The 54,837-nt window shown below is 70.3% G+C and carries 60 protein-coding genes and 6 pseudogenes (2 of these 66 only partly in view); 36 read left to right on the top strand and 30 right to left on the bottom strand.

The window, feature by feature from the left end; translation table 11 throughout:
* The 3 genes from AC5P09_RS14400 to AC5P09_RS14410 form a co-directional block, all read right to left on the bottom strand.
* Nucleotides 1-214, bottom strand: the 5' portion of a protein-coding gene (locus AC5P09_RS14400; RefSeq protein ID WP_493874264.1) for a hypothetical protein. 173 nt of this gene lie to the left of the window's left edge; 214 of the gene's 387 nt are visible here — the first part of the coding sequence; its start codon is at nt 212-214; its stop codon lies beyond the left edge, outside the window.
* Complete coding sequence (locus AC5P09_RS14405) at nt 211-594, bottom strand: STAS domain-containing protein (RefSeq protein WP_493874265.1); 384 nt, start codon at nt 592-594, stop codon at nt 211-213. Before AC5P09_RS14405 ends, AC5P09_RS14400 begins: the two co-directional genes overlap by 4 nt.
* A gap of 126 nt (nt 595-720) precedes the next feature.
* Nucleotides 721-1,161, bottom strand: a complete 441-nt coding sequence (locus AC5P09_RS14410) for an Hsp20/alpha crystallin family protein (RefSeq protein WP_493874266.1) — start codon at nt 1,159-1,161, stop codon at nt 721-723.
* 180 nt (nt 1,162-1,341) lie between these two features.
* Between AC5P09_RS14410 and AC5P09_RS14415 the strand changes: the two genes are divergently transcribed.
* The 5 genes and pseudogenes from AC5P09_RS14415 to AC5P09_RS14435 all read left to right on the top strand — a co-directional run bounded on the left by AC5P09_RS14415 (nt 1,342) and on the right by AC5P09_RS14435 (nt 5,800).
* A complete protein-coding gene (locus AC5P09_RS14415; protein ID WP_493874267.1) occupies nt 1,342-1,701 on the top strand; it encodes a J domain-containing protein in 360 nt (119 codons plus the stop codon).
* 58 nt (nt 1,702-1,759) lie between these two features.
* Nucleotides 1,760-3,606: pseudogene (gene dnaK / locus AC5P09_RS14420) on the top strand (molecular chaperone DnaK).
* Between the two features lie 2 nt (nt 3,607-3,608).
* Nucleotides 3,609-4,094, top strand: coding sequence for a nucleotide exchange factor GrpE (gene grpE, locus AC5P09_RS14425; protein WP_493874268.1), 486 nt, complete (start codon nt 3,609-3,611; stop codon nt 4,092-4,094).
* A gap of 845 nt (nt 4,095-4,939) precedes the next feature.
* Nucleotides 4,940-5,059 (top strand): hypothetical protein, encoded by a 120-nt coding sequence (locus AC5P09_RS14430; protein WP_493874392.1) that lies wholly within the window; start codon nt 4,940-4,942, stop codon nt 5,057-5,059.
* A gap of 6 nt (nt 5,060-5,065) precedes the next feature.
* Nucleotides 5,066-5,800: a GAF domain-containing protein gene (locus AC5P09_RS14435; protein ID WP_493874269.1), complete on the top strand. Its 735-nt coding sequence runs from the start codon at nt 5,066-5,068 to the stop codon at nt 5,798-5,800.
* Between the two features lie 91 nt (nt 5,801-5,891).
* Here AC5P09_RS14435 and AC5P09_RS14440 read toward each other — a convergent pair whose 3' ends face one another.
* Nucleotides 5,892-6,455: a hemerythrin domain-containing protein gene (locus AC5P09_RS14440; RefSeq protein ID WP_493874270.1), complete on the bottom strand. Its 564-nt coding sequence runs from the start codon at nt 6,453-6,455 to the stop codon at nt 5,892-5,894.
* Nucleotides 6,456-6,812: 357 nt separating this feature from the next.
* Here AC5P09_RS14440 and AC5P09_RS14445 point away from each other — a divergent pair, with 357 nt between their 5' ends.
* Nucleotides 6,813-7,169 carry a hypothetical protein gene (locus AC5P09_RS14445; protein WP_493874393.1) on the top strand — a complete coding sequence of 119 codons (357 nt, stop codon included), beginning with the start codon at nt 6,813-6,815 and terminating at the stop codon, nt 7,167-7,169.
* A 12-nt stretch (nt 7,170-7,181) separates the two neighbouring features.
* Here AC5P09_RS14445 and AC5P09_RS14450 read toward each other — a convergent pair whose 3' ends face one another.
* A complete protein-coding gene (locus AC5P09_RS14450; RefSeq protein ID WP_493874271.1) occupies nt 7,182-7,418 on the bottom strand; it encodes a hypothetical protein in 237 nt (78 codons plus the stop codon).
* Nucleotides 7,419-7,666: 248 nt separating this feature from the next.
* Between AC5P09_RS14450 and AC5P09_RS14455 the strand changes: the two genes are divergently transcribed.
* The 3 genes from AC5P09_RS14455 to AC5P09_RS14465 all read left to right on the top strand — a co-directional run bounded on the left by AC5P09_RS14455 (nt 7,667) and on the right by AC5P09_RS14465 (nt 10,563).
* Entirely contained in the window at nt 7,667-8,875 is a 1,209-nt protein-coding gene (locus AC5P09_RS14455) for an MFS transporter (RefSeq protein WP_493874272.1), read from the top strand.
* 297 nt (nt 8,876-9,172) lie between these two features.
* A complete protein-coding gene (locus tag AC5P09_RS14460; RefSeq protein ID WP_493874273.1) occupies nt 9,173-10,051 on the top strand; it encodes an SDR family oxidoreductase in 879 nt (292 codons plus the stop codon).
* A gap of 59 nt (nt 10,052-10,110) precedes the next feature.
* Nucleotides 10,111-10,563, top strand: coding sequence for a YbhB/YbcL family Raf kinase inhibitor-like protein (locus tag AC5P09_RS14465; RefSeq protein ID WP_493874274.1), 453 nt, complete (start codon nt 10,111-10,113; stop codon nt 10,561-10,563).
* A 69-nt stretch (nt 10,564-10,632) separates the two neighbouring features.
* Here the strand turns inward: AC5P09_RS14465 and AC5P09_RS14470 are convergent, their stop codons facing one another.
* Nucleotides 10,633-11,304, bottom strand: coding sequence for a dienelactone hydrolase family protein (locus AC5P09_RS14470; protein ID WP_493874394.1), 672 nt, complete (start codon nt 11,302-11,304; stop codon nt 10,633-10,635).
* 109 nt (nt 11,305-11,413) lie between these two features.
* Here AC5P09_RS14470 and AC5P09_RS14475 point away from each other — a divergent pair, with 109 nt between their 5' ends.
* The 4 genes from AC5P09_RS14475 to AC5P09_RS14490 all read left to right on the top strand — a co-directional run bounded on the left by AC5P09_RS14475 (nt 11,414) and on the right by AC5P09_RS14490 (nt 13,998).
* Nucleotides 11,414-11,791, top strand: a complete 378-nt coding sequence (locus AC5P09_RS14475; RefSeq protein WP_493874275.1) for an alcohol dehydrogenase catalytic domain-containing protein — start codon at nt 11,414-11,416, stop codon at nt 11,789-11,791.
* The gene (locus AC5P09_RS14480; protein ID WP_493874276.1) at nt 11,715-12,659 is read left to right on the top strand and encodes a zinc-binding dehydrogenase; all 945 of its coding nucleotides are present in this window, start codon (nt 11,715-11,717) and stop codon (nt 12,657-12,659) included. The genes AC5P09_RS14475 and AC5P09_RS14480 overlap by 77 nt, the downstream gene beginning before the upstream one ends.
* Nucleotides 12,656-12,796, top strand: coding sequence for a competence protein CoiA family protein (locus AC5P09_RS14485; RefSeq protein WP_493874277.1), 141 nt, complete (start codon nt 12,656-12,658; stop codon nt 12,794-12,796). The genes AC5P09_RS14480 and AC5P09_RS14485 overlap by 4 nt, the downstream gene beginning before the upstream one ends.
* Nucleotides 12,797-13,077: 281 nt before the next feature.
* Nucleotides 13,078-13,998, top strand: a complete 921-nt coding sequence (locus tag AC5P09_RS14490) for a bile acid:sodium symporter family protein (RefSeq protein ID WP_493874395.1) — start codon at nt 13,078-13,080, stop codon at nt 13,996-13,998.
* Between the two features lie 169 nt (nt 13,999-14,167).
* Here the strand turns inward: AC5P09_RS14490 and AC5P09_RS14495 are convergent, their stop codons facing one another.
* Nucleotides 14,168-14,731, bottom strand: coding sequence for a snapalysin family zinc-dependent metalloprotease (locus AC5P09_RS14495; protein WP_493874278.1), 564 nt, complete (start codon nt 14,729-14,731; stop codon nt 14,168-14,170).
* Nucleotides 14,732-14,929: 198 nt separating this feature from the next.
* On the opposite strand from AC5P09_RS14495, the gene AC5P09_RS14500 reads away from it, so the two are divergent.
* From AC5P09_RS14500 to AC5P09_RS14510, 3 genes are all read left to right on the top strand, one after another.
* Complete coding sequence (locus AC5P09_RS14500) at nt 14,930-15,391, top strand: hypothetical protein (protein WP_493874279.1); 462 nt, start codon at nt 14,930-14,932, stop codon at nt 15,389-15,391.
* A 190-nt stretch (nt 15,392-15,581) separates the two neighbouring features.
* Nucleotides 15,582-15,899, top strand: coding sequence for a hypothetical protein (locus tag AC5P09_RS14505; protein WP_307672434.1), 318 nt, complete (start codon nt 15,582-15,584; stop codon nt 15,897-15,899).
* A gap of 358 nt (nt 15,900-16,257) precedes the next feature.
* Complete coding sequence (locus AC5P09_RS14510) at nt 16,258-17,025, top strand: glycoside hydrolase family 16 protein (protein WP_493874280.1); 768 nt, start codon at nt 16,258-16,260, stop codon at nt 17,023-17,025.
* An 86-nt stretch (nt 17,026-17,111) separates the two neighbouring features.
* Here the strand turns inward: AC5P09_RS14510 and AC5P09_RS14515 are convergent, their stop codons facing one another.
* Together AC5P09_RS14515 and AC5P09_RS14520 are read right to left on the bottom strand one after the other, a co-directional pair.
* Nucleotides 17,112-18,248: a pentapeptide repeat-containing protein gene (locus AC5P09_RS14515; protein ID WP_493874281.1), complete on the bottom strand. Its 1,137-nt coding sequence runs from the start codon at nt 18,246-18,248 to the stop codon at nt 17,112-17,114.
* Nucleotides 18,249-18,275: 27 nt separating this feature from the next.
* On the bottom strand, nt 18,276-18,785 hold the full coding sequence (locus AC5P09_RS14520; RefSeq protein WP_493874282.1) for an ATP-binding protein: 510 nt from the start codon (nt 18,783-18,785) through the stop codon (nt 18,276-18,278).
* Between the two features lie 326 nt (nt 18,786-19,111).
* Here AC5P09_RS14520 and AC5P09_RS14525 point away from each other — a divergent pair, with 326 nt between their 5' ends.
* From AC5P09_RS14525 to AC5P09_RS14535, 3 genes and pseudogenes are all read left to right on the top strand, one after another.
* Nucleotides 19,112-19,984 (top strand): Sco1979 family transcriptional regulator, encoded by an 873-nt coding sequence (locus AC5P09_RS14525; RefSeq protein ID WP_493874283.1) that lies wholly within the window; start codon nt 19,112-19,114, stop codon nt 19,982-19,984.
* A pseudogene (locus tag AC5P09_RS14530) lies at nt 19,981-20,223 on the top strand (DUF397 domain-containing protein); the annotation flags it as partial. The gene AC5P09_RS14525 and the pseudogene AC5P09_RS14530, both read left to right, overlap by 4 nt.
* A gap of 97 nt (nt 20,224-20,320) precedes the next feature.
* Entirely contained in the window at nt 20,321-21,145 is an 825-nt protein-coding gene (locus AC5P09_RS14535) for an SAM-dependent methyltransferase (protein WP_307672439.1), read from the top strand.
* An 18-nt stretch (nt 21,146-21,163) separates the two neighbouring features.
* Here AC5P09_RS14535 and AC5P09_RS14540 read toward each other — a convergent pair whose 3' ends face one another.
* Nucleotides 21,164-21,742 (bottom strand): phosphotransferase, encoded by a 579-nt coding sequence (locus AC5P09_RS14540; protein ID WP_493874284.1) that lies wholly within the window; start codon nt 21,740-21,742, stop codon nt 21,164-21,166.
* Between the two features lie 8 nt (nt 21,743-21,750).
* Between AC5P09_RS14540 and AC5P09_RS14545 the strand changes: the two are divergent.
* The 6 genes and pseudogenes from AC5P09_RS14545 to AC5P09_RS14570 form a co-directional block, all read left to right on the top strand.
* Nucleotides 21,751-22,074, top strand: a pseudogene (locus AC5P09_RS14545) (helix-turn-helix domain-containing protein); the annotation flags it as partial.
* Between the two features lie 262 nt (nt 22,075-22,336).
* The gene (locus tag AC5P09_RS14550; RefSeq protein WP_493874285.1) at nt 22,337-22,951 is read left to right on the top strand and encodes a dihydrofolate reductase family protein; all 615 of its coding nucleotides are present in this window, start codon (nt 22,337-22,339) and stop codon (nt 22,949-22,951) included.
* A 114-nt stretch (nt 22,952-23,065) separates the two neighbouring features.
* Nucleotides 23,066-24,577 (top strand): annotated as a pseudogene (gene mhpA / locus AC5P09_RS14555) (bifunctional 3-(3-hydroxy-phenyl)propionate/3-hydroxycinnamic acid hydroxylase MhpA); the annotation flags it as partial.
* Nucleotides 24,574-26,569 (top strand): annotated as a pseudogene (locus AC5P09_RS14560) (acetoacetate--CoA ligase). The pseudogenes mhpA and AC5P09_RS14560, both read left to right, overlap by 4 nt.
* A 71-nt stretch (nt 26,570-26,640) precedes the next feature.
* Nucleotides 26,641-27,201 (top strand): pyridoxamine 5'-phosphate oxidase family protein, encoded by a 561-nt coding sequence (locus AC5P09_RS14565; RefSeq protein ID WP_493874286.1) that lies wholly within the window; start codon nt 26,641-26,643, stop codon nt 27,199-27,201.
* A 529-nt stretch (nt 27,202-27,730) separates the two neighbouring features.
* The gene (locus tag AC5P09_RS14570; protein WP_493874287.1) at nt 27,731-29,146 is read left to right on the top strand and encodes a DEAD/DEAH box helicase; all 1,416 of its coding nucleotides are present in this window, start codon (nt 27,731-27,733) and stop codon (nt 29,144-29,146) included.
* A 252-nt stretch (nt 29,147-29,398) separates the two neighbouring features.
* On the opposite strand, the gene AC5P09_RS14575 is transcribed toward AC5P09_RS14570, so the two are convergent.
* A complete protein-coding gene (locus tag AC5P09_RS14575; RefSeq protein WP_493874288.1) occupies nt 29,399-30,148 on the bottom strand; it encodes a TioE family transcriptional regulator in 750 nt (249 codons plus the stop codon).
* 58 nt (nt 30,149-30,206) lie between these two features.
* Between AC5P09_RS14575 and AC5P09_RS14580 the strand changes: the two are divergent.
* Nucleotides 30,207-31,413: pseudogene (locus tag AC5P09_RS14580) on the top strand (erythromycin esterase family protein).
* Between the two features lie 746 nt (nt 31,414-32,159).
* On the opposite strand, the gene AC5P09_RS14585 reads toward AC5P09_RS14580, so the two are convergent.
* The 4 genes from AC5P09_RS14585 to AC5P09_RS14600 all read right to left on the bottom strand — a co-directional run bounded on the left by AC5P09_RS14585 (nt 32,160) and on the right by AC5P09_RS14600 (nt 35,048).
* Nucleotides 32,160-32,327, bottom strand: a complete 168-nt coding sequence (locus AC5P09_RS14585; RefSeq protein WP_493874289.1) for a hypothetical protein — start codon at nt 32,325-32,327, stop codon at nt 32,160-32,162.
* Nucleotides 32,328-32,410: 83 nt separating this feature from the next.
* On the bottom strand, nt 32,411-32,761 hold the full coding sequence (locus AC5P09_RS14590; protein WP_493874290.1) for a hypothetical protein: 351 nt from the start codon (nt 32,759-32,761) through the stop codon (nt 32,411-32,413).
* Between the two features lie 228 nt (nt 32,762-32,989).
* On the bottom strand, nt 32,990-34,198 hold the full coding sequence (locus AC5P09_RS14595) for a PP2C family protein-serine/threonine phosphatase (RefSeq protein ID WP_493874396.1): 1,209 nt from the start codon (nt 34,196-34,198) through the stop codon (nt 32,990-32,992).
* Nucleotides 34,199-34,319: 121 nt separating this feature from the next.
* The gene (locus AC5P09_RS14600; protein WP_493874291.1) at nt 34,320-35,048 is read right to left on the bottom strand and encodes a DUF4097 family beta strand repeat-containing protein; all 729 of its coding nucleotides are present in this window, start codon (nt 35,046-35,048) and stop codon (nt 34,320-34,322) included.
* Between the two features lie 162 nt (nt 35,049-35,210).
* Here AC5P09_RS14600 and AC5P09_RS14605 point away from each other — a divergent pair, with 162 nt between their 5' ends.
* Complete coding sequence (locus AC5P09_RS14605; protein ID WP_493874292.1) at nt 35,211-35,951, top strand: class I SAM-dependent DNA methyltransferase; 741 nt, start codon at nt 35,211-35,213, stop codon at nt 35,949-35,951.
* 34 nt (nt 35,952-35,985) lie between these two features.
* Here the strand turns inward: AC5P09_RS14605 and gap are convergent, their stop codons facing one another.
* From gap to AC5P09_RS14625, 4 genes are all read right to left on the bottom strand, one after another.
* Entirely contained in the window at nt 35,986-36,984 is a 999-nt protein-coding gene (gene gap / locus AC5P09_RS14610) for a type I glyceraldehyde-3-phosphate dehydrogenase (protein WP_493874293.1), read from the bottom strand.
* Nucleotides 36,985-37,084: 100 nt separating this feature from the next.
* On the bottom strand, nt 37,085-38,041 hold the full coding sequence (locus AC5P09_RS14615) for a GlxA family transcriptional regulator (RefSeq protein ID WP_493874294.1): 957 nt from the start codon (nt 38,039-38,041) through the stop codon (nt 37,085-37,087).
* 54 nt (nt 38,042-38,095) lie between these two features.
* Nucleotides 38,096-38,758, bottom strand: coding sequence for a response regulator (locus AC5P09_RS14620; RefSeq protein ID WP_493874295.1), 663 nt, complete (start codon nt 38,756-38,758; stop codon nt 38,096-38,098).
* On the bottom strand, nt 38,755-39,879 hold the full coding sequence (locus tag AC5P09_RS14625; protein WP_493874296.1) for a sensor histidine kinase: 1,125 nt from the start codon (nt 39,877-39,879) through the stop codon (nt 38,755-38,757). The genes AC5P09_RS14620 and AC5P09_RS14625 overlap by 4 nt, the downstream gene beginning before the upstream one ends.
* 257 nt (nt 39,880-40,136) lie before the next feature.
* Here AC5P09_RS14625 and AC5P09_RS14630 point away from each other — a divergent pair, with 257 nt between their 5' ends.
* Nucleotides 40,137-40,565, top strand: a complete 429-nt coding sequence (locus AC5P09_RS14630) for a DUF6223 family protein (RefSeq protein WP_493874297.1) — start codon at nt 40,137-40,139, stop codon at nt 40,563-40,565.
* Nucleotides 40,566-40,576: 11 nt separating this feature from the next.
* On the opposite strand, the gene AC5P09_RS14635 is transcribed toward AC5P09_RS14630, so the two are convergent.
* From AC5P09_RS14635 to AC5P09_RS14660, 6 genes are all read right to left on the bottom strand, one after another.
* The gene (locus AC5P09_RS14635) at nt 40,577-41,071 is read right to left on the bottom strand and encodes a hypothetical protein (RefSeq protein ID WP_493874298.1); all 495 of its coding nucleotides are present in this window, start codon (nt 41,069-41,071) and stop codon (nt 40,577-40,579) included.
* A 47-nt stretch (nt 41,072-41,118) separates the two neighbouring features.
* Nucleotides 41,119-41,487, bottom strand: a complete 369-nt coding sequence (locus tag AC5P09_RS14640; RefSeq protein ID WP_493874299.1) for an ArsR/SmtB family transcription factor — start codon at nt 41,485-41,487, stop codon at nt 41,119-41,121.
* Nucleotides 41,484-41,930: an SRPBCC domain-containing protein gene (locus AC5P09_RS14645; RefSeq protein WP_493874300.1), complete on the bottom strand. Its 447-nt coding sequence runs from the start codon at nt 41,928-41,930 to the stop codon at nt 41,484-41,486. The genes AC5P09_RS14640 and AC5P09_RS14645 overlap by 4 nt, the downstream gene beginning before the upstream one ends.
* 141 nt (nt 41,931-42,071) lie before the next feature.
* Nucleotides 42,072-42,326: a winged helix-turn-helix transcriptional regulator gene (locus AC5P09_RS14650; RefSeq protein ID WP_493874397.1), complete on the bottom strand. Its 255-nt coding sequence runs from the start codon at nt 42,324-42,326 to the stop codon at nt 42,072-42,074.
* 178 nt (nt 42,327-42,504) lie between these two features.
* A complete protein-coding gene (locus AC5P09_RS14655) occupies nt 42,505-43,215 on the bottom strand; it encodes a hypothetical protein (protein WP_493874301.1) in 711 nt (236 codons plus the stop codon).
* Between the two features lie 180 nt (nt 43,216-43,395).
* On the bottom strand, nt 43,396-43,620 hold the full coding sequence (locus AC5P09_RS14660) for a LysR substrate-binding domain-containing protein (RefSeq protein ID WP_493874302.1): 225 nt from the start codon (nt 43,618-43,620) through the stop codon (nt 43,396-43,398).
* Between the two features lie 3 nt (nt 43,621-43,623).
* On the opposite strand from AC5P09_RS14660, the gene AC5P09_RS14665 reads away from it, so the two are divergent.
* Together AC5P09_RS14665 and AC5P09_RS14670 are read left to right on the top strand one after the other, a co-directional pair.
* Nucleotides 43,624-44,484 carry an alcohol dehydrogenase catalytic domain-containing protein gene (locus AC5P09_RS14665; protein WP_493874303.1) on the top strand — a complete coding sequence of 287 codons (861 nt, stop codon included), beginning with the start codon at nt 43,624-43,626 and terminating at the stop codon, nt 44,482-44,484.
* A gap of 81 nt (nt 44,485-44,565) precedes the next feature.
* On the top strand, nt 44,566-45,456 hold the full coding sequence (locus AC5P09_RS14670) for an SDR family oxidoreductase (protein ID WP_493874304.1): 891 nt from the start codon (nt 44,566-44,568) through the stop codon (nt 45,454-45,456).
* Nucleotides 45,457-45,496: 40 nt separating this feature from the next.
* Here the strand turns inward: AC5P09_RS14670 and AC5P09_RS14675 are convergent, their stop codons facing one another.
* The gene (locus tag AC5P09_RS14675) at nt 45,497-46,183 is read right to left on the bottom strand and encodes a DUF2848 domain-containing protein (protein WP_493874305.1); all 687 of its coding nucleotides are present in this window, start codon (nt 46,181-46,183) and stop codon (nt 45,497-45,499) included.
* A gap of 120 nt (nt 46,184-46,303) precedes the next feature.
* On the opposite strand from AC5P09_RS14675, the gene AC5P09_RS14680 reads away from it, so the two are divergent.
* From AC5P09_RS14680 to AC5P09_RS14690, 3 genes are read left to right on the top strand one after another with little or no spacing between them, the layout of a single operon-like run.
* Entirely contained in the window at nt 46,304-47,659 is a 1,356-nt protein-coding gene (locus tag AC5P09_RS14680; RefSeq protein WP_493874306.1) for an MFS transporter, read from the top strand.
* A 58-nt stretch (nt 47,660-47,717) separates the two neighbouring features.
* A complete protein-coding gene (locus tag AC5P09_RS14685; protein ID WP_493874307.1) occupies nt 47,718-48,515 on the top strand; it encodes a carbon-nitrogen hydrolase family protein in 798 nt (265 codons plus the stop codon).
* A gap of 2 nt (nt 48,516-48,517) precedes the next feature.
* Entirely contained in the window at nt 48,518-48,859 is a 342-nt protein-coding gene (locus AC5P09_RS14690) for a cupin domain-containing protein (RefSeq protein WP_493874308.1), read from the top strand.
* A 16-nt stretch (nt 48,860-48,875) separates the two neighbouring features.
* Here the strand turns inward: AC5P09_RS14690 and AC5P09_RS14695 are convergent, their stop codons facing one another.
* Together AC5P09_RS14695 and AC5P09_RS14700 are read right to left on the bottom strand one after the other, a co-directional pair.
* Nucleotides 48,876-49,502 (bottom strand): GntR family transcriptional regulator, encoded by a 627-nt coding sequence (locus AC5P09_RS14695; protein ID WP_493874398.1) that lies wholly within the window; start codon nt 49,500-49,502, stop codon nt 48,876-48,878.
* A 115-nt stretch (nt 49,503-49,617) separates the two neighbouring features.
* Nucleotides 49,618-49,875 carry a hypothetical protein gene (locus tag AC5P09_RS14700; RefSeq protein ID WP_493874309.1) on the bottom strand — a complete coding sequence of 86 codons (258 nt, stop codon included), beginning with the start codon at nt 49,873-49,875 and terminating at the stop codon, nt 49,618-49,620.
* A 417-nt stretch (nt 49,876-50,292) separates the two neighbouring features.
* On the opposite strand from AC5P09_RS14700, the gene AC5P09_RS14705 reads away from it, so the two are divergent.
* Entirely contained in the window at nt 50,293-51,231 is a 939-nt protein-coding gene (locus AC5P09_RS14705; RefSeq protein ID WP_493874310.1) for a TauD/TfdA dioxygenase family protein, read from the top strand.
* A gap of 69 nt (nt 51,232-51,300) precedes the next feature.
* Here the strand turns inward: AC5P09_RS14705 and AC5P09_RS14710 are convergent, their stop codons facing one another.
* Entirely contained in the window at nt 51,301-52,446 is a 1,146-nt protein-coding gene (locus AC5P09_RS14710) for a glycoside hydrolase family 76 protein (RefSeq protein ID WP_493874311.1), read from the bottom strand.
* 147 nt (nt 52,447-52,593) lie between these two features.
* On the opposite strand from AC5P09_RS14710, the gene AC5P09_RS14715 reads away from it, so the two are divergent.
* The gene (locus AC5P09_RS14715) at nt 52,594-53,355 is read left to right on the top strand and encodes a DeoR/GlpR family DNA-binding transcription regulator (RefSeq protein WP_493874312.1); all 762 of its coding nucleotides are present in this window, start codon (nt 52,594-52,596) and stop codon (nt 53,353-53,355) included.
* Between the two features lie 24 nt (nt 53,356-53,379).
* Here the strand turns inward: AC5P09_RS14715 and AC5P09_RS14720 are convergent, their stop codons facing one another.
* Nucleotides 53,380-53,913: a GNAT family N-acetyltransferase gene (locus AC5P09_RS14720; protein ID WP_493874313.1), complete on the bottom strand. Its 534-nt coding sequence runs from the start codon at nt 53,911-53,913 to the stop codon at nt 53,380-53,382.
* Between the two features lie 276 nt (nt 53,914-54,189).
* Between AC5P09_RS14720 and AC5P09_RS14725 the strand changes: the two genes are divergently transcribed.
* A protein-coding gene (locus AC5P09_RS14725) for an amidohydrolase family protein (protein WP_493874314.1) crosses the window boundary here: on the top strand, nt 54,190-54,837 show its 5' portion. Its footprint extends 750 nt past the window's final position; 648 of the gene's 1,398 nt are visible here — the first part of the coding sequence; the start codon lies at nt 54,190-54,192; the stop codon falls past the right edge of the window.

Below are 54,837 nucleotides of genomic sequence, written 5' to 3' on the forward strand. Positions count from 1 at the left end.
TGAGACGGCCGACCCAGCGTCGCGCGCAGTGGGGGCACGCCGGTGCGCCGTCGGGGGTGTAGGGGGAAGCGACACCGACGTTGTCCTGGGAGAAGGACTCCCACTCCTGTCCCCGGTCGTCCACGTAGCGCTGCACGTCGTAGTCGGCACTCCAGCGGTACCAGCAGTGCCCGCAGGTGAACTCCACGCGTTCCACGGCCAGTTCGGTGATCACTGCGCAAAACCTCCCGGATGGTCGACACGGGCGGTGGCGGAGGAGGCCAGCGCGGCCTCCAGGGTCGGATGGACGGGCAGGGCATCGGTGAGCCGGCTGATCCGCAGGATGCGCAGGACCCGCCCCGCGGCGCAAACCAGACGCAACTCGCCCTGGCCCGTCTGTGAGACGGAGCGGATGGCCATCAGCGTGCTCAGCCCGTCGACGTCGCAGTAGGACAGTTCGGTGAGGTCGACGACCAGCAGCAGAGGGCGCGCGGTGCGCTCGGCCGCGGTGGCGGCGCAGGCACGCAGCTCCGGGGCGGTCTCGGTGTCGAGGACCCCGCGGACTTCCATGACGGTCCAGTCGCCCTCACGGCGCGACGCCACGAACAGAGCCATGGCCACCTGCCTCGTGTTTCCCGTGCCTGTCCTGGCCCGGCGCACCTCGTACGACGCGCGCCGGGCCGGCGTTTCGTCCTCGGTCCGCTGTCTTGCTCTCTGTGCCTGTCTTGCACTCTGTTCCGCTCAGCCAGTGATCTGCTCGGCCTCCTTGTCCGTTCGACTGATCTCGATACGACGCGGCTTGGCCTCGTCGGCCACGGGGATACGCAGCGTGAGCACGCCGGCGTCGTACTGGGCGTCGATCTTCTCCACGTCGAGGGATTCGCCCAGGAAGAGCTGGCGGCTGAAGACGCCGTGCGGGCGCTCGGCGACCAGCAGGTCGGCGTCCTTGACGTCGGGTGCGGGACGCTCGGCCCGTACGGTCAGGACGTTGCGCTCCACATTCAGGTCCACGGTGTCCGGGTCGACGCCGGGCAGGTCGAAGTGGACCACGAAGCTGCCGTCACTCTGGTACGCGTCGATCGGCATGGCGGCCGGCCTGGCGACGGTGCCGAACGCCTGCTGGGTCAGCTGCTGGGCGAGCCGGTCGAATTCCCGGAAGGGATCCGTGCGCATGAGGACCATCGTCCAACTCCTTTCGCCTGGTCGGTTCGGTCCGTCCGGGCTCCGGGAGCCCGGAATGCCTTCACCCATGCATATACCCCACCCGCTCAGACTTGACAAGAGAGCGCTCAAGTTTTATCCATTCCAGTAGGCAAGTCGACCCGAAACCGCAGCTCGCGGCAGGTGAGGAGGTGGCTTGGAGTGCAGGGTCGGAACGGGGCGGCGGACCTGTACGCGGTGCTGGGAGTGAAGCCCTCGGCGACGGCCGAGGTGATCACCTCCGCCTTCCGTGCCCGAGTGCGGGAACTGCGTCCCGACACCCGGGTCGACGCCGTCACCGCGGAGCGGTTCGGGCGGTTGCGGGCCGCGTACGACACCCTCCGCGACCCCGGACTGCGCGCCGCCTGCGACCGCGAGCGCACCGCGCCTCCCCCGGCTCCGGCCCGCCCGGTGCGCCGCGTCGTGGTGGTCCGGGCGGCAGGCAGTATGCCGCCGCCCGAACCACCGCTGCGGGCGGGACCGGTCCGGTGGGAGCGGAGGGCCCGAGGCGGCCCCCGTTGAGATCGGTGAGATCCGGCAAGCCCGGCAGTGTCCGGCAACCGTGAGGAGGGAGAACCAGATGGCCCGCTCGGTCGGCATCGACCTCGGTACGACGAACTCGGTGGTCGCGGTCCTCGAGGGCGGTGAGCCCATCGTCGTCACCAACACGGAAGGGGCCAGGACCACCCCGTCGGTGGTGGCCTTCGCCAAGAACGGTGAAGTGCTCGTCGGCGAGGTCGCGAAACGGCAGGCCGTGACCAACGTCGAGCGCACCGCGCGCTCCGTGAAGCGGCACATGGGGGACCACGGCTGGCGGTTCCCTGACAGCGGCGACATCGACGGCAAGCGGTACACCGCGCAGGAGATCTCCGCGCGCGTGCTGCAGAAGCTGAAGCGGGACGCGGGGGCGTACCTGGGCGAGGACGTCACCGACGCGGTGATCACCGTACCGGCGTACTTCGACGACACCCAGCGGCAGGCCACCAAGGAGGCGGGCGAGATCGCCGGCCTCAATGTCCTGCGGATCATCAACGAGCCGACGGCCGCGGCACTGGCGTACGGCCTGGACAAGGAGAACGACCAGACGGTGCTGGTCTTCGACCTGGGTGGCGGCACCTTCGACGTGTCGCTCCTCGAAATGGGCGAGGGCGTCATCGAGGTGAAGGCCACCAACGGCGACACGCACCTCGGCGGTGACGACTGGGACCAGCGGATCGTCGACCACCTGGTCAAGCAGTTCAAGAACGGCTACGGCGTCGATCTGTCCAAGGACAAGATGGCGGTGCAGCGGCTGCGGGAGGCCGCGGAGAAGACGAAGATCGAGCTGTCCTCGTCCTCCGAGACGACGATCAACCTGCCCTACGTCACCGCGTCCGCCGAAGGGCCGCTCCACCTGGACGAGAAGCTCACCCGCGCGCAGTTCCAGCAGCTCACCGCCGATCTGCTGGAGCGCTGCAAGGCGCCGTTCCACAACGCGGTCAAGGACGCCGGCATCAAGGTGTCCGACATCGACCACGTGATCCTGGTGGGCGGTTCGACCCGGATGCCGGCCGCGACGGACCTGGTGAAGGAGCTCACGGGCAAGGACCCGCAGACGAGGTCGTGGCCGTCGGCGCGTCCCTGCAGGCGGGCGTCCTCAAGGGCGAGGTGAAGGACGTCCTGCTTCTCGACGTGACCCCGCTGTCCCTCGGCATCGAGACCAAGGGCGGCATCATGACCAAGCTCATCGAGCGCAACACCACGATCCCCACCCGGCGTTCGGAGATCTTCACGACGGCGGAGGACAATCAGCCCTCCGTGACCGTGCAGGTCTACCAGGGCGAACGTGAGATCGCCGCCTACAACAAGAAGCTCGGCATGTTCGAGCTGACCGGCATCGCACCCGCACCGCGCGGGGTGCCGCAGATCGAGGTGGCCTTCGACATCGACGCCAACGGCATCATGCACGTCTCCGCCAAGGACCTCGGCACCGGCAAGGAACAGAAGATGACCGTCACCGGCGGCTCGGCCCTGCCCAAGGACGACATCGACCGCATGGTCCGCGAGGCCGAGCAGCACGCCGAGGAGGACCGCAGGCGGCGCGAGGCCGCGGAGACGCGCAACCAGGCCGAACAGCTCGTCTACCAGACCGAGCAGCTCCTCAAGGACAACCCCGACAAGATCCCGGCGGACGCGAGGAGCGAGACCGAGACGGCCCTCGCCGACCTCAAGGAGAAGCTGAAGGACGAGAACGCGGACACGGCGGCCCTGCGACAGGCAATGGACCGTGCGGCGCAGGCGGCCCAGAAGATCGGCACGACGCTGTACGAGAAGTCGCGCACCGAGGGCACGGCGCAGGACTCCGCCGGTGCGTCCCAGGTGTCCGGCGCCGACGAAGAGGTGGTGGACGCCGAGATCGTCGACGAGGACAAGCCGGAGGCGGGCTGACCATGGAACGGAGCCGGCCGCGCGATACTCAGGAGCTGGAGCAGCTGCTGCGGGAGCGCACCGCCGACCTGCAGCGGGTGAAGGCCGAGTACGACAACTACCGCAAGCGGGTGCGCCGCGACCGTATGGCCATCCGCGAGATCGCGGTGGCCAACGTGCTGACCGCCCTGCTGCCCGTGCTGGACGCCGTCGACCGCGCCCGCGACCACGAGCCGCTGACGACTGGCCTCAAGGACATCATCGGCACCCTGGAGACCCAGCTGACAGCGCTCGGGATGCAGGAGTTCGGCAGGGAGGGCGAGGTCTTCGACCCCACCCGGCACGACGCCCTGACCCACCACATCGCCCTCTCTTCCGAGCACCTGACCTGCACCAGGGTCCTGCGCCCCGGTTACCGGCTCGGTGACCGACTGCTGCGCCCGGCGCACGTGGAGGTCACCGGGCCACCTCAGCCCGGCAGGCAGCCGGGCCCGACTGAAGATGAGTAGGCGTCGTCGGCCGCATGGGCCAGTATCGTCGGGCGGCGCATACAGAGGGCGCGAGCTGGTACAGGTACGGCCGGTCCGGTGAGCGGGGGTGTCGCCGGGCCGGACGGATGACGATGTCCCGGTCGGGCTGTCGTCACGGGCGCCACTGGTGGATCATGGTTGCTGTCCGTACCACCGGGCGGAGGTGATGACGATGCGGTCCGCGGACGACGACAGCGACGAGACCCCTGAGCACGTCGACCCTCCGTCCTGGAAGACCGGCGCACTGTCGCGGACACCTTCACCTCGGCAGCCGCGGCCGCGGACGTACGGCAGGTTCCGGCGCTGCTGTGCCAGGCATGCGTGGAGCTGCTCCCGATCACCGGCACCTCCATCTCCATCACCGACGGCACCACCGTCCGTGCGCTGTGGTGCGCCGGCAACCGTACGGCCTCCCGCCTGGCCGAAGCCCAGGTACACGCTCGGCGACGGCCCCTGCCAGACCGCCCTCGCCCGGACGGCACCAGTGCCGGCGGCCGACCTCAGCCGCGGTCCGGACGCCCGCCGCTGGCCGGTCTTCGCCCACCAGGCCACCGAACTCGGCGTGCGGGCGGTCTTCTCGCTTCCGCTGGGCACCAGCGCGCTGGCGATCGGCACGCTCGACCTCTACCGCGCCCACCCCGGGCGCTCTCTCCGACCGGGATCCGCGGAATGCCCTGCTGGCCCGGGGCGCGGTCACCTTCGCCGTGCTGAACCTCGACTCCGGAACGGGCGACTACGCTCCCGCGGACGGAGCAGGAGTAGCTTCATGGGTGGCGGCCGCGGAGGCAGACCACACAGAGGTCCACCAAGCCGTCGGCATGGTCATGGTGCAGTTGGGAGTCGACCCGCAGCAGGCCCTGGACCGGCTGAGGTCACGCGCCTTCACCCAAGGGCGAACGTCCAGAGGGCCCCGGTCGGTTCGGGAGCGACGAAGGAGACGGTGACCGGTCATGACCCGTGAGGAACAGCTCACCAAGGCGTTCGTCGGGCTGGCCGACACCCTCGCCGACGGCTTCGACCCGGTGGTCCTCCTGGACCGCCTCGCCGGGCACTGCATCGACCTCACCGGTGCCGAAGCGGTCGGTGTCACCATGGCCACCACCCGCGGCGACCTGCGCATCATGGCCGTCGCTCCGCAACAGCAGGAGACCCTGACCGAGCTGGTCCGGCAGCAGGCCGGAGAGGGCCCCGCCCGGGACTGCTACCGCACACGCCGACCGGTGAACGCCACCAACCTGTCCGGCGACGCCGACAACTGGCCCGAGTTCGCCCCCCGGGCGCGGCAGGCCGGCTACCGAGCCGCGCACGCCCTGCCACTGCGCGTCAACCACCATGCCATCGGCGCCGTGACCCTCCTGCTCACCGCCCCGGGCGGCCTGCCCACGACCGACCTGCGCCTGGCCCAGGCCCTCGCCGACGTGGCGGCCGTGGCCCTGGTCCACTGGAGTCCGGACCCGGCCCGGCCCATGGACATCCTCACTCAGGCCCAGGCCGCCGTCGCCGCCAAGGCGACCGTCGAGATGGCCCAGGGCATGCTCGCCGAGTACGGCCGCCTCGATCCCGCACAGGCCATGGACGCCCTGCGCACCTATTGCTGCCGCGACGGCGACCGCCTCACCGAGGTCGCGCAGGCCCTCGTACGCCGCACCCTGGCCCCGGAGACGGTGCTCGCCGCCCTGCGGTAGCCGGTCCGGCGCCCAGCGTTCTGCCTCTAGTCGCTTCGCGTTTCGGTCAGGGCGCCGCCCCGGCTGCGCGCACTGCGCCGTCACGGCAATGTCAGTCGTTCTTGCCGCGGCCGGTGAGCATGTCGCGGACCCGGTCGACCATTCCGGCTCCTGGAGCCAGGAGTTTGTTGAGCGGCGGGGTGTCCGGGGCTGCGGGATGCGGGCGGGTCGGGGCGGACTCCTTGGCCCTGCGTACCTTGTCACCCAGTTCGTTGAGGGTTTCCGTGGGGCAGGCGTCGGCCAGCAGGGGGAACAGGCGGTCTTCTTCGTCCCTGACATGTGCGGTGACCGACGACTTGAGCTGCGCTACGAGGGTGTCGAACTGCGCGTCACCGGGCCGGCAGGCTTCCAGCTCCTTCAGCAGACGCTCCACCTCGCTGTGGTCGGCGATCTCCTTGTCGGCGAGGTCGTCACCGCCGTCGACGTATCGGCGGACCGCCGGGTAGAGGTGCTCCTCCTCGGCCACCGCGTGCCGTACAAGCTCCATGGTCAGCTGGTCGGCCAGCTCACGGCGCCTGTTCTCGGCTGCGGCGTGGGTTTCCATCTCAGCGAACAGACCGTCAACTTCCCGGTGATCCGCTGTCAGTTCCTCAATGACGTTTCCTCCGTGCCCCATGTGTGGGCGCTCCTTCCTGTCATCTGGCGTGGATGGACTGCCATGGCCGGTGTCAGGGCTCGGTGGCCGCCGATGGCCGGACGGGGTGGTACACCTGGCGGCCGGGAGGCGGCCGGGAGGCGACAGCCTGCGGGGCCCGCTTCCAGGAGCCTGTCACAGGCCGGTCTGGGTCGCCCGGCGGCGACCGCAGTGGCCCGCCGAACGGGGGACGGCGGAGCGTGAGGGCGGCCGTCTCTCGGGCGGCCCGGCGTCGATCGGACCTGCGCGCCACCGGAGTTGCTCATGTCCTGGCGATTTATGGGACTCACATGGGGTACTTCCGATATGGACGGACTGGCCCGTGGGAGGAATCCGGACATGCTGTCTCATAAGCTCGAGCGTGGCGTTCTGGTCATCACTGTGCATCACGATCCCGGCATCGGCGGACGCGCCACCCTCGCAGCGGAGATCAGCAACCTGATCCGTGCCCACAAGCCGGCGCCCGTCGTCATCGTCCTGGACGAGCCGGCCACAGGTGGCGCAGCGATCAGTGCGGTCCTGCGCGCCCATCGCACCTGCAGCAACGTCGGTGTCCTGATGTCGGTGGCAACCCACAGTGCCCCCGCCCGACGGCTGCTCGAGGCCAATGCCGACCCCACCGGACCCCGACTGGTCATTCACGCGCGGACCGACACCGCCATCACCGCGGCGTTCACAGCGGCAACCGCCGCATGACTCCGTGAAGAACTACGTGGATTCTCCCTCGTCGTCCGGCTCCCGCCGGGCGTGCTCCTCGGTATCGACGCCCTCAAGGGGCTTGCCCGCCGCCGTGCCCTCCTCCGCCTGGTAGCCCTCCTTCGCGCCGGCCGTACCCGGTACGGATCGCTCCTGTGCCTGGCTCTCCGCGCCCGAGTGCGCCCCCGGCTCGTCATGGTTGCGCGCCCGGTCGAAGCGGTCTCCGCGGTGACTCTTCTGGCTGGTCATGCCCGCCCTCCCATCGGCAGTGGGGCTTTGCCGGGTTCCCCCGGGGCGGGCACCGGAAACGCCTGGGGCCGACGGGCAGGAGGCCGGCGCTGGGTGGAGGGCCGTAACGGCATAGTCGTGCCGCGCCGGCGCCGTGCGGTCCCGCATCGAGCCAGGTGCGTGCGGTTCGAGAACCGGGCGACCCACAAGCCGCGGCGGCAAGTACCGTACGATCACGACTCGTTGGGCGGTCGATCGGAGAGCTGCGGATGCCGGGTGGACTCGTCGCGCTGGCACTCGGCGGTTTCGGTATCGGTCTGACCGAGTTCCTGATCGCCGGGCTGCTGCCGCAGGTTGCGTCCAGTTTCGCGGTGTCCGAGGCCGCCGCCGGCTGGCTGATCTCCGGGTATGCGTTGAGTGTCGCGATCGGCGCGATCGCCCTGACAGCGGCGACGGCGCGGCTGCCCCGCAAGGGGGTCCTGGTCGGCCTGGTGGCGTTGTTCGTCGTAGGCAACCTGTTGTCCGCTCTCGCGCCGACCTATCCGGTGATGCTGCTCGGGCGGATCGTCGCGGCGTTGTGCCACGGTTCGTTCTTCGGCATCGGCTCGCTGGTCGCTCGCAGTCTGGTCGCGCCGGAGAAGAAGTCCCGCGCGGTGGCGCTCATGTTCGCCGGGCTGACCGTTGCGAACGTACTGGGCGTGCCGTTCGGTGCCCTGGTCGGTGAGCGCTGGGGCTGGAGAGCGGCCTTCTGGGCGGTCACCGCAATCGGCGTACTCGCGCTGGCGGGCATCGTCGCCCTCGTCCCCGGCCAGGCGGGAGAGACACGGCCGTCGACAGTGCCGGGCCGCGCGGACCCGATGGCGGCCGGCGGCCTACGGGCCCAGTTCCGAGCGTTCCGGTCCTGGCAGGTCTGGCTGACCCTGACGGCCACCGCGCTCAGCTACGGCGGGATGTTCGGTGCGTTCAGCTACATCGCGTACACGTTCACCGAGGTCAGCGGCTTCGCCCCGGCCGATGTCGCCTGGTTGCTGATGGTGTACGGCGTCGGCCTGGTCGTCGGGAACATGGTCGGCGGGCGAGCGGCCGACCATGACCGTGACCGCGCCCTGGTCCTCGCCTTGCTCGGACTCACCATCACCCTGGCCGCATTCGGTCTGCTGGCCGACAGCCCCACCGCGTCGGTGATCCTGGTGTTCCTGATGGGGCTGTTCGGGTTCGCCGGCGTCCCCGGCATGATCACTCGCGTCACCGACTTCGCCCACGGAGCGGCGCTGGCCGCCAGCGCCAATGTGTCCGCGTCCAACATCGGCAACGCACTCGGCGCCTGGCTCGGAGGCCTGGCCATCACCGCGGGTCTCGGCTACACGGCGCCGCTCTACGTCGGCGCCGGTATCGCCCTGATCTCCGTCATCGTCATGGCCGTTGCCGCACACCAAGCCAGGTCACCCGCTCAGCAGCAGACTGACCACTGGGTGTAACCCCTCCCCCTCTCTGAGGGAAGGGGATTCCTCCGCCGCAACAGACAGCCCGTCCGCCGGCACGGCCCCGGGTGTGGCCGTCGGCAGCATGGGTACTTCGTGTGGCCGAAGAGGGGAAGTGTGGGACGAGACGCTTCCGCATCGAGGGCATGCCTCACCGATGCCACAGCGGCCTACGGGATCGTCCTCAGTGTCGTGACGGTAGTGAGCCGCCGACCCGGCAAGACGGTGTACTCCCCGGATGCTCCCCGGACGGGCCCTGCCGAGACCGTGTCACAGACGAGGAAGGCCGAAGCCGTGAACCAATCACAGAACCCCGCCCACCAGCATCCGCAGCCCGAGTTCCCCTCCCAGGATCAGCCTCATCCCGGCTGGACCGGGCCCATGGACCCGCCGCCGGATCACGGTGAGGAGTCCTACCGGGGCAGCGGCCGCCTCGACGGCCGCAAGACCGTGATCACCGGCGGAGACTCCGGAATCGGACGGGCGGTGGCGCTGGCCTTCGCCCGTGAGGGAGCCGACGTGCTCTTCACCCACCTGGACGAGGAGAAGGACGAAGCCCGCGAGACCGCCCGGTGGGTGGAGGATGCCGGCCGCCGCGCGATCCCCGTCTCCTGCGACATCCGTGAAGAGGACGCCTGCCGATCCCTGGTGGACCAGGCCGTCACCGAGTTCGGCCACATCGACATCCTGGTGAACAACGCGGCGTACCAGATGTCGCAGCCGGAGGGCATCGAGGCCATCTCCACCGAGCAGTTCGACCGCGTGCTGCGCACCAACCTCTACGGCATGTTCTGGCTGTCGAAGTTCGCTCTGCCGCACATTCCCGAGGGCGGCAGCATCATCAACTCCACCTCCGTACAGGCGTACAAGCCCAGCCCCCATCTGCTCGACTACGCGATGACCAAGGGGGCCATCGTCACCTTCACCCAAGGGCTGGCCCAGATGCTGGCCGACCGGGGCATCCGCGTCAACGCCGTCGCACCGGGACCGGTCTGGACGCCGCTGATCCCGGCGACGATGCCGGACACGGTCGAGTTCGGCAAGCAGGCACCGCTGGGCCGGCCGGCCCAGCCCGCCGAGATGGCGCCCGCCTATGTCTTCCTGGCCTCGCAGGAGGCGTCCTTCATCACCGCCGAGATCGTCAACGCCACGGGTGGCACACCGCTGCCGTGAACGCGACGGGCTCGACCAGCGCCCGGTATGCCCGACTCATGCCGGGTACTCCGGGAGACATGGCTGGTATCGAGCTGCGCAGCAGCGCATTCAACGATCACTCCGTCATCGAGCGCCGATACGCGTACGAGGGCGAGAACGTCTCCCCTCCCCTGGCCTGGAGCGGTGTGCCGGACGACGCGAACGAACTGGTGCTGCTCTGCGAGGACCCCGACGCCCCGTCGGGCACCTTCGCGCACTGGATCGTGGTCGGCATCGATCCTCGCAGTGACGGCGTCGCGGCGGGGCAGTGCCCGACCGGCGGCACCGAACTCGTCAACGGCTACCACGAGCGGGGCTGGGGCGGGCCGCACCCTCCTCCCGGGGACGAAGCGCACCGCTACTTCTTCCGGCTCTACGCCCTGTCGAAGCCGTGCGTGCTGCCCGACGCGCCCAGCGCCCAGGAGGTGCATCAGGCGGTGGACGAGCAGCAGCTCGCCAGCGGCACTCTGGTGGGGCTGTACCAACGCTGACGGCCTTGACGGCACTGACGGCACCGTACGTCCGTGAGCCGTTCGTCCGGGACGACGAAGGCTTCAGCTTCAGCCGGAACGCTCGTCATCGGGCGCCTCGCCCAGGTGATCCCGGAACCAGTCGGCGGCGGCCTCCGCGGCCTGCCGCAGCGTGCCGGGTTCCGGGAAGAGGTGGGTCGCGCCGGGCACCACATGAACCTTGTGCGCCACCGACAGCTTGCCGGCGGCCTGGTGGTTGAGGTCGAGAACCGTCTCGTCGTTGCCGCCGACGACGAGCAGGACCGGGGCCGCGACCAGGGCCAGCGCGTCGCCGGCCAGGTCGGGGCGTCCACCCCGCGACACGACCGCCGCGACCCGCCTCGGACGCTCGGCTGCTGCCACCAGAGCCGCGGCCGCTCCCGTGCTCGCCCCGAACAGGCCCACGGGCAGGTCTGCGGTCTGCGGGCGTTGCTCCAGCCAGTCGATGGCATCGGCCAGGCGCCGGGCCAGCAGGCCGATGTCGAAGCGGTGCTCGGCCGTCACGACGTCCTGGTGCTCTTCCTGCTCGGTCAGCAGGTCCAGCAGGAGGGTGCCGATGCCGCCCCGCTGAAGCTCGGCGGCGACGGCACGGTTGCGGGGACTGAGACGTGAACTGCCGCTGCCGTGCGCGAACAGCACCATCCCACGCGCCCCGAGGGGAATCACGAGGTCGCCATGGAGGGCCGCCTCCCCCGAAGGAACGATCACCGCTTCGGAAACCATCGTCGTCATCTCCCCTGAGGCTGTACGAGGACTTGGACGGGTTGGACGGGTACCCAAGAATCGGACACGGATGACGGGGGACACCGGGGCGCACGAACGGAGGATTCGCATGAAGGCTGTCGTGTGGCACGCACTCGGGGACATACGTCTGGACGACGTGCCGGAGCCGAAGATCGAGGACCGGTACGACGCGATCGTGCGGATCACGACGTCCGCCGTCTGCGGCACCGACCTGCACTTCGTCCGCGGCGCCATGCCCGGCCTGCAGGAGGGGCGGATCCTCGGCCATGAGGCCGTCGGCGTCGTGGAGGAGACAGGCTCCGGGGTGCGCAACGCAGTGCGACAACGCCAACCCGCAAGGGCCGCGGGCGAGCACGGTGTTCTTCGGTGGTCCGGAGGCCGAAGGGGGCTTGGACGGGCTCCAGGCCGAGTACGCCCGCGTTCCGTTCGCCCACGTCGGCCTGGTGCCGTTGCCGGACACGGTTGACGACGCACAGGCCATCCTGCTGTCGGACATCTACCCCACCGCGTGGTTCGGGGCGAAGCTGGCCGAGATCGGTGACGGCGACACCGTGGCGATTCTGGGCGCCGGGCCGGTCGGGCAGGCCGCTGTCGCGTGCGCCCGTCTGCAGGGCGCCGGGCGGATCATCGTCGTCGACGGCGTGGCCGACCGGCTGGACCTGGCCCGCGACCAGCATGCCGAGACGGTGGACTTCAACGCGGAGGATCCGGTCAATTCCGCTCTGGAGCTGACCGGCGGCATCGGCGTCGACCGAGTGATCGAGGCCGTGGGCGTGGACGCCCAGCGACCCGCCCACGGGCCGGCCGCCGAGGCTCTGCGGGAGCAGGCCGAGCAGTTCGACCACGAACGCCAGGAGGCGGCCCCGGAGCGGAATCCGGACGGGGAGACGTGGGTGCCGGGCGACGCCCCGACGCTGGCGGCCCGCTGGGCGGTGCAGCTGGCGACCAAGGCCGGCACGGTCGGCACCGTCGGCGTCTATCCGCCGCAGGTGCAGCACTATCCGTTCGGCGAGGCGTTCATGAAGAACCTCACGCTCAAGATGGGCAACTGCAACCACCGCCGCTACCTGCCCGACCTGGTGTCGATGGTCGCGTCGGGCCGCCTCGACCCCACACCGCTGATCACTCGCTGGGTGGGTACGGAAGACGCGGTCGACGCCTACCGCACGTTCGACCGGCGCGAAGCGGGCTGGACGAAGGTCACACTCGGCGTGGCGGACGACGGCTCGGTCGGCCCCGGCCTCGGCGAGGCAGCCGGTACGGGCGCCGCCACCACCGCGGGCACTCAGGGACCCGTGGCAACGCAGGGGCACGACAGCGGTGACCGACGGTGACCGCCCAAGCGGGCGTGAAGGCCCAGACGACCGGGGACTTCTACTGCGCCGAGTGCGACGAGAAGGTCCACGTCAAGCAGGGCGACAAGATCCCGTCACTTCGACATCGTGCACATCTGCAAGTTGAGGGTGCGTGACCCCGTCGCCATCGACGTGGGCCACATCCGGGGCTGGCAGCTGACCCCCTGACGCGAGTCGCTCCGCGGGTCCGCCCGGCACCGCTCACGGCCGGGCGGACGCGTGCGCGTGGCACCCCACCGTCGCATGTTGATCACATCGCGAGACGCCTTTGCGTCATGCCCCTGACCAGGCGTTGTCTCGAACGGTGAGTGCCGAACGATCCGAACACTACGAACAGTCCCAACAGTCCCAGTCCCAGTCCCAGTCCCAACAGTCAGAACACCACGGCGCCGACGCCGTGGGCGACCGCTCCGCGCGACGCGCCGTCACCGTCTTCCCGGTCCTCGTCCTCGTAGCCGGCGCCGTCGGGCTGCTGCTCCCGGGGAGCTTCACCGGCTGGGGCGAGGCGGTGCCGTACCTGCTGGGCGTGGTGATGTTCTGCATGGGCGTCACCATGACCCCCGAGGACTTCCGGGGAGTCGCCAAGCGGCCCTGGGCTGTGGCCCTCGGGCTGGTCGCGCATTACGTCATCATGCCGGGCCTCGGCTGGGCCGTCGCCCACCTGCTCCAGCTCCCGCCGCAGCTCGCCGCGGGCGTGATCCTCGTCGGTTGTGCCCCCAGTGGCACCGCTTCCAACGTGGTGACGTATCTGGCGCGTGGTGATGTGGCGCTGTCGGTCTCCGTGGCCACCGTCTCCACGCTCGTGGCCCCGCTGGTCACCCCGCCCCTGACGCTGTTGCTGGCGGGCGAGTACCTGCCGGTCGACGCCGGCTCCATGGTCACCGACATCCTCAAGACGGTGCTGCTGCCGGTGCTCGCGGGCCTCGTTGTGCGGCTCCTGGCGGCCCGCCACGTACAGCGGGCCCTGCCGGTGCTGCCGTGGCTGTCCGCCCTGACCATCGGCGTGATCGTGACCGTGGTCGTCGCGGGCAGTGCCGATGCCATCAAGTCGGCGGCCCTGCTGGTCTTCGTCGCCGTCGTGCTGCACAACGGCCTCGGCCTGGCACTGGGGTACGGCGCGGGACGGATGGCCCGGCTGGGCGAGCCGGGGAGCCGTGCCATGGCCTTCGAGGTCGGCATGCAGAACTCCGGGCTCGCGGCCTCGCTGGCCACCGCTCACTTCAGTCCGCTGGCCGCCCTGCCGGCCGCGGTCTTCTCCGTCTGGCACAACATCTCCGGTGCCCTGGCCGCCGCCTGGCTGTCCCGCCGGCCGCGCTGACGGTGCGCGGACGCCGTCCGCCGCCTTCGCGACGGCCGGCGTCCGTGCACCACTCCGGTCGGTTGTCCACGCCGTCATGAGGCCGGCCAGGGCTGCAGGCAGCCGTAACCCGCAGCATCCGGCCGACCGGTGTGCGCGGCGACGGGCCGTCCCCGCGCACGTCGGTGGGTCAGTCCACGATCACCGTGGCGCGGGCAGCCGGTGCCGGATGGGCAAGCGCGGCGTCGAAGTTGCCCTCGACCTCCGCCTTCTCGGCCGCGTCCGGGTAGGGGTTCGTGCACGCGACGCCGGCGCTGGAGCCCGACATCAGGCTGGTGCAGGGACCGGGCTTGCGGTCCGGCAGGCCGAGGATGTGGCCGAGTTCGTGCGCCGAGATCCGCACCGTGTCGTAGCCCTCGTTGACGGCCTGTCGTCCGATGTAGACCGTTCCGTTGCCGAGCGAGGTGGTCAGCGCCCGGGGCCAGCCGTTGTCGGCCAGAATCCGGATGTTGGCGCGCTGCCCGGCGGCCGCCGGGCGCAGTTCGACGGAGTCCACGCTCTCGTTCCAGATCGCCGCGCCCCGATCGACAGCGGCCTTGAACTCCGCCGAGGCGCCGGCGTCGTAGGTGACGACGCGGGCGGCGAGAAGCTGGTCGCCGGAGCCCGGCGCTGCCGCGTAGGCCTGGCCACCGGCCAGGGTGAGAGCCGCCGTGAGGGCAGCGGTGCAGCCACGGACGAACACGCGCGAGTACATGGTCTACCTCCTGTGGGGGTGAGGAAGGCAAGGAGGCATGCTCATGCCAACCCTGCCAAGCTCATTGCCCACACCGGGCAGACCGCAATCCGTCAAACTGCGCCACCACCGCCCCTCCCTGCCCGACGAGCGCCGGGCCCGCCCTCGCACAAGGTATGCAGAGGTACTCCCGACGGCTCTTTGGCATGTGGAGGCTCCATGCAGCTCATTCCCCGCTCGCTGTCCGGCTGGACCATGGCGGTGTTCGGCGTTCTCGCCGCCGCCGTGGGCGCGTTGGGGCTGATCGCTCCGGATGCCCCTCTCTCGCTCATGGGCTTCGCCCCCGTGGCGGGCCTGCGGCGCGCGGAGGAGGATCACACCCTGGCCTTCCTGACGGCATCGTCCATGGCGGCGCTCACCATGGGCGTGTACTACGTACTGGCCTCGCTCGCCGACTGGAAGGCGTTCTTCCGCTGGACTGTCCCCTTCCGCCTACTGACCTGCGCCGTCTTCACGTTCGCGGTGCTCGGCGGTCGCGCCCCGTCCGGCTTCTTCGGCGTGGGCCTGTGGGAGGGACTGGGCGCTGTGACCACGGGTGCGGCTCTACGTCACGAGAGGCGGCGCGCCATTCCTGCGGCCGCCGGCGCCGCCCCGGGCGGGAGCACGGGCCGGGGGACGTGAGCCGGGGGACGTAACCCGGGAGACGTAAGCCGGTGGCCTGCAGTGGCTCACCTCCACCGAACGTACCGGGTGATGAGTTGTCCGCGGGCGCATTCACGGCCACGGACAGGGAAGACGCGCAGCGAGTACGTGCCGGTCGAGGGTGCACGAGAGTCACGAGGCGCGTGCCGCAGATTCGAAAGGAGTCCTGGTGACCACATACGTCATCACCGTCCCCGGCACATTCCTCCGAGGAGTTCCCGACGACGTCTGCTCGGACATCGAGCGCAGGCTTCGGCCTCAGGACCCGAAGAACACGGATCTCGGGGAGAGCGAACAGTTGAGTCTGCTGACGGTGGACGAGGACGGCATGTTCGCCGCTCGGGTCGAGGTCGAGGCCGCTGATCAGTCGGGAGCCGAGGCCGAAGCGGTGCGGCTGGTCTCCCGGGCGCTGCGCGACAGCGGTTTCGCCCAGGAGGACGCTCCGTTGGGCGCGGCGATCGTGACCGGCATCGACCGCGAGTTCTGAAGCGGTGTGTCCTGCGTGGATCTACGGCACGACGTGGGCCTTGGAGAGATGCGCGACTACTCAGGTCAAGTCGCGCGCCGGCTACGGCGGAGCATGGACGTCCGGTTCACGGCTCGCTCTCAGGGTGGCGCCGCACAGGCCCGCACGCGAGGATGCTCCTTCGGAACGGACGACGGCCGGCCGCTGAGCCTGAGGGAGCCTTGGGATGGGTTCACACGCAGCGCCGCACGAGCACGTCAGTAAGCGAATTGTGTTGATGTCTGTGGGCCTCGCGCTCGTGGCTGTACTGCTGGGGCTTCCCCGGGCCGACGGGGCGCCCGCTGCGCCCGCCGCGGCCGACGCCTGCCGCAGTACGGGCGTGAGTTTGCCGCGCGGAGACTGCGGTCCCTTCTGGCAGGTCCTCGCGGAGGACTTCAACGGCGACCGGGTGCCGCTGGGCGCGTTCAGCGACTGCGATCACCATGTCGACATGTCCGCTGCTTACTGCGGGGGCCTGAGCGGAGAGTTCCGCGACAACTGGTGGGCCTATCCGACCGGTTGGCGTGACACGGCCAACAGCCGAGGTCGGGATGTGGTGGGTGTCTATCACCCGGAGGACACCGTGAGCGTCGGTCCTGCGGCGAACGGCGACGGGAGGATGTTCGTACGGATGTGGCGGCCCGGCAACGGAGGTCCGGTGCATGCTGCCGCGGTGGTGCCGCGTGCGGTCATGCAGATGAAGTACGGCAAGTACAGCGCACGCATCAAGGTGACGAAGCTGGCTCCCGGCTACAAGTCCGCCTGGCTGCACTACGGTCGGGGCTGCGAGATGGACCACCCCGAAGGCGAGTGGACCGGCTCCCTCACCGCCTTCCACCATCCGTGCGGCGGCGGTGAGCAGGGCTACTTCCCGGGAAGCGACGACTGGACCGAGTGGCACACCGTGTCCACCGAGTGGACACCAGGGAACGTGCGGTTCTTCGTCGACGGTCGGCAGACCGGGCACGACACCCGCAAGGTGCCGGATCACCCTCTGTCCTGGGTGCTGCAGAACGAGAGCGCCCTGGAGGGACCCGGGGCGGCTCCCGGCAGCAGCGCACAGCTCGACATCACCTGGGTAGCGGCGTACGCGTACGGCTGGAAGTGAGATCGCGCCGGATCCTCCCGCGGGGGCGCCACCCGAACCTGGGCCTTTCGCTCACGGCACGGACCGCAGGGGCGGGTGCTGTGTCGTTATCCCCGAGGGCTGGAGCAATGGCGGGGGCTCGGGGCCGGGATCCTCTGCGACGACGACGCCGGCAGCCGCATGGTCGAATCCGGCCGGCCGCGAGTGTGCTCGCTGGCCACCGCGCCGGTCAGACGTGTCTGGAGGAGGTCGGCCGTGCTCAGGTCGGAGCCCCGCAAGTCGGCCAGGCGCAGGTCGGCGCGGCGGAAGACGGCGCCGCCCGCGTCGGCCTTGCGCAGGTTCGCCTCGCGCAGGTCTGCCTCCGTGAAGTCCGCGTCACGCAAGTCCGTCTCGACCAGCCGTGCGCCCCGCAGGTCGGCCGGCACACAGCGGGCGCGGCGCAGGATCGCCGTCTTGAGGTCGGCGTGCCGCAGGTTGACCGAGACCAGGGACGCCTGCGTCAGGTTGGCGTGGTACAGGCCCGCCGCTTCCATACAGGACCGGTCGAGGTTGACCTCATGGAGCCACAGCCCGTCGCAGTCGGCCCGGCGCAGGTCCGTGACGCCGAGGTTGACCCAGGACTGCTTCCGAGGTTGCAGCAACAACACGCCGAGCCCGGTCAGCGCCACCTGGGCGTCGGCTGCACGGACCTCCAACGGCACGACGTCGTTGATGGGCACGTCCGTCGCCGGAGCCTGGGGTCCGGCGGGCGGCCAGGGCAGGTGCGTACGCAGGTAAGCGGCCTGGATGGAGATGACGGCCTCGCGGTCGCGGGCGGAGTGCTCCGCGATCCGCCACAGCGCGTGGAGCCCGCCGATGCGTGTCTCCAGCTTGTCACTGCCGAGTTGATCGACGGCCGTGCTGAACCGGTCGGTGACATAACCCTCCTGGGTGGCGCGCAAGCCGTCCTGGCTGACGCGCAGTTGCCGCCAGGTGGCGTACGCGCCGAACAGCACGACCATGCCGCCCACGGCCTGCAGAAGTGTCGTACGGACGTCGTTCACCGCTGTCAGCCGGTCCTGCGCGGCGACGCTCGCCCCGGCGAGATGATGGTCGACCACCACACCCGGCAGGACGACGAGCACCGCGCCCAGAACGGCCGGCCCCGCTGTCCCGGCCAGCAGGCCCGCGATCGCACGATGCCTGACCAGCCGGTCGCACCACGCCCTGCGACCGCGGTCCGGCTCCCCCGTCTCCATGGGCATGGGAGCCTATGGCCGCTCAAAAGACGATCAAGATGCACGACTTGGAGCGGCGGCGCCGGGCATCTCCTCGTCAACGCATGTTCCGCGCCCTCGGCCGGAAACCATCAAGGTTGCCCATACCGCGTTGCCGCCGGTGAGCGGGGACCGGTCGACTCCCCAGGTGTACGCGATCTCCTGGACCAGGAGCAAGCCGCGGCCGCCTTCGTCCTCGGGCCCGGGCTGGCATCGGGCCAGACCGCCGGCCGCACGGCCGTGGTCGTGCACCTCCACGCGGAGGCAGTCGTCGCCGATCAGTCCGATGCCGCACAGGACGCGCACGCTGAGGGTGTGACACACCGCGTTGGTGACCAGTTCCGACACCAGGAGCACCGCGTCCGCGGACGTCTCGGCGGGCAGCCGCCAGGCTCTCATGCGCGCGTCCGTCGAACGGCGGGCGACTGCGACATGAGATCGGTGCGCGGGGAGCTCGATCCAGTGCCTACGCTCCGGGCTCGCGGCAGTTAAGAGTTGGGGGGAAGAAGTCGTGTGGGGGGACACGCTTGTCGCCTTCCGGCAGGAGGGGCGCAGTGGGGGGAGGGGAGCAGTGGGGGGACAAGCAACGGACCTGCCGGGAGAGGGGGTGTTCCCGGTGTGACAGTCACGTGGATTCGTCGTGTCGGCGCGCGTCAACCCCGCGTAGTGGCGCGGTGGTTGACAACGATGCCTTCGCGTCCGAAGGAATCGTTTGCACAAGTCACTATGCTCGCAGCTGAGTTCACACTGCAACCGACTCCCTGATAATTTCAGCAAGACGGTATCCGCTTGGCTGCATCACCAAGTCGCTGTAGATGCGGGGCTGGTGACGGGCCCTCAGGAGGTGCGCGGTGAGCGACTCTCGTTCAGGCACGGGCACCAGCGCTCCGACCGTCCTGCGCATGATCCTCGGCCGCCGGCTCCAGGAGAGGCGGCTCGGCGCGGGCATATCCCTGGAAGATGCGGCAAAGGCCCTGCGCGTGACGTCGTTGACCATCCGCCGCCTGGAGAAGGCGGAGGTCGGCCTCAGACCCCTGTACGTGGAGAAGTTGCTGCAGACCTACGGGGCCGACCAGCAGGAGATCGACGAGTTCGTCGAGCTCGCCGAACAGGCCAACGAGCCCGGCTGGTGGCACGCCTACCGCGACGTGGTGCCGAGCTGGTTCACCGCCTACGTGAGCCTGGAGAGCGGGGCCAAGACCCTGCGTACCTATGAGCCCCAGTACGTCACCGGGCTGCTGCAGACGTACGAGTACGCACGCGCCGTCCTGCGCGGGGGCTTCCCCCATGCCGGCGAGGAGGACCTGGAGCGCCGTGTCGGTCTGCGGCTGCGCCGCCAGAGCCTGCTGGAGAAGGCCGACGCCCCCACGCTGTGGGTGGTGATGGAAGAGGCCGTCCTGCACCGGGTGGCGGGCGGCAACAAGGTCATGCGGGAGCAGATCGACCAGCTCCTGGAGGTCTCGGAGCTGGATCACATCAGCGTCGACATCGTGCCTTTCGGCGCAGGCGCGCACGTCGGAGCGTGCGCGCCCTTCACCTACTTCCGGTTCGAGGAACCGGAACTGCCCGACGTCGTCTACAGCGAAATCCTGTCCGCCTCCGTGTACCTGGACCAGCGTTCCGATGTCGTGGCCCATCTCGAGGCGCACAACAGGATGTCTCTTCTGACCTCCTCCGCGGACAGCAGGGCCCTGCTGCATCGCATGCGCAAGGAGTACTCATGACCATCGCCGACGGCAGTGTCTACAACGGGATGCCCGCCTCCGACCTCGGCGAACAGGGCTGGGAATGCCCCTGGAGCGGCCCCAACGGGGGGCAGTGCGTGGAGACCAAGCAACTCGCCGACGGTCGCATCGCGTTGCGGCAGTCGACCGATCCCACCGGTCCCGCGCTGATCTACACGTCCGAGGAGATCGCCGCTTTCGTCCAGGGGATCAAGAAAGGTCTCGCCGATCACCTGACGATCCAGGTCCACCAGACCGAACCGCAAGCGGGAGAAATCCGAGCCTGCCCGGCCGCGACCCGCCCGGCACACCGCGCACACCACTGAAGGGGACAGGATGAGCAACACCCACGCCGCACGGGGCATCGACACCAGCAGGCCGCACTCCGCCCGCATGTACGACTTCTACCTCGGCGGCAAGGACCATTTCGACATCGACAAGCAGGCCGCCGAGACGGTCGCCGCCGCATACCCAGGCATCTTCGTGTGCGCCCGCGAGAACCGGGCCTTCATGCACCGGGCCACCCGAGTGCTCGCCCAGGAGCACGGCATCCGCCAGTGGCTCGACATCGGCACCGGCATTCCCACCGAGCCGAATCTGCACCAGGTCGCGCAGAGCGTGGTTCCCGAAGCGCGCGTGGTGTACGCCGACAACGATCCCCTCGTTCTCAAGTACGCCGAACGCCTCATGCGCAGCACTCCTCAGGGCCGCACCACGTACATCGAAGCGGACGTCAACAACCCGGAGGGACTGCTCAGCGCTCCCGAACTGGCCCAGATACTGGACCTGAACCGGCCCGTGGCCCTGTCACTGAACGCTCTCATGCACTTCGTCACCGACGCGCAGGACCCGTACGGCATCGTCGGCCGCCTGCTCGACGCCCTCCCGTCAGGAAGCGCCCTCGCCCTCAGCCACTGCACGCCCGACTTCGACCCGCCCACCTGGCAGAAGGTCACCGACATCTACACCGGTGCCGGGACGCCCGTGCAGTTCCGCTCCCAGAAGGACGTCGCGCGCTTCTTCGACGGACTCGACCTGCTCGACCCCGGCGTCACCGTCGGCCACCGCTGGCGCCCCGACCTGTCGGACAAGGACGAGCCCACGCAGCCGCTCACGGACGCCACCGTCAGTTTGTGGACCGGGGTGGGCATCAAGCCCTGACCGTGACGGCAGGAGCCGTTACCCGAACAGATGCCGGTGCGACCGGCTCCATGCCAACTTGCTCTCAAGGTCGCGCAGGTAGCCTTCGGCCACCCAGGTGGCCTGCGGCTGGTGGCCGTCGTCGGCCAGTCGGCACCGTTCCAAGCGGTGACGGCGGTCGGGTGGTTGCGGGAAGCGCAGCCGGCGCATGCACTCGGCATCGTCCCGGAACAGCGCGACGTATTGCAGTGCGTAGGCAACATCATGCAGACGTGCCGCCGGGCGGGCGAAGTCCCAGTCGATGATTCCCACGGGCCGACTCCCCTGCCACACCACGTTCCGCGGGCCGAAGTCGCCATGGCAGATCACTTCACCGGCGGGCGCGCCCCGGCCGGCGGGGGGACCTCCGCGGTCGCGTCGTGGTAATCGCGCAGTAGCCGGGCGAAGGCAGTCAGGCCTTCGTCCGCCACGACCCTGGCCCAGCCCAGCGGCCCTGAATTGCCATCGATATAGGTCAGAACCTCGCGACCCTGCTCGTCGAACCCCAGAACCCTGGAAGCACGGGTGAAACCCACCGCTTCGAGATGGCGCAGAAGAGCGTGCACCGTCTCGGTCCACGGCTGCGGTACGTCGACCTGCACCTGACCGACCCGGCGCTGTCTCCCGAGGTGATCGCCGGGGCCCACCACATCTCTGTGCGATACCTGCACAAGCTCTTCCAGGACGAGGGCACCACGGTCGGCCGGTGGATCCAGCGCCGCCGCCTCGAGGAGTGCCGTCGCGACCTGCTGCACCGCATCCGCGGCCGGCAGACCATCGCCGCGGTCGCCGGCCGCTGGGGCTTCCTGAGCGCCACTCACCTCAGCCGGGTATTCCGGGCCGCGTACGGCATGTCGCCCAGCGAATGGAGGGACACGGTCGGCCGCGGTGCGGAGGCTCGTATTCCCTGAGCAGGCGCACCCAACGGCGCCGTCCCACCCGCCGACGTCGCTCAGCTGCCCCTGCTGGATTTCGCCCCCGGCTGGGCCATCCGATACGCGTGGACCGCGCCTTCCGGAACGCCGGCACATGCCCCGGTCGATCGCGGACCGCTTCCCCGACCTGCCGCAGTACCGATTCGACCGGCACGCCCAGGGAGTGTCGAATGCGCCGGTTCCCGATCGACGTGAGAGTGAAGGCAGCACATCCCAGGACTTCAGGAGCAACCCCATCGTGACCGTGACCGCGGATATGGCCATCTCCCTCGACGGCTTCATCGCCGGCACCGACGTCTCCCTCGACAACCCAGGAGGCGACGGCGCCGAGCCGCTCTTCGAGTGGATCCACAACCTGGCGAGCTGGCGGGAGCGCCAGGGCATGACCGGCGGGGAGGAGAACCGCGACTCCGAGCTGATGCGCGAGTGGTTCGATGCCACCGGAGCCGTGGTCATGGGCCGGATGATGTACGACACGGGCGAGGAGTTCTGGGGCGACAACCCGCCGTTCCGGACCCCGGTCTTCGTGCTCACCCACCGCCCGCAGCCGACCCTGGTCAAGGAGGGCGGCACCACCTTCACCTTCGTCACCGACGGCATCCACAGCGCCCTCGACCAGGCGAAGGCCGCCGCCGGGGACAGGAACGTCGACATCGCGGGCGGGGCGAGCACGGTGCAGCAGTACCTCGGAGAGGGGCTCATCGACGAGCTGCAGCTGCACGTGGTGCCCGCGCTCCTCGGAGCGGGACTACGGCTCTTCGAGGGACTGGGCGCCGCGCGGCGGAAGCTCGAGCCGGTCAGGGTGGTCGACACGCCGCTCGCCACTCACCTGAAGTACCGCTTCGTGAAGTGACCCGGCACGGACAGAGCGAAAGTCTCAGTTGCGTTCACGCCGAGATGACCTCGCATACCCGCTGATCAGTCCGAACCGTTCTGAACGGGTCCGTGCCGCCGTGCCAGAAAGCGCTCTGCGCGGCGAACACTCGCCCGGCACGGAGTCCGCACCGTCGTTCTCGAACGCCACCGGGACGTCTACCCTCTGCCGCGCGCGGTCGCCATGGACGACAAAGTCCGGCGGATCCTTCACAAGGCGCCGGTATCGGCGGGGAGTTCGCCGCTGTCGCACGGCCGGCCAACGGGCTGCGTCTGCTGGACGCCCGGCACCGGGTGATGGCCGAGTTCCGGCGCTCCCCGCTCGGGCACCACGGCTTTCCGCAGACCAGCATGTTCGACCAGCCACAGCTGGAACGCGTGCTGCGAGACGCCCTGGCCAGGCGTCCGGAATGCGAGCTGCGGGGTGGCGTGGAGGTGACCGCCGTAGCAGCACAGGACCGTGACGGGCCGGTGCGCGTGACCGTCCGAGGGGACGGCGGCGAGACCCACCTGTGGGCCGACGCCGTGCTGGGCTGCGACGGCGCGGGCAGCCTGACCCGCGACGCCATCGGCGCCGTATGGGAGGACCTGCGCTTCGAGGAGCACTGGACCGCCATCGACGTCCGCACCCGCGCCCACGTGCGGTGCTGGGAAGGCGTCGACCAGGTCTGCGACCCCGCCCGGCCCGCGACGTTCATGCGCATCGGCGAGGACCGCTACCGCTGGGAGTTCCGGCTGGGGGACGGCGACAGCCTCGACGGCCCCGATGGTCGGGAGCGGCTGCGCGAACTGGTCGCCCCCTGGGTGGACATCTCCCGCGGCGACGACTTCGAGGTGATCCGGCAGGCCCGCTACACCTTCCGGGCCCGCCTCGCCGACCGGTGGCGCCGAGGCCGGGTCTTCCTGCCGGCGACGCCGCCCACCTCACCCCGCCCTTCATCGGACAGGGCCTGTGCTCAGGCATGCGCGACGCGCACAACCTCGCCTGGAAACTCGCCCGCGTCCTCCAACAGGGCGCCGACGAACGGCTCCTGGACACCTACGAGAGCGAACGCAAGCCCCACGCCCGCCATGTGATCCGCCTCGCCGTCGCGACGGGCTGGGCCATGACCGGCGGCCAGGACCGTGCCGCCGTGTTCCGCCGGACCCTGCTGGGTACCGCGTGCCGCGTCCCGGGGGTGACTGGCCTGGCCGGCCGTGGCCTCAGCCCTGCCCTGCCCCCGGGCCCGCTGGTCCGGCGCGGCCGCCTCGCGGGCACCTGCTGCCCCCAGCCCTGGGTGACCGCCGACTGCCGGCGCACCCGCCTCGACGACGTACTCGGGGACTCCTTCGCCGTCCTGACCGCCGTACCCCTGATCCCGTCGACGCGGGCCGTCGCGCCGAGGGACTCGGCGCCCGGATCGTCCCCGTGAACCAGGCCGGCGACGACGGCACCCTCGCCGCCTGGCTGCACGACGGTCGCGCGGACGCCGTACTCCTGCGCCCCGACCGCGTCGTCCTGGACACCGTGCCCACCGGGCGCGGCGGCTTCACCGACGCCGCGGCCTGGGCGCCCCTGCTCTGCACGACCCACCGCCCCGCACTCCTGAGGAGCACCGCGCGATGACCGCACCGAGCCCCGCACAGGCCTCGGATCCCTTCTGGTCCCCCGACCCGGAGGCCGCCACCACGAGCCGTATCGCGGACTTCGGCCGTTGGGTCACCCGGCACCGGGGCGTTCAGGTCGCTGACGACCACACCGACTACGCCGCCCTGCACCGCTGGTCCGTCGCCGACCTCGAAGGGTTCTGGGGTGCGGTGTGGGAGTACTTCGACGTCGACGCGGCCACGCCGTACGAGCAGGTGCTGGAGGAGGAGAAGATGCCGGGCGCCCGCTGGTTCCCGGTGCCACCCTCAACTACACCCACCACGCCCTGCGCCATCTCGGCGACGACCGGCCGGCGATCATCGCGCTGGACGAGACCGGAGCCGGCTACGAGGTCTCCGGCGACCGGCTGCGCGCCCAGGTCGCCTCCGTCGCGGCCACCCTGCGCGACCTGGGCGTCGGCCGGGGCGACCGGGTCGTGGGCTACCTCCCCAACACCCCGCACGCGATCGTCGCCTTCCTCGCCGCGGCGAGCCTGGGCGCCGTCTGGTCGGTGTGCGGCCAGGACTACGCTCCGCAGGCCGCCGCCGACCGCTTCGGCCAGCTCGAACCCACGGTGCTGATCGCCGCGGACGGCTACCTCTTCAACGGCACGACCCACGATCGCCGCGATGCCGCGCTGGACCTGCACGGTCGCTGCCCACCCTCAAGGCCACCGTGCTGGTGGACCACGTGGGCCTGCCCTGGCCCCAGGGCGACTACCCGGCGCTGACGCTCCTGGGAGGACGCGCAACTCGCCTGCACGCCGGTGCCGTTCGACCACCCCCTGTGGGTCGTCTTCTCCTCCGGCACCACCGGCCTGCCCAAGGGCATCGTCCACGGCCACGGCGGCGTCCTGCTGGAGCACTTGAAGACCCTCGGCCTCCACTCCGACCTGGGCCCCGGCGACCGCCTCCTCTGGTACACCACCACCCACTGGATGATGTGGAACCTGGTGGCCTCCGCCCTCCTCACCGGCGCCACCACCTGCACCTACGACGGCAGCCCGGCCCCCCTCGCCCGCCCGGACGTATTGTGGGACCTGGCCGCCCGCCATCGCGTCACCCTCTTCGGCACCAGCCCCCGATACCTCCTCGGCATGGCCAAGTTCGGCATCGCCCCGTCCGTGCACGACCTGTCGTCGATCCGCGCCATCGGCTGCACCGGCTCCACGCTGCCCGCCTCCGCCTACCCCTGGGTCCGCGACCACGTGGGTACGCGCGTCCAGTTGGCCTCCATCACCGGCGGCACGGACGTCGTCTCCGGCTTCGCCGGCAGCGCCCCGACCACGCCCGGCTGGGCCGGGGAACTGTCCGCGCCTCATCTGGGCGTGGCCCTGGCGGCGTACGACGCTGAGGGCTCCCCCGTGCTCGACCAGGTCGGCGAGCTGGTCGTCACCCGGCCCATGCCGTCCATGCCGCTGTACTTCTGGAACGACCCCGACGGGACCCGCTTCCGCGACGCCTACTTCGGCGCGTACCCCGGTGTGTGGCGGCACGGCGACTGGATCACGCTCACCGGTCATGGCTCGGTGATCGTGCACGGCCGCTCCGACTCCACCCTCGGCGCAACGGCGTACGCCTGGGCAGCGCCGACATCCACGACGTCGTCGAACGCCTCCCGGAGATCACCGAAGCCCTGGTCATCGGCGCCGAGGAATCGGACGGCGGCTACTGGATGCCATTGTTCGTCGTCCTGGCGGCCGGAGTCACCCTCGACGACTCCCTCCGCGACAGGATCCGCCACGCCGTCCGCACCGGCGCGTCACCCCGTCACGTCCCCGACGAGATCCTCGCCGTCTCGGGCATCCCCCACACTCGCACCGGCAAGAAACTCGAAGTCCCCGTCAAGCGCCTCCTCCAAGGAGCCCCGGCCGACCGGGTCGTCGACCCCGCGGCTGTCGACAGCCCCGAACTCCTCGCGTTTTTCGCCGATCTGGGCGCCGAACACCGGGAGGCGAGGGCCAGCACCTGACCGCCGGATGCGCCCCCGCTCACCTGAACCCGCCGACGCATCCTCTGCCCACCACAGGAGGTCATTCCGACATGCTGCTTCCGTTCGCCACCGATCCGTTCACGGCTCCGACCGACCGGGACATGCTCCCCTCGGAACGAAGGGAGTTCGTCCGCACGCACCGCACCTGCGTATTCGGCTACCGGCGCCGCAACGACGGCCCGGCCATGTCGGTCGTGTACTACGTGCCGACCGACAACGACGAGTTGCTCGTGTCGACGCAGGCGGGACGAGGCAAGGGGCGCTTCGTCCAGAGGGACGGCAAGGCCGGTCTCTGCCTCCTCGACGAGCGGTGGCCCTTCACCTACCTCCAGGCGTACGCCGACGCGGTGGTCGAGCGTGACCGCGGCCTCGTGGTCGACGTGATGATCGCGGTCGGCGAGCGCATGTCCGGCGAGCGGTGTGCGACTCGGTGCGGACGCCCGGCCGTTCGTCGAAGCGATGGCGAGAAGGAAGACCGCGTCGTCATCCGCTGCCGGCCCTATGCCACCTACGCGACTCCGCCGCGCCACCTGCCCGGCCATGACCAGGCGGAAGGGCTCACCCACTGGGTGTCGGGCACCGTTCCGTGGGATGCGCCGGACCCGTCCTGATGACGTCCCCGCGCCCGGCAGCCGTTGTACCGGAGGGGGATCTGGTGACCGCAGCTGTACTGCCCCCTCAGTAGTGAGGTTCCTGTCAGGGCATCGAGGCGCAGCGCTTTCCGGGGCCACGGCCGACTGCGGGAGCGCGCGGGTCGTGTTCGTCGCCCCGGACGGGCAGAAGGTGAGCGCGTCCGACCGCAGGACGCCATCGAGAAGGCCGTCACCAAGCCGGCCGACGGCCCTCAGGCCGACAGCGCCGGTGATCCCTTCCGGACCCGGTCGCCGCCGGACTGCCGCTGCTGACGGCGCTCATCGGTGTCGCCGTGAGCCTCTTCCCGATCACAGTCGTGGCCGACATCTTCGGACTGTCGGACCGCTACTCGCGCACCCATCTCCCCAGGTCCGGAGGGGGCCGACCGGACCGGCGGACTCCCGCGCCCCCACTGGTAAAATGGGGGCACGCTTCGACACCGCCGGGGCCCGTACCAAGGGGTACGGGCCCCGGCGCGTTCCGGGCGCCAGATCAGGAAGGTTCCCCATGAACGCGAAGCCGCCGGCCTCTGGGCTCTCCCGCGCCGGCAAGTCCCAGCGGGCGGCAGCGCCGCTGGGTGAACTCCCGACGCCGCAGACGGTGTCCCCGGGCCTGCCGCCGGCCGCGTCCTTCGACGCGCTCGGGCTGCCGCCGGAGCTGGTGAAGACGATGACCGGCCTCGCGGTGACGGAGCCCTTCCCGATCCAGGCCGCGACCCTTCCGAACGCGCTGGCCGGCCGCGATGTCCTCGGCCGCGCGCGGACCGGCTCCGGCAAGACGCTGGCTTTCGGGCTTGCGCTGCTCGTGCGGACGGCAGGCCTGCGAGCGGAGTCGAAGCGGCCGCTCGCCCTGGTCCTGGTGCCGACCCGGGAACTCGCACAGCAGGTGAGCGACGCGCTGGCGCCGTACGCGCAGACGCTGAACGTGCGACTGGCGACGGTGGTCGGCGGGCTGTCGATCAACCGGCAGTCGGCGCTGCTGAAGACCGGCGCCGAGGTGGTGATCGCGACGCCGGGGCGGCTGGCCGATCTGGTGTCGCGCCGGGACTGCTTCCTGAATCAGGTGCGGATCACGGTGCTGGACGAGGCGGACCAGATGTGTGACCTGGGGTTCCTGCCGCAGGTCTCCGACGTTCTGGACCAGGTCCCCTCCGACGGGCAGCGGCTGCTGTTCTCGGCCACGCTCGACCGCAACGTCGACCAGCTGGTGCGGAGCTACCTGCACGACCCGGTTCTCGCCTCGGTCGACCGGCTCGCGGGCTCCGTCACCACGATGGAACACCACGTGCTGAACATCCACGGCGCCGACAAGTACGCGACCGCGACCGAAATCGCCGCGCGCGACGGCCGGGTACTGATGTTCCTGGACACCAAGGCCGGCGTGGACCAGTTCACCCGTCACCTGCGGGCCAGCGGTGTACAGGCGGCCGCCCTGCACAGCGGGAAGTCGCAGCCGCAGCGCACCCACACGCTCGGCCAGTTCAAGGACGGTGAGATCACCGTGCTGGTGGCCACCAACGTCGCGGCGCGGGGCATTCACATCGACGCGCTCGACCTCGTCGTCAATGTCGACCCGCCCGCCGACGCCAAGGACTACCTGCACCGTGGCGGGCGCACGGCGCGCGCCGGGGAGTCCGGGAACGTGGTCACCCTGGTCACCCCCAACCAGCGCCGCGATGTGAACCGGATGATGTCCGAGGCGGGCATCCGGCCGACGGTCACGCAGGTGCGCTCCGGCGAGGAGAAGCTGACCGCCATCACCGGAGCGAAGCGCCCGCCGATCGAGTCGAAGGGCAGCGGAAACGCCCCTTTCCGCGGCCTCGGCACCCGTCCGGGCCGCCCAGCAAAGGAGTCCCGCAAAGCCGCCGAGGCCCGCAAGACCGCGGAAGCCCGCGCGGCGGCCCGGGTACGCAAGGGCCGCTGACGCCGCACCACTCGGTGATCTGCGCGAGCCGGGCGTGCGGGGCGCGGTCGTCCTCGGCGAGGGCGTCCGGCTCCTGACGGGTCTGCGGCGGTCACGCCGACGCGCGTACCACGAGGCGGCCGGGCGCGGGCGCCGGAACTTGATCGTTCTAGCCCTGGCGCACATCCCTGCACAAGGCCGCGAACACGCCACCTCGGGTTGCGTGTCGCGCTCTCCCCTCTCCGTGTTTCTCTTCGGCGGACGGCCGAGGTCTCATCCGCGCTCGCGGAGGTACGCCTCCAGCTCTGCGGCACCGGTCAGCATCGCCCGCCCGCGGGCGGACAGCCGACCGTGCCAGTCACGCAGCGCGGCCTCCAGCGGCTCCAACCCGCCGGCCGCCCGTACCTGGGTGATCAGCGGGGCGATCTGCTCCAGCAGGTAGCCGCCCCGCCTGAGTTGGTGAGCCAGCCGGGCGTCCCGTACGTCGGCCTCGTCGTAGACGCGGTACCCGGTCAGCGGGTCGCGGCGCGGGCGCACCAGCCCGGCGCGCTCCCACTTGCGCAGCGTCGCGGGCCGGATTCCGAGCTCCGCCGCCAGCGGCCCGATGAACGTGCCGCCGGCCCCGGACACCGCGGCCGGCTCGGGCACTGTGCCGCGCTCGGACGCCGTGGTGGGCTGCAGGCCGCGGAGGGCGCTCTCCACGGCCTGGAGCGTCCGCCGATCGTCGAGGAGCTGGGCGTGGCTCTCGTCGATGAGCCGGAATGCCTCATCGACCGTGCCCTGGTTCACGGCCCGCATGATCGACGTCGCCGTCCGGTGACTGTGGCCGGGTACCAGGGCGAGGAACGCGCGCAGTGCCCCCGCGTGCAGCGAGGTGTAGGTGCGGTAGCCGTGGGGTGTGCGACCGGCGGCCGGAAGGATGCCGGCCTCTTCGTAGTTCCTGACCGCCTGCGTGGACAGACCGTGCTCGCGCGCCAGGTCAACCGGCCTGAGCTGCCTGCCGCTTTGAAGGTTTTGCCCCACGAACCCGACCGTATCGCGGAAAAGTTTCAACCGAACGTTCAACGATACCGTTGAAGGCATGGCTACTGACATCAGCGACACCACCCATGCCTTCGAGGCCGCCGCCGTCATGAAGCTGCTTCCGGCCCCGCCTCGGCTGCTCGCCCTCGGCGAGCCCACCCACGGCGAGGACACTCTGCTCGACCTGCGCAACGAACTCTTCCGGCAGCTCGTCGAGCAGGAGGGCTACCGGACGATCGCGATCGAGAGCGACTGCGTGATGGGCCTGGTCGTGGACGACTACGTCACCTCGGGCATGGGCACCCTCGACGAGGTCATGGAGCACGGATTCAGCCACGGGTGTGGGCGCGTCCGCGGCCAACCGCGAGCTCGTGCGCTGGATGCGCGCCTACAACGACGGCCGGCCCACGTCCGAGCGGCTCCGCTTCGCCGGTGCCGACGGCCCGCTGGAGATCACCCACGCCGCGAGCCCCCGGCAGACCCTCACCGCACTCCACGGCTACCTCGCGGCCCACCTGGACGCGGTGCTGCTCCCCTGCACCGCGGAAACACTCGACCGCCTGCTCGGCACCGACGACCGGTGGACCCATCCCGCCGCGATGAGGGACCCGTCCCAGTCCGTGGGGCGGTCGGCCGAGGCCAGTCGGCTGCGGCTGCTCGCCGACGATATGGTGGCGCTGCTCGACGCGCAGACGCCGCACCTGATCAGGGCGACCTCGCGGGACGACTGGGACCGGGCCCGCCTGTACGGGCGTACCGCCGTCGGCCTGCTGCGCTACCACTACTGGATGGCCGACACGTCACCGGCCCGCATGACCCGGCTGTTGGGCCTGCGGGACCAGATGATGGCCGACAACCTCCTCGCCGTCGCCGAACGGGGCCCGGCACTCGTCCACGCCCACAACTCCCATCTCCAGCGGGAGAAGAGCACGATGCGGATGTGGGACCAGCCGCTGCTGGAGTGGTGGAGCGCCGGCGCAATCGTGAGCGCCCACCTGGGCCAGGAGTACGCCTTCCTTGCCACGGCCCTCGGCACGATCCGGCACCAGGGAGTGAACACCCCCTCCCCGGACACCGTCGAAGGTCTCCTGTACGCACTCCCGGAGGACCGCTGCGTCATCGACGCTCCGCGGCTGGCCACCGCCCTCGGCGACACGCGGCCCGCGCCCCGCGTATCCCCCTGGTTCGGCTACGCCCCGTTCGACCCAGCCCACTTGGCGGGCAGCGACGGCCTCGTGTTCGTCAAAGACGTTCCGCAGAGCTAGTACCACGATCAGCAGTCCGGCGTGTCGGGGCGCCTCGGATTGCGCGAGAGGCTTTCCGGCCGTCAACGCGCATACGCCTACGACCGCTCAGCGCCTGCCGCCCCGGGTGCCGGCAAGCTGGTGGCTTCCGCGATGCGATGGGCTCCGGTGACGACTTGAAGTAGCCAGGGGCATCAGCAGGCTCGTTCCGGCTCCCGAGACGGTCAGGCCGGAGCGCCTCCCTTTGTGCAGGTCCCAGCCGGTGCCCCGCCCGGCTGGCGCGGATTGCTGGTCCGGCAGCGGGCGGGCCTGCCCATACGACACCGCGCCCGCCCGGTGTCCGAGCACACATCTCCCGGCGTGACGACCTGCCCGGTCGGGGGCCGCGCGTGCGGCCCTTGATCAGGCCGGGCAGCAGCCGCCCAGTGCCGCCGTCCCAGAAGTCCGTCTCCGATACGAAGTCCTCATGCCCGGCCCGGTCCAGCTCCTCGATGTTGACGCCCACGATCTCCTCCCGCCCGCGCGCAGGTCTCGTGGAGCATCCGCCACAGCGTCTTCTCCCGCAGGGTGGACCTCCCGGCCAACGAGCAGCCGGTCTACGGCGACTTCGAGCGCGCCTGGATCTGGGAGTCCGGCGGCGTGATGCGCTTGGCCCGGTCCGGGCCCGCGGACCGTCGTAGCCGTGCTCGGCGCACCAGCCGGGCGCTCCGCAGGCGATGCGGGTCGTGGTTCCGCACTCGGCGGTCAACAGCACGGAGCCAACTCGCTCAGGACTCGGACCCCGGCTGAACTGTGCCATGCCAGTTCAGTGCTTGGGTCACCTGGTGGTGCGTCTCTTCAGCCACCACACGGGCTTCCGCCACGGCATCCCCGCGTTCACGCACCAAGCTCTCGTAGACCGGCAGGTGATCGTTTTCGGCTGAGTTGGTTTTCACAGGGCTGATCCTTATCAGTGTCGTACTCCGGGCGGCCTGACCGCACCGCGAAATTCTGGGTGCTCTCAAGGCCGGTAATGCGGTCATGCACGGTTGAGCCGCGCGGCGATCCCGTGACCGACGAGCAGATAAAGCACGGCGGGCAGACCGTAATTGAGGAACACTCGAAGGCCCTCTGTGTCCATGGTGAAAATGTCCTGCGACCACCAGGCCAACCAATCGGCCGTTCCGTGCACGAACTCGACGAAGACATTCGCTTCGTTGGCCCCGAGCAGGTGGAGCAGAATCCACAGGCCCAGGAAGCCGGCGGCGATGTCAGCGATCGTGTGGATGGCCAGGGCTGCGCGTCGGGCACCGGCCTGGTCCCGTTGGTAAGGGCGCGGGCCGGTCGGAGGCTGATCGTAGGAGTGGTATCCGGGGACCGGGTTGCTCACTGATTTCCCATCTGGCTCATGATCTTGCAAGCCGGAGTACGGCAATGTCTCGGCGTTCCCCGCGCAACTCGGCACACGGGTACGTGCATGTCTGCGTCATGGGTCCGCCGCCGTGTTACACGCCCCAGAGATATTCAGCATTCGGGCACACGTGCTGCAGATTTCCCACTCAATGTGCGAGCGAGGTGCTCCTCGATGCACCATCGTCGCGCGCGCTCTCGCCCTGCTCTAAGCCAGCCGGGTGGGCGGCTGCCATTCGAGCAGCAGGATCGTCGCATCGTCGCGCAGGTGACTGGACTTCGTGTCCAGGATGGAGTGGATCAGACGCCTCAGCGTTTCGGATGCGAGTTCTCCGGCGGCCGTCGCCCGGATGACGTAGTCGGCGAAGCGTTCGAGGCCGAAGAGGTTGTTGTCGCGGGTGCGCGCCTCGGTGACGCCGTCGGTGTAGAGCAACACCCGGTCGCCCGGTTGCAGGGCGCATTCGTGAATCTGGCGCGGTCGTCCTGCCAAGAGGAACGGCAGTCCCATCGGCGGGTCCGGCTCGCGTTCCAGCGCGTCGACAATCAACTGCTGGTCACGGATGAGAAGGGGCGCGGGGTGACCGCAGTTGGCCCACCGCAGCATCCCGGTGGCAAGGTCCAACTGGGTCAGTACGCCCGTACAGAACTGATCGGGAAGCCACTCGGCGAGCGCCTGGTCCACGAGGTCGACCAGTTCGGGCAGATCCGCGCCGGTGCGCCGGGCGTTGCGGCATGCGGCGAGGGAGACGGCGCTGGTCAGTCCTGAGGCGAGGTTGTGCCCCATGGCGTCCAGGACGGTGGCGTGCAGCGTCGTGTCGGTCAGGGAATGGTCGAAGGCGTCGCCGCCGATCTCGTAGGCAGGCTCGAGTACGGCCGTGGAGATGACGTGCCCGTTGCCGATCGTGCGCGGAGGGAGGAACGCCCGCAGCAGTTCGGCGGGCAGCAGCATGGGTTCGACGCGCGTCCGGCGGACGAAGGAGTCCTTGTACGCCCGTTTGGACGTGATCATCATGCTGAGCAGTGTGCCAAGTGCTCTGCCGCGAGTGAGTGATGCCGCCGTGAGTACGCGGGCGTGCACGGCAAGGACCCCGAGGCGCTCGGCTCCGTCGAGCAGCGGGAACCAGGCCGTCATCCCGTCCGTCCCCGACTCCTCGACCCGTAGTGACTGTGTGCGATAGGTCCAGCCCGCCAGCGAGTCGTCGATCGCCAGGGTGGAGGCGACGTCGGTCAGCGGGACGAGGCTGCGTTGTTGCAGGTCTGCGAGGTACACCACGGCGTGCTGAAGTCCCAGTGCCTTCGTGCAGCGGGCCACCGCGGTGGACAGCTCGAGTGTGGAGTTGACAGGGTCGGCGAGGAATTCCCTGAGCTGCTCGTCGCTGACCTCGGCCGTCACGTCATCACCGCCTAGTGGACTGATCGTCTGGCCCCAGCCTCACACCCGGCGCCGTGATCCGCAGGTCGAGGTCGGCCCACGAAACGAGAGTCGGCGGGCGTCGGCCGGGGGCTCGCCGTATGGGGCTCGACGTGTGGCGCCGGGTTCAGCCCCTGCGTACGTCGACGTCACCATTGACCGTGGTCAGCGTCATGGTGGGGCCGTGGGGAACATCCCGCGTGGGGACGGCGACCGTGGCGCGACCGTTGTCCGTGCCGGCGGTGACCAGGTAGGCAGGGGCGTTGTGCGGGACGGTGACGCCGACCGAGCCATGGGTGGTCGTCGCGGTGACGCTCGACGGGGCGGTGGCGCACGCAAGCATCACATCGCCGTTGGTGGTCGCCGCGTACAGCCGACGCGTGTCGAGGGCCGTCGCGCGCACCGAGCCGTTGCGGGTGGACAGCCGTACCGCGGCATCGTCACCTCCGGAGCGGGTGACCGTCACGTCGCCGTTGAGGGTCGTCAAGTCCAACGCGGCAGCGATGCCCGCGGCGTCGATGCCCGCGTTGCGGGCACTGACCGTGACGCTCACGCCGACCGGGACCTTGACGTAGGGCATGCGGGGACACGTTCCCCCGCTCCGGGCCCCGTCCGCACACGAAAGGTCGAGGATCCATGTGCCGTCGCGGTGCGACCAGTCGGCATCGGCACGGTCGTCAACGATGGCCCGGTGGCCGTCGGCGGGGCGCAACAGCAGCCCGTTGTCGGTCGTGACGACCAGGTGACGACCGGAGGCCCCAAGGGCGGGTCCCGCCGCGACCGAGCCGTTGGACGCCCCGCCCCCATGGTCACCGCACGACACGGCGACGGGAAGAACCGTCAGCACAACGGTCACGAGCAGCACCCGCCTTGTCGGTATCGCCTTCATGCCGCTACGAATGCCCCGACCCGGCACCGTCATGGCCACGCCACCGGTCAGTGCCGAAGCCGGCCGCCGGCCCCACGCCCGGGCGAAATCCAGGCGCGGCGCAACGGGCTCCCGCAGTACGGTCTGGCGATGGACGATCAGGACGGTTACTTCGGAGAACGGGTCGCGGCGGCCTACGACGAGTCGTCAGCGGACATGTTCGACCCGAGAGTCGTAGACACGACGGTCGGCTTTCTGGCGGGCCTGGCCGGCGGCGGCCGGGCCCTTGAGCTGGGCATCGGGACGGGACGCATCGCCTTGCCGCTGGCGCGTCACGGAGTCCCGGTCCACGGCATCGATCTGTCACGGGCGATGGTTGCCCGGCTGCGTGCCAAACCAGGCGGTGACGCGATCGGCGTCACGATCGGCGACTTCGCGACGACCAGGGTGGACGGGACGTTCTCCGTCGCCTACCTGCTCTTCAACACGATCATGAATCTGACGACGCAGGCGGCCCAGGTGGCCTGTTTCCGCAACGCCGCGGCTCACCTGGAACCCGGGGGCTGTTTCGTCATCGAGGTCATGATCCCCGAACTGCGTAAGCTCCCGGCGGGGCAGAACGTCGTGCCGTTCCATGTGAGCCCGACGCGGTGGGCGTTCGACGTCTACGACGTCGCCACCCAGGCGACGAGTTCGAACTACGTCGAAGTCGTCGACGGCCGCGGTGAGTACCGGTCGATCCCCTTCCGGTATGTGTGGCCGTCCGAACTCGACCTGATGGCCCAGCTCGCCGGGCTGCGACTGCGCGAGCGGTGGGAGGGATGGACGCGGGAACCCTTCAGCAGCGAGAGCGGTCGGCACGTCTCGGTCTGGGAGAAACCCGCCGACTGACCCGACTGACCGGCCTTGCTCACCCGTCGTACGGTCAGCGAGTGGCGAGGAGTTCGAGTGTGTCGATCACACGGTTCGAGAAGCCCCACTCGTTGTCGTACCAGGCGACCACCTTCACGTGGCGGCCGTCGACGCGGGTCAGGGCCGAGTCGAAGATCGCCGAGGCCGGATTGCCCGTGATGTCGGAGGAGACGAGCGGGAAGTCCGAGTACTCGAGGATGCCCGCGAGCGGCCCCTGTGCCGCGGACAGGTACGCCGCCAGCACGTCGTCGCGTGTGACGTCGCGGGCGACGGTCGTGTTGAGCTCGACGATGGAACCCACCGGAACCGGTACCCGGATCGAGTCGCCCGACAGCTTGCCGTCCAGGTTCGGAAGTACATGGCCGATCGCCTTGGCGGCGCCGGTCGTCGTCGGCACGATGTTGACGGCGGCGGCCCTGGCACGACGGGCGTCGCGGTGCGGACCGTCCTGCAGGTTCTGCTCCTGCGTGTAGGCGTGCACCGTCGTCATGAAGCCGTGCTCGATACCGGCGAGTTCGTCGAGCACCGCGGCCAGCGGTGCGAGCGCGTTGGTCGTGCACGAGGCGTTCGAGACGATCGTGTGGACGGCCGGGTCGTACGCGTCCGTGTTGACCCCGAACGCCAGCGTGACATCGGCGCCGTCCGAGGGCGCGCTGACGAGCACCTTCTTCGCACCCGCGTCGAGGTGGGCGCGGGCAGCCTTGGCCGACGTGAAGCGGCCGGTCGCCTCGAGGACGATGTCGACACCGAGTTCGGCCCATGGCAGCTGCGCCGGTTCGCGCTCGGCGAGCACCGTGATGCGACGGCCGTCGACGACGAGAGCGTCCCCGTCGACGGTCACCGGACGACCGAGCCGGCCGGCCGTGGTGTCGTAGGCGAGCAGCCGCGCGAGAGTGGCGGGCTCCGTGAGGTCGTTGACGGCGACGACCTCGAGGTCGCTGTCGCTTTCGAGCAGTGCGCGCAGCACATTGCGCCCGATGCGGCCGAATCCGTTGACGGCGATGCGAGTCATGAATGATCTCCCTTCGGTTCCCCACCAGGTTCGCTCGCGGCTTCCGCCCCTGACAGTGGCGCGATCGCCACGGTTCGCAAGGATCACGCCAGTGGCAGGGCTACTCGCCCGGGGCGAAGGTGCGCCGGTACTCACTCGGTGTGGTGCCGAGGATGCGCTGGAAGTGCAGCCGCAGATTCGCACCGGTGCCGAGGCCGACCTCAGCGGCGATCTGCTCGACGCTGCGCTGCGAACGCTCCAGCAGCTCGCGGGCCAGGTCGATGCGTGCGCGCATGACCCACTGCATCGGCGTGTAGCCGGTCTCTTCGACGAAGCGACGCGAGAACGTGCGCGGCGAGACCGCGGCCTGCCGCGCCAGTATCTCGAGCGTGAGGGGCTCGCCAAGCCGGTGCAGCGCCCACTCGCGGGTGGCCCCGAAGCGCTCGCCGAGCGGCTCGGGCACGCTGCGCGGCACATACTGCGCCTGACCGCCGCTGCGGTAAGGAGCCGCGACCAGGCGCCGGGCCGCGTGGTTCGACACGGCCACCCCGAGGTCGCCGCGCAGAATGTGCAGGCACAGGTCGATGCCCGAGGCGGCGCCGGCCGACGTGAGCACGCTGCCCTCGTCGATGAACAGAACATTCTCGTCGACCTGGACGAGCGGATGCTTCGCCCGGAGTGCCCGTGTGTAATGCCAGTGCGTCGTGGCGCGCTTGCCGTCGAGCAGGCCCGTCGCGGCGAGCGCGAAGGCGCCCGTCGAGATGGCGGCGAGCCGTGTGCCCCGCTCATGGGCGGCGACCAGCGCATCGACCACAACCTGCGGCGGATCGTCGCGGTCCGGGAACCGGTAGCCGGGGATGAACACGATGTCGGCCCACGCAAGCGCGTCGAGGCCGTGGGCGACGTGGTAGGAAAGGCCGTCGCCGCCGGTCACGAGACCAGGTGCCGCGCCGCACAGCCGCACTTCGTACGGCATGCTCGCGCGCGTGGTGAACACCTGGGCGGGGATGCCGACATCGAGCGGCTTCGCGCCTTCCAGCACGAGAACGGCGACGCGACGGAGGCGTGAGGCTGACACGGGCACAGGGTACGCAGGGGTGAGGGCTGAGCCCTCAAAAGAGTACCTTCGAGGTCAGGCATTGCGTGGGGTTACCAGGCCGGATTCGTAGGCCAGGACCACGAGTTGGGCACGGTCACGGGCGTGGAGCTTGGCCATGGCCCGGTTGATGTGGGTCTTCGCGGTCGTCGGGCTGATCACCATGCGGTCGGCGATCTGGTCGTTGGACAGGCCCTGCGCGACCAGGGCGACGGCCTCGCGTTCGCGGTTGGTCAGCTCTTTCAGTCCCGCGCCGGCGTCGGTGTGGAGCGGCTGGGTGACGTACCGGTTGATCAGCTTGCGGGTGATCGACGGTGCGAGCAGGGCGTCACCGCGCGCGGCGACGCGTACGGCATGGAGGAAGTCCTCCGGCACGATGTCTTTGACGAGGAACCCGGCCGCGCCGGCGCGCAGTGCGTCGAAGACGTATTCGTCGAAGCCGTAGTTGGTCAGGATGACGACGTGCACCCCGGTCAGGGCCGGGTCGGCGGCGATGCGCCGGGTCGCCTCGATGCCGTCGACGACCGGCATCTCGATGTCGATGAGCACGATGTCGGGCAGGTGTTCCTTGGTGAGGGCCAGGGCCTCCTCACCGTCGGCGGCCTCGGCCACCACCTCGATGTCGTCCTCGAGGTCGAGGAGCGCGCGGAATCCGCTGCGCAGGAGCGGTTGGTCGTCGACCAGCAGGACTCGGATCATGACGTCCGGTCCACGGGGAGTTCGGCCTGGACGGTGAAGCCGCCCTCGCCACGCGGCTCCGCTCGCAGCCGACCGCCGAGGGCGGTGACTCGTTCGCGCATCCCGAGCAGCCCGACACCAGGCACCGGGGCGGTGTCCGGTGTGGCCATGCCGTCGTCGTCGACGCGTATCGCGAGGGCGTCCGGACGGCAGTCGATCCGGACCGACGCGGTAGCGGCGCCGGCGTGCCGGGCGATGTTGGTGAGCGACTCCTGGACGATCCGGTAGGCGGTCCGGTCCACCGCGGCCGGCACGGCGTGCCGCTGTCCTTCGATCGTCAAGGTCGCGTCCAGGCCGATCCCACGCGCCCGCTCCACCAGTTCCGGGACATGGTCGAGCCCGCGCGGCGGGGTCGTGTCGTCGTCGCGCAGTGCTCCCAGGGTCGCGCGCAGCTCCCGGGTCGCCTCACGCCCGGCCGCCTGGATCGCCAGCAGGGCCTGCGGCACCTCTTCGCCGCGCTTGCGGGCCACGTGGACGGCGACTTCGGCCTGCACCTTGATGACCGAGATCTGGTGGGTGAGCGAATCGTGCAACTCCCGCGCCATGTGCAGCCGCTCCTCGTCGGCGCGGCGCCGTGCGGTCTCCTCCCGGGTGCGCTCGGCTTCGTCCGCCCGCCGCTCGGCCTGTCGCAGTGCTTCGCCCGCGGCGCCGGCCGCGATCAGCCAGGCCAGTTCGAGGGCGCCTCGGGCCTGCGCGAACGCCTCGCTCGCATCGTGCAGGGAGACCAGGGCCGCGAGCGGGAGAGCGGCCAGCATGGTCACGCTCGCCGCCACCGTGAGGGTGCGGTGTCCCGCCCGTACGGCCGCGTACACCGCGAAGAGGTACGCGACGGCGGGCACGTCGAAGCCGGCCGCCTGATAACCCACCGCGCACAGCCCGGTGACGGCCAGGACGGGCACCGGGGCTCGGCGGCGCGCGGCCAGCGCCAGGCCGCCGGCCACCAGCAGCGCGTAGCCGAGCAGGTCGAGGCCCGTCGCGGAGTGCTGCCCGGACAGCCCGGTGACCAGCAGCGTCGCCGCTACGCCGACGGCGATCGCCCAGTCTCTGACGCCGGCCGGAACACCGGACCGTCCTGTCCTCATGCGCGCACCCTAGCCGGATGCCGCCACTGGCGAGTCCCGCTCGCGGACGAGCGGCCGACTACCGCGTACGCAGTACTTTCACGGCGCCTGCGGCGTACGCGGCAACCGGGTGCGTCCTCGGCGGCAGCGTGAAGTGTCTCCGTCTGCCGGACGACCGGCGGCCCGTCCGGCGACATGCTCGAGCCACCTCCGAACCTCGGAGACGAGACGTACGAAACGAGACGTACGAAACGAGACGTACGAAAGAGGAGAGGGACATGAGCCCATCAGGAGCCCTGACGTCAGTCGGACTGGTGATGGCCGCGCCGGCGGCCGCGAGCATGTCGGTCCAACCGGTCGCCGCCGGTCTCTACGCCATGAGTGCCGGGCGACTCGGGGCCTCCTCGGCCGCCGTGCTGGGGCTGATCGGCGTGGTCATCGGCGGACTGGCACTGGCCCGCCCCGCCGGTCGTTTCGGCACCGGCTCCGGCTCCCGCTCCGGCTCCGGCTCCGGGCGGCTCGGAACCACCGTGGCGCTGGCGGCCGGACTGATCGCCATGGCCCTCGGTGGGCTGGTCGTGGCCACCTCCGACGGTGGTATCGGCACCGGCAACGGGCTGGGCGGGGCCATCGTCGCCCTGGTGGTGGGGCTGATCGCGCTGGTTCTCGGCGGGCTGGCCCTGGCCCGCTCCCGCCGCACCGTCTGACCGCGAGGTGCTCATCCAGGTGGGCCAGGGCCGGCGACGCGAAGGTCGAGGAGCTGTTGGGTGTGCCCTGGTACGTGGTCCGTGGCGAGGCCATTGATGAGGGCCGCGAGCGGAATCGGCTGGTCCAGCACCAGGGCCCCGTTGGACTGGAGGAACGTCGGAACCAGAACCGAGGCGGCTTCCTCGTCGAGTTGATCGGCGATGTCGCACAGGACGGTGGCCTGGTTGCGGACGTGGCTCAACAGGTCCGCCCTGCCCGAGTGCTCGGCGATGATCCGGTCGAGATTCCAGGGGTCGAGGGAGACCCGGTTGTCGAAGGCGGGGCGCGAGCCGGCGACGACGGCGAGGGCGACCGCTGCGGTCCCGGCGTCGACGCTGAGGACATGGGCCAGAATCTGGTCGGCGTTCCATCCTCCGTCGTCCGCGTCGTCCGCGTCGCCGAGGTCGGGGCCGGCTGCCACGTCGAGCAGCCTGTCGTAGGCGCCGCGCAGTGCTGTCGTGTCCACAGCGTGGTTCCCTTCAGTCGGGTCGGGTCGGGTCGGGTCGGGTCGGGTCAGTCGGGTGGTGTCGAGCGCGAGTCCCGCTCCGCTGCCTCGGCGACGCGCTTGATGTTCGCCAGGCGCCGGTCCCAGTCGGCCGCGAGTGAGGCCATCCACCGGGCCGTCGCGTCCAGTGCCGCGGGCCGTACCGCGTAGCGCATCTCGCGTCCGACCGGGCTGCCGGAGACCAGGCCGGCGGCGTCCAGGACGGCGAGGTGCTTGACCACTGCCTGCCGGGAGACGGGGAGTGGTTCGGCGAGCGTCGTCGCGGTGGCCTCGCCCCGTGCGGCGAGCAGGTCGAGCAGTCGGCGTCGGGTCGGGTCCGCCAGCGCGGCGAGGACGCTGTCCACCGCCTCGCCGGCGGCGGCGCGTTCGTCTGTCACGCGGAGGGCTGTTCGGCGCGCGTCTTGAGCGCGTCGAGCTCCAGCGGCCAGCCCGCGGTGTGGTCCTTCAGGTTCTGGCTGCGCAGTTCCTCGGACCCGGCCAGTGCCGCGAAGCCGCTCTCGACGACGCGCAGCCGGGTGCCTTCGCCTTCCTCGGTCAGCGTGAACTCCACGAGGGTGCTGTTGTCCTCGCGCAGTTCCTCCCCGGGGAAGGCGCTGGTCCAGCGGTACGCCAGGTAGGTGGGCGGCTCGACCTTCTCCACACGCACCGGGAAGTCGCCGTGCTCCGCGTTCTTCGCCACCATCGACTCGCCTTCCCTGGCCACGGTGCCGGGCAGGCTCGCCTTGTCGGCCACCCAGAACCCGGGCTGGGCCACCAGCGACCAGACCCGCTCCAGGGGTGCCGCGATCAGGGTCTCGCGCTCGATCCGGTCCTCGCTCATGAGCTGACTCCATTCGTTGCCGTCGTTGTGTGCAACTCCAGAGTTGCACGTCGCCACCCCAGGTGCAACCCGCGAGTTGCACTCTGATCGAACAGTGGTGGCCACGCAGCAGTAACCCCGTCGTCCCCCGGCGTGCCGGGATCATCCCGCTCGGTCACCGTAGGCCGCCCTGCTGGCCTCGATCTCCGCGATGTGCTCGATCGCCCAGCCGGCGAGCCCGAGCGCCGGCGGTATGAGGCTCCGCCCGGTGGGAGTCAGGCCGTACTCGACTCGCGGCGGGACCTCGGCGTACGCCGTCCGGGACACGAGGCCGTCGCGCTCCAGGTTCCGGAGTGTCCGCGTCAGCACCCGCTGCGAGATCCCCGGTATCTGCCGGTGCACGTCGGTGAAGCACAGGCGTCCCTGGCGGCGAGGCCCGGCAGATCGGCCCCAACATCACCCTGCTGGTGACCGCCGCCGCGGCGGCCTGGCTGGGGACCACCTGGCTCTGGCCTACCCGCCGATGCCCCGGTCCCCGCCGGGCGGTGCCGTACCTGGTGTACGCACTGTGGACGGGGCGCCCGGGCCAGGGGGCTCAGCCGCTGCTCTTCTGCCGTGCCGCACGGTCTAGTTCGCGGGTGAGCGCGTCTTCGCCCCGGCCGATCAGGGACTTCTCCAGGCTGTGGTCGTCGTGCCGTGAGATCCGCTCGCCCTCGGCGAAGCCGTCGGTGTCCAGGACGTCCCCGCACCACTCCCCACGGCCCACGACCTGGTCGTCGAACGGTACGACCGCGCCCTCACCGAGGGCCACCCAGCGGTCGTCCTGCCACCGCAGGGCGAGGATGTAGGTATGGCCGGGGACGACCCGCGGGGCGTCTCCCACGAGGTCGTCGACGCGGGTACTGCCGTCGGACCGGAGGATCTTCCAGCCGGGGGCGATGTAGTCGACGGCGGCGCCGACGTTGGGGTGCGAACGGGTGGGAGAGGTGAACGGGAGGGATTCTCGGGTCAGTTCGACGGTGCGCTCGAGCTGATAGAGGTAAGCACCGGCGGCCAACTCCCTGCGACCGCTCTCCCGTTCCCGCACGGCGCGTCCCACGATCACGACGTCGGCGTGGTCGACCCAGTCCCGTGCGGTTTCGGACGGATACCGATCGACGGGGAACCCGCAGCCGTTGACGGTGTCGAAGGCCGGCCAGCCGGTCAGTACGCCGGCGACGACGCCGACCGCGGCGAGAACCGCGACGACGGGGCGGCCCGGTGCAACGAGTAAGGGACGTCTGGGGCTTGTGAGGTCTCTGGGCATCCGTTGATCTTGGTCCGGCGGTGATCCGTCCGGCGTGGTGGAAGCCACACCTCCGGCCACAGTCGTGTCACAGACGGAACAGGCCGGCAGGAAGGCCGGCAGGAGGCACGAGCCGGACCTGGCCGACCAGGCAGCTGACGCCCGGCTCCCCCGTCTTCAAGAGGCGGGGATGCCTGACCTTCAGCGTGGTGCCGTCCCGTGCCGCAGGGAGTCTCGGGCGGAGTCGGCCAGGGCCGCGATCAGGGGCGAACGCCCGGCGGCCTGCCAGGCGAGCACGATCTGCCCCGGCGGGATGTCGCCGACCGGAACGTACGCGATGTCGTCACGCGCGTAGCCTGCGGCGACCGGGGCGGGCAGGAAGACCACGCCGCGCCCGGCTCGGACGTACTCCACGATCTCTTCCATGTCGTGGACGACGGGTCCCTGCCGTGGCCGGGAGCCGTCGGGACGTGGGTCCACGGTCCAGAAGGCGTTCCACGCGGGCGTGGCCTCGGCACGCCCGTCGGAGGGCAGTTCCTCTACGACTCGTGCGGACACTGCGACTACTGCGTCCGCGGCGAGCAGATCCTGTGCACGCGCAAGCGGATCACCGGGATCGTCGCGGACGGCGGCTACGCCGCCTACGCCGTCCTCAAGGCCGACTACGTCACTCCCCTGCCCGCCGGGCTCGACCCGGTGGCCGCCGCTCCCCTGATGTGCGCAGGCCTCACCGCCTTCAACGGTCTGCGCAAGGGAGGCGCGACGGCCGGCTCGCGCGTCGCGGTCATCGGCGCCGGCGGCATCGGGACCCTGGCCATCCGTTACGCGGTGGCCATGGGGGCACGGGTCGCGGTCGTCGGCCGTACCCGCCGCGGCGAGGACCAGGCCAAGGAGCTCGGCGCCGAGATCTTCGTGGCCAGCGAGGAGACCGACCCCGCGAGCGCGCTCAAGGCGTGGGACGGCGGCGCGGATCTCGGGCTGAACGCCGCCCCGTCCACCGCGGCCGCGGCGGCCACCCTGGGCGGGCTGGCTCCCGACGGCACGCTGCTGCTGTGCGGCTACGGCTCCGATCCTCTGGTCCTGCCCGCCCAGCCGATGGTCCTGAACCGGCTGCGGGTCATGGCTTCCCCGTCCGGCTCCCCGCACGACCTGCGCGACACGCTCGCCTTCTCCGCGGCCCACAACATCCTGCCCGACGTCACCCCGATCAGCCTCGACCAGGCGCCGGCCGCCCTGGACGCCATGGCCGCGGGCCGGGGCGGCGGACGGTCCGTCATCTCCTTCGGCTGATCCGCCTGGGGTCTCGTTCACGACACCCGGAACCAGACCTCCCCGGCGGCCGACCGCATTCCGTTCTCAAGGAGCACCCGCATGAGCCTCACCGTCCTGATCACCGGCGCCGGATCCGGATTCGGCGCGCTGACCGCCCGCGCCCTGGCCGACGCCGGGCACACCGTGTACGCGGCGATGCGCGACACCACCACCCGCAACGCCGACCGTGTCACCGCCGCCAAGGCCTACGCCGCCGAGCACGGGGTCGACCTCCGTACCGTCGAACTCGACGTCCTCTCCCAGGAGTCGGCCGACGCCGCCATCGAGACGGTCCTGTCCGAGGCCGGCCGCCTGGACGTGCTCATCCACAACGCCGGGCACATGGTGACCGGCCCCACCGAGGCCTTCACCCCCGACGAACTCGTCGCGGTCTACGACACCAACGTGCTGGGCACCCAGCGCGTCAACCGGGCCGCCCTGCCGCACCTGCGCAAGCAGCGCCGCGGCCTGGTGCTGTGGGTCGGCTCCACCTCCACCCGGGGCGGCACCCCGCCCTACCTGGCGCCGTACTTCGCCGCCAAGGCCGCCATGGACTCCCTGGCCGTCTCCTACGCCGCCGAGCTGGCCCGCTTCAACATCGAGACGACCATCGTGGTGCCCGGCTCCTTCACCTCCGGCACCAACCACTTCGCCACCGGCGGCCACCCCGGCGACCAGACCGTCGTCCCCGACTACGAGGCCCAGTACGCCGGACTGATGGAGCAGGTCTCCCAGCGCCTGGCCGCCCTCGCCCCGCCCGACGCCGACGTGTCGCAGGTCGCCGACGCCATCGTCGAGGTCGTCGACACCGAGCACGGCAAGCGGCCCTTCCGCGTCCACATCGACCCGGCCGACGACGGCTCCGAGACCGTCAGCGCCGTCGCCGACCACATCCGCGCCGAGTTCCTCACCCGCATCGGCCTGGAGGACCTGCTGCACCCGCACGACTGACCGCCCGGGCGTGCGGGCGGCCCGGTGCCATGTCCTACGGTCAGCCGATCGGCTCGGGCATGGGGACCACGTCGTAGGAGAGCCGGATGCTGTCCCCGGTGACCGGGTCGCCCAGTTCCACTCGCCAGCCGTCGGCGAACTGGTCCACGCCCTCGGCCATGGGGATGGTCCCCGAGATGAGGACCGTGCCCGGCACCAGGTCGCCCCGGGAGCGCAGTACGTCCGCCCAGTAGGCGGGAGTGAGCAACTCGGCCAGCGTGCCGTGCTGGATCTCGCTCTCCTCGCCGTCGTGGCTGACCCAGGCCCGCAGGGTCAGCTCGTCGAGCCGCTGCTCGACGTCGGCCAGGCGCCAGGCGCGGCGGGCGAGCACATCCGGGCCGGCGTTCTTGCTCCAGGCCACGCCGTGCACTTCCAGATCGCGGTCGGTGTGGTCACAGGCCGCGGTGAGCAGCAGCTCCCCGTCCGCTGCCACGACCAGGGCCCACTCGGCCTCACCGGACGTGCGGGCGTGCTGGGCGGCCACGCGGTCGGTCTGCTGGGCCAGGTAGGGCGAGACGGAGTAGAGCGCGGGCGTCACGGCGGGGGCGGGGACTCCGAGCTCGGCGAGTTCCGCGACATGCGCGGCGACGTCGTCCTGGCTGCGCCCGGCGTAGCCGGCGTTGAGTACCCGCTGGACGTCGACGTCGCGGGTGGAACCGTCGGGCAGCTCGAAGGTCAGCACGGCCACAGGATCTCCTCGGGGGGCGTTTCGAAGCGGTTAACTTCCGGCGCAGGGGTTGCGCATACGACCTGTATACAAGAAGTATGCCGAAAGGTCGATGTCCCCTCGACGCAAGGATTCGGACGTATGCAGCACACCCCGCAGGGCGATCAGGCGGTTCTCCCCGACCGTTCCGGCATGCGCCGGGCCTTCTTCGCCAGCCTCACCGGAACCGCTCTGGAGTGGTACGACTTCGCCGTCTACTCCGCCGCCGCGGCACTGGTCTTCGGTGACCTTTTCTTCCCCTCCGAAGACCCTCTGACCGGCACACTCCTGGCGTTCTCCACGTATGCCGTCGGCTATGTGTCCCGCCCGCTCGGCGGCTTCGTCTTCGGCCGTCTCGGCGATGTGATCGGCCGCAAGAAGGTCCTCATCGCCACCCTGGTCCTCATCGGCGTGGCCACGTTCCTCATCGGCCTGCTGCCCGCCTACGACACCGCCGGCGTCGCCGCACCGATCGCGCTGGTCGTGCTGCGCTTCGCGCAGGGCGTCGGGGTCGGCGGCGAGTGGGGCGGGGCGGTCCTGCTGTCGAGCGAGTTCGGCGACCCGCGCCGCCGCGGCTTCTACGCCTCTGCGGCGCAGGTCGGTCCGCCGGCCGGAAACCTCCTCGCCAACGGTGTGCTGGCGGCCCTCGGCGTCCTGCTCACCGAGGACCAGTTCCTGTCCTGGGGCTGGCGGGTGGCGTTCGTGCTGTCCGGAGTACTGGTCGGCTTCGGCCTGTGGATCCGGGCCAAGCTGGAGGAGACACCGGTCTTCAAGGCCATGGAGGCCGAGCAGTCCCGCCCCGAGGCGCCGATCCGCGAGGTGTTCACCACCCAGCCCCGCGCCCTGCTCGCCGCGATCCTCAGCCGGGTAGCGCCCGACGTGCTGTATGCGATGTTCACCGTCTTCGTGCTCACCTACGCGACCGACAGGCTGGACATGTCGCGCGGCTCCGCGCTGACGGCCGTCCTGGTCGGCTCCTCGCTGCAGGTGTTCCTCATCCCGCTGGCGGGCGCCCTCTCCGACCGCGTCAACCGGCGTCTGCTGTACGGCTGTTCCGCCGTCGCCGCCGGGGTGTGGCCCTTCCTGTTCTTCCTTCTGGTCGACGGCGGCAGCCGGCTCCTGCTGATGGCCGGCGTCGTCGTGGGCCTGGCCATCCACTCGTTCATGTACGGTCCGCAGGCGGCCTTCGTCGCCGAGCAGTTCTCGCCCCGGCTGCGCTACACCGGCTCCTCGCTGGCCTACACCCTCGCCGGCCTCATCGGCGGCGCGGTCGCTCCGCTGCTGTTCACCGCGCTGCTGAGCTCCTACGACAGCTGGATCCCGCTGGCGCTGTACATCGCCGTGGCGGCGGTCGTCACCGTCGGCGGGCTCTGCCTGGGCCGCGACTCCGCCCCTGCCATGGAGGAGGACGCCCGACTCGCCGCCTCCCGGCGGGCCGAACCGGCCCATGTGGTGTGACGGGCCTCCCGTCGCCCCTCCCTCGCTTCCCTCCCGACGACGAAAGGCGGTATGCCCCGTGCGCATCGCGTTGAGCCAGCTGACCACCGGCGCCGACCCCGAGAAGAACCTCCGCCTCATCGAGGAGTGGACGTCACGTGCAGCGGAAGCGGGCGCGAGCGTCGTCGTGTTCCCGGAGGCGTCCATGGCCTGCTTCGGCACCGACCTCACAGCCGTCGCCGAACCCCTGGACGGCCCGTGGGCCACCGCGGTGCGCGAGATCGCCGAGGCGGCGCACATCGTGGTGGTGGCCGGCATGTTCACCCCGGCCGCCGACGGTCGGGTGACCAACACCCTGCTGGCGACGGGGCCGGGCGTCGAGGCGTCGTACGACAAGATCCACCTTTACGACGCCTTCGGGTATGCCGAGTCCCAGACGGTCGCCCCGGGTGAGCGGATCGTCACGATCGACGTGGACGGCGTACGCCTCGGGCTGGCCACCTGCTACGACGTGCGCTTCCCCGAGCTGTTCCGCGCCCACGCCGACGCGGGAGCGGTGGCGACCCTGCTGGCCGCCTCCTGGGGGGCCGGCCCGGGCAAGGCCGACCAGTGGGAGCTGCTGGTGCGGGCCCGGGCGCTGGACGCGACGGTGTGGATCGCCGCCGTCGGCCAGGCCGACCCGGCCGCCTCGGGAATGGTCGCCCGGGGCACGGCACCCACCGGCATCGGACACAGCGCGCTCGTCGGCCCCGACGGCACCCTGCGCCACCGCCTCGACGCGGAACCCGAACTCCTCGTGGCCGACGTGGACATCGACGAGGTCGCCGCGGTCCGGGAGAAGATCCCGGTGCTCGCCAACCGCCGGCTGGGGGTATAGCCGTGTCCAAGCCGGAACTGGAATTCCACCTGCCCGCCGGGCCCTGGACGGCGCCGCAAGGCGCCGCGCCCGGGGTGGCCGAGCGGGTACTGGCCGAGGACGCGCGCAAGGAGCGCCGTACCGTCCTCGTGCGCTGGGATCCGGGCACCGACAGCTCCGCCCAGGGCGTGGCACGGCACGCGTTCTGGGAGGAGGTGTACATCCTCGACGGCGCCCTGCATGATCTGACCCTCGACGAGACGTTCGCCCGGGGCACCTACGCGTGCCGACCGCCGGGCATGCCGCACGGCCCGTGGACCGCGCCCGAAGGCGTCACCATGCTGGTGATCACCTACCCGGACTGACCCACGGGGCACGTGTTCAACCGGCGAGCAGCACCTTCAGCGTGGAATCCAGATGGTTGTCGATCGCCAGGCACGCGGCCGCCGCGTCACCGGCGGCGAGCGCGTCCACGATCGCCCGGTGCTCGTCGAGCACCCCTTCCTGGCGCCCCTGCTGGTTGTACAGCGCGACCACACCGGCCCGGACCTGACGGCTGCGCAACCCGTCGTAGTGCCGCTCCAGCAGCGTGTTCCCCACGGCCGACACCAGGGTCGCGTGGAAGAGGTGGTCCACCGCGATGAACTCCTTGGCCTGGTCGGGCCCGTCCAAGCCGGCCTGACGGTCCAGCAGCTCGGTGAGCTGCCGCAGCGGAGCCCGTCCCGTGGCGATGACCCGCTCGGCCGCGTACCGCTCGACGATCCCGCGCAGCTCCATCAGCTCGGAGATCTGCCGACCGGACAACGGCGCCACCCGCGCCCCGCGCTTGGGCACCAACTCGACCAGATCCTCGGCCGCTAGCAGCAGCAGCGCCTCCCGGATCGGGGTGCGCGAGACTCCGATCCGGTCGGCGAGGTCCTGCTCGGAGAGGAACTCCCCCTGCATCGCCGGATCCGTCAGCACCGTGTCCTTGAGGTACGCGTACGCCTTCTCCCGACCGGACGCCACCACTACCCCCAACCGTCGCATACACCTTGTATACGGAAGCTACCACGAGGGCCGGGACCGGGCGGGCCTCCGAACAAAGCCTCGTCCCGGCTCCCGGCGGGAACGGGGCTCTACCTCACCGCTGGGGCCGGGAGTCTGTGGCCGGGAGGTGGATCATCGGCCGGCGGCCGGGGGTCGTGTCGGCGTCCGCTACGAGAACCCGGGTGATCGCCCGCAGGGCGTGGCCGAGGGTCGCGCCGAGCGGCGGACCGGTCGGCTCGTGGGGCTGGAGGGCCCAGTGCTCGACCGCGACGCGCAGCGCGGTGTTCATCATGCCCGCTTCCAGACGGACGGCGAGGTCGTCCGCGGAGCGATCGGTGCCCTCGGCGATCAATCCGGCGCGGACCGTGTCGACGCACGGTCCGCCGCGGCGTTCGCCACGATGAGTCGCGCACTCCCGGCTCCCCGCCCCAAGGCCCCTGGCAGCAACGTCCCGTTGACAGGGCACATCGGGACTCACACAATCATCACCATGACCGGACACTGGTTCGACCCGACGGGGCCGTCGCGCGTCCCGGATCGGACCGGATGCGAGCGCTCAGGCCGCTGACCGGACTGCCGCCGAGCCGTGTGCTCGCCGCGCGCCGCAGCCCAGGCCATGCCGGTCATCTTCCTTCCCCACGCTCCGGACGACTCCCGGCACACGTCCGCACTGCATCACGAACTCCTTCGTACACGGCCCGCGAGAGCACCCGCCTTGAAGCCAACTGTCGTCTGCCACCTGCAGAACACGTACGAGGAGATGGATGCGATGACTGTCGTGAACGCCGGGCCGCAGCCCACACTGCGCGAGGCCCGTGTACCAGAAGGCGGGATGTACGAGGGCGTCCGCGTGCTGCGCCGGCTGCCCGAGGGGTGGGAAGAGCGCCCGTACGAGCATTTCGAGCTCGTGCCGCAGGGATGCACGATCGGGGCCGAGATACGGGGCATCAGTCTCGCGCGGCCGTTGGGGGACGCGCTGCGCGAGGAGTTGAACCGCGCGCTGCTGGAGTGGAAGGTGCTCTTCTTCCGCGGCCAGCGGCTGAGCTCCGCGCAGCAGCGTGACTTCGCCCGGCACTGGGGCGAGTTGGAGACGAACCCGCTGCTCGCCCAGGGGTCCAGCGAGGACGTCGTGCGCTTCGACAAGGGCGACAGAGCCATGCCCACCTTCGAGAACGTCTGGCACGCCGACGTGACCTTCCGGGAGCGGCCGGCGCTCGGCGCGGTGCTCCAGTTGCACGAGGTCCCGCCGTTCGGCGGGGACACCATGTGGGCGGACATGGCCGCCGCCTACGACAATCTGCCGCGGGAGGTGAAGGACCGTGTCGACGGGGCCACCGCCGTGCACGACTTCATCCCCGGCTTCGCCCGCTTCTATCCGCCCGAGCGGCTCATACCGCTCCAGTCCGCCTTTCCACCCATGGAGCATCCGGTGGTGCGCACCCACCCGGAGACGGGACGGCGGCTGCTCTTCGTCAACACCTCGTTCACCACCCGGATCACCGGCATGGAGCGCGAGGAGAGCGACCGGCTGTTGCGGTACCTCACGCAGCAGGCCCATGTGCCGGAGTACCAGGTGCGGTTCCGATGGCAGCCGGGCGACATCGCGTTCTGGGACAACCGGGCCACTCAGCACTACGCGGTGAACGACTACGGACCGCACCGACGGGTGGCGGAACGGGTCGCCATCGCCGGCGACCGCCCGTTCTGAGGAAAGGATCCGCGCGGCGCAACACCGGCCGCGCGGCTCACCGCTGTGCGAGAGGTCTGAGCGCCTGGATCAGAGGACGGACACGAGCAGCGACACGGCGGACTCCTGACGGCCGATACTCGCCCGGTCGAACGGACCGGACCAGCTCAGCCCGTACTGGTCGGAGCTGTTGCGGTCGTACTGGTGGGCGGAGCGGGCCTGGGTGAGGAGGTAGCCCCGGTAGGGACGGCCGGGCAGCAGGGCGTCGAGTTCGCCGAGGTTGCGGGCGAAGATGCCCTTGAACGCCGTGCCGTCGGACCCGCAGGTGCCACTCGCCTCGCAGGGCTCCGTCAGGATCCCCTTCGGCGACAGCAGGGGGCTGTCGACCACGGCGTCGGCGATCTTCCGTGCGTCCCTGAGCAGTCCGCGGTCGCCGGTGGCCTTGTACAGCTCGGCCAGTCCGCCGAGGACGACTCCCTGGTTGTACGTCCAGGTGGTGCCGCCGTTGTTGGCGCAGCCGCCGCCCTGTGTGTTCAGCCCGTCGTTGACCAGGTTGTCGCTGTTGATCATGCCGCTGTTCTTGAGCCACTTCCATGCGGTGAGCGCACGCTGCAGATGGACGGTGTCACCGGGGATCCGGTTGTGCAGGGCCGCCGCGAGCTTGATGTACAGCTCGACACTGATGGCGTTCTTGTAGGTCGCGGCCGGGATGTCCCACCAGACGCCGCCACCGCAGACGCCGTCCCAGTACTTGTACATGTACTCCTCGTCGAGCTTCGCGATCTTCAGGTACTCCTGATCGCGGGTCAGGTCGTACATGCTGGTCATGGCGAGTCCCCACCAGCCGGTGTCGTCCGTGGAGTCGGCGCGGAACTCGCCGCCGCCCTCCGGCCACCAGGGCAGGGGCTTGCGCTGTTGTTCGATGGTGTTCTCGATCTGCCGCAGATATCTCTTGGACCGGGTCTTCGCCGTGTAGTCGAGCAGCGCCTGGAGCGCGTTGCCGGACTGCCACCACGGTGCGCCCGGATCCCAGCGGCCGGTGTCCTCGTCGTAGAACTCCATCATCGCTTCGACGGCCGCGGTGGCCCTGTCGCGCGCGTTCACGGCCGCTCCCGGTGCGCTCGAGGTACTCGGCGTACTCGCCTGCGCGGGCAGCGCACCCGCCACCAGCACCAGAGCCGCACCGAGGGCGAACGCCCCCACCGCCGCCCGGGCTCTTCGCAACTGTGCCAACATCCCAGACGCTCCTGAGCAGTTAGGGGGACATCCTCGGATGCTGCTCAACTATGAGCGTGCGCGCCATGACATGACAAGAGTTGGTCAGTAACGAGCCTGCTTCCTGGGCGGGATGACCGAAGTCGGTCATCCGATTAGGCTCTCCCCGTGACTTCGAGCAAACGACACGCGCGGATCGTCGACGCCCTCCGTACGACCGGAGTGGCCTCCGTGCGCGAACTGGCGGAGCGCCTCCACGTCAGCGAGTCCACGATCCGCCGGGACTTGAAGCTCCTGGACCGCAACGGCGAGTTGATCCGTACCTACGGGGGCGCGGCGCTGTCCCTGCGCGCGCCGGCCGAGGAAGAGCCCTTCGGTATCTCGGCGTCCCACGACGGAACCATGAAGGACGCCATGGCCGAGCGCGCCGCGGCGCTCGTGCCGGACGAGAGCGTGGTCGTGCTGGACATCGGCACCAGCACCCAGCGGATCGCCCGCCGGTTCAGAGGCCGGCCCGTCACCGTCATCACCAGCAACCTGGCCGTGGTGGACGAACTGCGGGACGACGAGGCCGTCCGGCTGATCCTGCTGGGCGGAGTCCTGCGCCGCAACTACCAGTCCTTCGTCGGCTCGCTGACCGAGACGGCACTGCGCCAGGTCAGTGCCGACCTGGTGATGCTGAGCTGCACGGGCGTACGCACCAACGGGCACGTCGTGGACGACATGGCCGTCGAGGCGCCGATCAAACAGGCCATGATCGAGGCAGCCGACCGTGTCGTCCTCATCGCGTCCGAGGCGAAGTTCCCCGGCACGGGCTCACTGCGCATCTGCTCGCTCGCCGATGTGGACGTCCTGGTCACGACCGACGGCGCCGACCCGCACACCCTCGACCTCTGCCGGCACGCCGGGGGTGAGGTGATCGTCGCGTGACCGTCTGCAAGACGTACGGCCGAGTCACCCGTCGAACTCGGTGAGGTCGATGGCGTGAACGTGCAGCGGAAAGCCGTACACCGGGTGTTCGATCTCGCGCTCCAGCACCATCCCGAGCTTGCGGATGACGTTCTCGGAGGCCTCGTCACCGATCCGGACGACGCTGATGACCCGGTCGAGGCCACGGTCCTGGAGCGCGAACTCCAACGTGGCGTGGGCTGCTTCGGACGCGTATCCCTGGCCCCAGAACTGTGAGCCGAGCCGCCAGCTGATCGCCACTTCGGCCGCCAGTTCCGGCAGGGACTCGGGCACGGACAGGCCCGTGAAGCCGGCCAGCTCGCCCGAGGCCAGCAGCTCGACGGCGAAGAGACCGAAGCCCTCGTCGTCCCACTCCTCCTCCCACCGCTCGATGGCCTCCGCCGTGTACTCCAAGTCGCGCACCGAGCCGTCATCGATCCACCGCATCACCTGCGGGTCCGCGTTGATGTCCGCCATGGGCACGAGGTCGTCGTCGCGCCAGCGACGGAGGAGGAGGCGGGGCGTGCGAATCTCGATCATGGCGCCCATCCTGCCGAAGGCAACGGCCACATCGGTAATCCGCGCTCGTCGGCGTTGCGCCGACTGCCTGACCAGCCCCTCATTGCACCCAATTTAAGTGCCCTGAATTACAGTCAGTCGACCAGCGGGGGGGGGCGAGTCGCGCCGAAACCCTCCACAGCACCGGTCATTAGATGCACTGAATCGTTGACTAGACCGAACGGTACAGGTAACTTCACCAATCACCCGGGGGCACGTTCTGGAACGAACGACGAGGTTCGGAAAGAGGTACGCCCTGTGTTCAAAGAGTTTGTCGTGTCCGGCGACTCGCACATCATCGAGCCGACCGATCTTTTCAAGACCCGCCTGCCCAAGCCTCTTCGCGAACGGGCGCTCTGGGAAGAGGAGTTCACGCTCGAGGAGCCGATCGTGGAGGGCGGGCACACCGAGTTCAAGAAGCTGCACACCATCGGGTACGACGGCTGGACCATCTCCAAGTACCGTCAGTTCGGCGGGGAGACCCCGGACGGCGAGCCCGAGCACATCATCCGGGACATGAACCTCGACGGCGTCGACGCCTCGGTGATGTTCCCCAACCTGTCGCTGTTCGTCCTGTTCACCGACGACCACGAATTGTCGATGGCGCACGCACGCGTATGGAACGACTACATCGTCGAGCGGTTCCTCCCGTACAAGGACCGGCTGCGCCCGACAGCGGCGATCCCCGTGACGGACGTCCCCGAGGCCGTCGCCGAGATCGAGCGGTGCGCGCGCCTAGGGCTGGGTGCGATCCTGATCCCGGAGACCCCGCCCGTGCCGTACGCCTCCCGCCTGTACGACCCGGTGTGGGCGGCCGCTCAGGCGAACGGGATGCCGGTGTTCATCCACGTCGCCACGGGCGGGGTGAAGACCAAGGAAGACACGTCGGAGACGGCGATGACCGTC

This window comes from Streptomyces sp. a15, assembly GCF_059026085.1.

Coding starts and splice junctions, on each gene's coding strand:
- AC5P09_RS14410 (WP_493874266.1), bottom strand. CDS start 1,161: ATGGTCCTCATGCGCACGGATCCCTTCCGGGAATTCGACCGGCTCGCC.
- AC5P09_RS14710 (WP_493874311.1), bottom strand. CDS start 52,446: ATGTTGGCACAGTTGCGAAGAGCCCGGGCGGCGGTGGGGGCGTTCGCC.
- AC5P09_RS14645 (WP_493874300.1), bottom strand. CDS start 41,930: ATGAGCGAGGACCGGATCGAGCGCGAGACCCTGATCGCGGCACCCCTG.
- AC5P09_RS14440 (WP_493874270.1), bottom strand. CDS start 6,455: ATGGGGCACGGAGGAAACGTCATTGAGGAACTGACAGCGGATCACCGG.
- AC5P09_RS14535 (WP_307672439.1), top strand. CDS start 20,321: ATGAGCAACACCCACGCCGCACGGGGCATCGACACCAGCAGGCCGCAC.
- AC5P09_RS14465 (WP_493874274.1), top strand. CDS start 10,111: ATGGCTGGTATCGAGCTGCGCAGCAGCGCATTCAACGATCACTCCGTC.
- AC5P09_RS14620 (WP_493874295.1), bottom strand. CDS start 38,758: ATGATCCGAGTCCTGCTGGTCGACGACCAACCGCTCCTGCGCAGCGGA.
- AC5P09_RS14670 (WP_493874304.1), top strand. CDS start 44,566: ATGAGCCTCACCGTCCTGATCACCGGCGCCGGATCCGGATTCGGCGCG.
- AC5P09_RS14630 (WP_493874297.1), top strand. CDS start 40,137: ATGAGCCCATCAGGAGCCCTGACGTCAGTCGGACTGGTGATGGCCGCG.
- AC5P09_RS14680 (WP_493874306.1), top strand. CDS start 46,304: ATGCAGCACACCCCGCAGGGCGATCAGGCGGTTCTCCCCGACCGTTCC.
- AC5P09_RS14500 (WP_493874279.1), top strand. CDS start 14,930: ATGCAGCTCATTCCCCGCTCGCTGTCCGGCTGGACCATGGCGGTGTTC.
- AC5P09_RS14625 (WP_493874296.1), bottom strand. CDS start 39,879: ATGAGGACAGGACGGTCCGGTGTTCCGGCCGGCGTCAGAGACTGGGCG.
- AC5P09_RS14450 (WP_493874271.1), bottom strand. CDS start 7,418: ATGACCAGCCAGAAGAGTCACCGCGGAGACCGCTTCGACCGGGCGCGC.
- AC5P09_RS14495 (WP_493874278.1), bottom strand. CDS start 14,731: ATGTACTCGCGCGTGTTCGTCCGTGGCTGCACCGCTGCCCTCACGGCG.
- AC5P09_RS14470 (WP_493874394.1), bottom strand. CDS start 11,304: ATGGTTTCCGAAGCGGTGATCGTTCCTTCGGGGGAGGCGGCCCTCCAT.
- AC5P09_RS14565 (WP_493874286.1), top strand. CDS start 26,641: ATGCTGCTTCCGTTCGCCACCGATCCGTTCACGGCTCCGACCGACCGG.
- AC5P09_RS14430 (WP_493874392.1), top strand. CDS start 4,940: ATGGTGCAGTTGGGAGTCGACCCGCAGCAGGCCCTGGACCGGCTGAGG.
- AC5P09_RS14455 (WP_493874272.1), top strand. CDS start 7,667: ATGCCGGGTGGACTCGTCGCGCTGGCACTCGGCGGTTTCGGTATCGGT.
- AC5P09_RS14475 (WP_493874275.1), top strand. CDS start 11,414: ATGAAGGCTGTCGTGTGGCACGCACTCGGGGACATACGTCTGGACGAC.
- AC5P09_RS14405 (WP_493874265.1), bottom strand. CDS start 594: ATGGCTCTGTTCGTGGCGTCGCGCCGTGAGGGCGACTGGACCGTCATG.
- AC5P09_RS14515 (WP_493874281.1), bottom strand. CDS start 18,248: ATGCCCATGGAGACGGGGGAGCCGGACCGCGGTCGCAGGGCGTGGTGC.
- AC5P09_RS14570 (WP_493874287.1), top strand. CDS start 27,731: ATGAACGCGAAGCCGCCGGCCTCTGGGCTCTCCCGCGCCGGCAAGTCC.
- AC5P09_RS14435 (WP_493874269.1), top strand. CDS start 5,066: ATGACCCGTGAGGAACAGCTCACCAAGGCGTTCGTCGGGCTGGCCGAC.
- gap (WP_493874293.1), bottom strand. CDS start 36,984: ATGACTCGCATCGCCGTCAACGGATTCGGCCGCATCGGGCGCAATGTG.
- grpE (WP_493874268.1), top strand. CDS start 3,609: ATGGAACGGAGCCGGCCGCGCGATACTCAGGAGCTGGAGCAGCTGCTG.
- AC5P09_RS14655 (WP_493874301.1), bottom strand. CDS start 43,215: ATGCCCAGAGACCTCACAAGCCCCAGACGTCCCTTACTCGTTGCACCG.
- AC5P09_RS14605 (WP_493874292.1), top strand. CDS start 35,211: ATGGACGATCAGGACGGTTACTTCGGAGAACGGGTCGCGGCGGCCTAC.
- AC5P09_RS14705 (WP_493874310.1), top strand. CDS start 50,293: ATGACTGTCGTGAACGCCGGGCCGCAGCCCACACTGCGCGAGGCCCGT.
- AC5P09_RS14720 (WP_493874313.1), bottom strand. CDS start 53,913: ATGATCGAGATTCGCACGCCCCGCCTCCTCCTCCGTCGCTGGCGCGAC.
- AC5P09_RS14660 (WP_493874302.1), bottom strand. CDS start 43,620: ATGGAAGAGATCGTGGAGTACGTCCGAGCCGGGCGCGGCGTGGTCTTC.
- AC5P09_RS14445 (WP_493874393.1), top strand. CDS start 6,813: ATGCTGTCTCATAAGCTCGAGCGTGGCGTTCTGGTCATCACTGTGCAT.